The organism is Bradyrhizobium centrolobii (assembly GCF_001641635.1).
Taxonomy (GTDB): Bacteria; Pseudomonadota; Alphaproteobacteria; order Rhizobiales; family Xanthobacteraceae; genus Bradyrhizobium; species Bradyrhizobium centrolobii.
The window spans coordinates 1-44,833 of the sequence record NZ_LUUB01000049.1; the positions used below are offsets into that span (position 1 = coordinate 1).

The following is a 44,833-nucleotide window of genomic DNA, read 5'->3' on the forward strand; positions in this document are numbered from 1 at the left end:
GCTAACCCACCCTACGAGGCTGTGAATCTTTCATTTCGGCTGGGCGGATGTAGCGGAGATCAAGGCCGTCGTGATTCTCTGTGTGCCTTGATTCGGCGGAGGGGATGATGGCTGACGAAGAGCTATTTGGAGAGCTGCCGGAACAGGCGAAGCCGCGAGCAGGTGCAGAGCCGGTTGGAGCGCCGCGGCTGCGCGAGCCGATGCGTGACCAGATCGAACTGCGTGCCGTGGATATCGAGAGCCTGATCGGGCAAGAGCATCCGGCGCGCGTGATCTGGGCCTATGTTGAGGGGCTGGACCTGAGCGAGCTTGAGGATCGGGTCAAGGCGCGGGAGAATACGCCCGGTCATCCGCCGCCATCGCCACGACTGCTGCTGGCGCTTTGGCTTTACGCCACGAGCGATGGCGTGGGCAGCGCGCGTGCGCTGGACCGCCTCTGCGAGAGCCATGACGTCTATCGCTGGCTATGTGGCGGAGTGTCGATGAACTATCACACGCTGTCGGACTTCCGGGTCGGCTGTGCCGACCTGCTCGACCGCCTGCTGAGCGAGCATCTGGCGGCGCTGAGCAAGGCGGGGCTGGTCGATCTGGAGAAGTTGACCCAGGACGGGGTGCGGATACGGGCCAATGCGGGGACCGGATCGTTCCGGCGGGAGGCGACGCTGGATCGGCAGATGGCGCAGGCCCAGGCTGTGGTGGAGGAGCTCAAGCGCGAGGTCGATGCGGATCCGGAAGCCAGCAATCGGCGCATTCGGGCCGCGAGGGAGCGCGCGGCGCGCGAACGCAGCGAGCGGGTGCAGGCGGCGCAAGCGGCGCTGGCCGAGATCAAGCGCAAGCGAAAGCAGCTCGACGAGAAGGGCGGCAATGGCAAAAAGCCGAAGGAGGCGCGGGCCTCCACCACCGACCCGCAGGCGCGGGTGATGAAGATGGCGGATGCCGGCTTTCGTCCAGCCTACAACGTGCAGGTGGCCAGCGCGGCGGGCGAGCTGATCGTGGTCACGGTCGACGTCGACAACAATGGATCGGATCGCGGCCTGATGCGGCCGATGCTGGAACGAACGCGATCACTGCTGGGCCGCTTTCCCCGCCGCCACCTCGTCGATGGCGGTTTCTGCAGCGCCGAGGATATCGAGTGGGCGCATAGCGAAGGCATCGACATCTACTGTCCACCAACGCAGTCCAGGAGCGGTGTCGATCCTTATTTGCCCCGGCATGGCGACGGTCCGGGCGTGTTGGCCTGGCGTGCTCGCATGGCCAGCGAAGACGGCAAAGCTCAGTACCGAGCCCGTACGATCTGCGAATGCATACATGCCCGCTGGCGCAACTGGGACCTGCGGCAATTGACCGTCCGCGGTATCGAAAAGGTCCGCGCCGTCGTCCTCTGGTACGCGCTCACCAACAACATCCTGCAGGGCCACCATCTCGCCAAACCATAGTGGCACCCACAGTCCGCCTCGTCACAGCCCTCGGATCAACTCAACTCGCCATTTCCCTGCCGGCCAATCTCCGCAGATCCAATAGCTTCACAGGCTCTACGATCTGCGACTACGATCCGCTCACCGCCGCATGAATCCTCTCGCAATGCGAGACGAGGTTCTTGTGCGCATCGACGAACGCCTTCAGCGGCGTCGGTATCGGAAAAAAGTGGATGTTGGCGAGAAAGCCGTAGATGCCGGCATCGATGCTGGTCGGCGCCTCGCCATGCACGAAGCCCTGCGTGGGCACGATCTCGGCCAGCACCTCGAGATCGGCGAGTCCCCGCGCATAGGCCTGCTCGGGCGTGTAGCGGCCGATCCCCTGGAAGTAATAGCGCTGCGCGTTATAGGCCTTGGCCTTCTCCAGCCCCGCCGCATCGATCTGCGGATGCTGCGCCATGAAGGCATCGCAAAACGCAGGACAATAGCGGTCGTCCTTCCAGCGCGAATACGACATCACCCAGTAGAGATCGTCGAGCATGCGCGTAATGAGGTGATTGGTCCGGCGCTGCGCCGGCGACAGCGCGGCATCGATGGTCAGGCGATATTTTGCGATCGCGTGCGCGATGATCGTCTCGCTGTCACCGATCGTCTCGCCGTCGTCGACGACATAGGGAAGCTGCCCCCGCGGCGCGGCGGAGGCATCGAACAGGTGCGCGTGCACGAAGGGCACGCCCGCGAGCTTCAGGAAGGCGTAGACCTTGAGGCCATAACCGTTGTTGTCGGCGACGCCGAAGAGTTCGGGATAGGAATAGAGGGTCAGCATATGCGGGCTCCTCGACGGGCAACTCCGGGCCCATCATACAGGATGGCCAGGAAAAATGATCCCGCGCCTGTCGGATGCCCACCCTCCGGTTCGTCCTGTGAGCAGGCCCGCGCCTGCACGTCCCATCCCAAACCTGAGGACACCCGAAACATGACCTCCATCACGCCGTTTCTCTGGTTCGACAACAACGTCCCCGAGGCCGTCGCTTTCTACAAATCGGTGTTTCCCAACGCCAAGGTCGAGACCGTCAACGACTTCATGGCGGTGTTCGAGCTGGAAGGTCAGCGTTTCAACGCCCTCAATGGCGGGCCGAAATACCGCTTCAACGAGGCGGTGTCCTTCTTCATCAGCGTCGAGACCCAGGAGCAGGTCGACTATTTCTGGAGCCGCCTCACCGCGGACGGCGGTGAAGAATCCAGGTGCGGCTGGCTCAAGGACAAGTTCGGCCTGTCCTGGCAGGTCGTGCCGACCGCGCTCGGCCGCTATCTCGGCGACCCCGACCGCACCAAAGCGGGTCGCGTCATGCACGCCATGATGCAGATGAAGAAGATCGTGATCGCGGATCTGGACAGGGCGTATGCGGGGTGAGTGCGTAGCGAACTCGCGTAGAGTGGGTTAGCCGTGCGCGGTCGCATTTTGGCAGGACCACGTTGCCACATCCACGGTGTCGTCCCGGCGAAGGCCGGGACCCATACCGCGTGATCTATCAATCGTGGAAGGTCGGAGTACCGGACGGCGAATCTTCGCCAAACCACTCCCTGGGGTTATGGGTCCCGGCCTTCGCCGGGACGACGGCTGAACGTGGGGTGCCATCGCAAATCCATCTTACACCGCAATCCATGCCGCGAGCTCGCGCCATGGCCGCAGCGTCCAGTGGCCGGACGCCGCGCCGGACGGGGAGGCGAGTACGAACACGTCGGGCAGATTTTCTTCGGGTTGCTGCCGCCCGAGCGAGATCACGCCGGACGGCCTGCCATAAAACAGGCTCGCCGCCTTCTTGCTCGTGAACGCAACGGTCTTCGGCCGATATTTCTTGATCTTGGCCCTGAACCCGGGCACGTCGATCGATGCTGCCTCGATCTGGTGATCCATCCCTGCGCCCGACTTGGAGAGATCAGTGAAGCCGATCCCGAGCTCGAGCAGCTCTCTGAACTCGCTCGGCTGATAACGGCGCGGTGTGATGCCGGCCTCATGGATCGCCTGCCAGAAGCGGTTGCCGGGATGGGCGTAGTAGTGCCCGACGGCGGCCGAGCGCGTGCTGGCGGCGGTGCCGACGAAGACGAGGCGGAGGTCGGGGCGGAGCTGGTCGGGGAGGCGGTCGATAGTGGCTTCGCGTAAATTAAAAGTCCGCAGAATGCGTCGGAGCGCAACGAAACCTACGCTTGTTCGCCGACAATTGCGAGTTATCAGGTGTGCTATGGATTTTCGCTGGGTTCTACCCGTCTTACCAACCGCGCTGACCTGCTAGACGAGTTTCGCGTCGCATGAGCGAGGCGATATGTCGGAGACAACGGTACTATCTCAAGAGCGCCGCTCATTCATCTTCTGGCGGCTCTGAGGTCTTATAAGTTTCAGAGAGTTTCTCGTAGTCCTTGACGGCATATGTCTCGTGATTGGAAAGAAACTCTTTTATCTTCTCCTCAGAGAATTTCAGCTTTTGCAAGAAATCTTGCAGGTTGCTTGATTTTAGGAATGCGTCATACATCGCCGATCGACTAGGCCGCTTTCCAGGCTGGAACTCGGTATTAAAAATAAAATCGATCATCGATTCCCGCATGAACTTCGCGACTCGCGATTGCTCTAGCGTGCGATGCTGCTGTGAGATGATCGCCTTTGAACCCTTTTCATCTACCGATCGCAATATGGCTTCGTTATAGGTCCGCAAAGATTCCACCAGCTGCCGCATGTCTCGAATTTGCTCTTCGATATTGCGAAACCTCGTCAAATTAATGCGTTGCTTGAGAAAGTCAGAGAAAAGTCCCGCCCATTGATCGCGCAGCCAAGATGTCAGGTCCTCGAGCTTGCTAAATTCTCTTAGAAAATTATTGCGTCGTTGCGCATAAATGTCGTCGATCAGTTCGTATATCTTCACGTTATCAACAAAAGCATAGTTGATGGTCGGGTTTTCCTTGTTTGCTTTGTACGTGCTGTACTCCGCCAAGACCTGCGTGTCGACAAAAGCAAAAATAGGAATGTCCTTTTCGCGAGCCTTTTCATATTCCTTCTGTGTAACTGATCGTATCTTTCCAAAGAATCTCTCGGGGTCCTTCTCCAAAAGCTCCCGATCTTCTTTGCTCATCGAGCCGTATCGACCCCCTATAATCAAAACCAGCATGTCTGCAGTATCTATCTCTTGAAGGCATGACTGCTCCAAAAGACTATCGTGGTGGAAAGGGATGTCGCCTTTCTCGAATAAGATCGGATCATACCCGATTTGCTTTATGAACGCCTCTAGCCCGCCGCGGATGTACTTCAGGTCATAGTAAGTTGAGCTTACAAAAACTCTTGGACGAGCCATAGACGATCCCTTTACGCAACCTAGTTCGAGTTCTTGAAGAGTATCACAATGGAAAGTGATTCAATTAGAAGTAGCGTATCCGCGTGAGGAAAATCAGGCAAGAAGAAAGGCCAGGCTTTCGCCTGGCCCTTCTTCTTTCGATGCCCACCAAGCTACCCCACGGCGGAGTAGTACCCCTCACAGCGCCCGATTGCTCTCCTTCACCTTCTCCGCATCCAGATACACGCTGCTGCCCATTTCCTTGAACTTCTCGCTCATCTTGGCCATGCCGTCCTCGATGGTACCTTGCATCGACATGCCCACCGCCGCCGGATCGTTCAGCGTCGCCGCGTAGTCGCGCACGTCCTGCGTGATCTTCATCGAGCAGAACTTTGGGCCGCACATCGAGCAGAAATGGGCGACCTTGTGGGCTTCCTTCGGCAAGGTCTCGTCGTGGAAGCTCTTTGCGGTGTCCGGATCGAGGCCGAGGTTGAACTGGTCGGTCCAGCGGAATTCGAACCGGGCGCGGGACAGCGCGTCGTCGCGCAGCTGCGCGGCGGGGTGGCCCTTGGCGAGATCGGCGGCGTGGGCCGCGATCTTGTAGGTGATGACGCCGGTCTTGACGTCGTTGCGGTCGGGCAGGCCGAGATGCTCCTTCGGCGTGACGTAGCAGAGCATGGCGCAACCGAACCAGCCGATCATGGCGGCACCGATCCCGGAGGTGATGTGGTCATAGCCCGGCGCGATGTCGGTGGTCAGCGGCCCAAGCGTGTAGAACGGCGCCTCGCCGCACTCCTTGAGCTGCTTGTCCACGTTGATCTTGATCTTGTGCATCGGGATATGGCCGGGGCCTTCGATCATGACCTGGCAGCCCTTGTCCCACGCGATCTTGGTTAGTTCGCCGAGCGTCTCGAGTTCGGCGAACTGCGCGCGGTCGTTGGCGTCCGCGATCGAACCCGGGCGCAGGCCGTCGCCCAGCGAGAACGAGACGTCATACTTGCGCATGATGTCGCAGATCTCGTCGAAATGGGTGTAGAGGAAGCTCTCCTTGTGATGCGCCAGGCACCACTTCGCCATGATCGAGCCACCGCGCGACACGATGCCGGTGACGCGGTTGGCGGTGAGGTGGATGTATTGCAGGCGCACGCCGGCGTGGATGGTGAAATAGTCGACGCCCTGCTCGCACTGCTCGATCAGCGTGTCCTTGTAGAGTTCCCAGGTGAGCTGCACCGGATCGCCGTTGCACTTCTCCAGCGCCTGATAGATCGGCACGGTGCCGATCGGCACCGGCGAGTTGCGCAAGATCCATTCGCGCGTGGTGTGGATGTTGCGGCCCGTGGAGAGGTCCATCACGGTGTCGGCGCCCCAGCGGACCGCCCACACCATCTTCTCGACCTCCTCCTCGACCGACGAAGTCACCGCCGAGTTGCCGATATTGGCGTTGATCTTGGTCAGGAAGTTGCGGCCGATGATCATCGGCTCGAGCTCGGAATGGTTGATATTGGAGGGGATGATGGCGCGGCCGCGCGCGATCTCGCTGCGGACGAACTCGGGCGCGATGAAGGCTGGCACCGAGGCGCCAAAGCTTTCGCCGTCGGCGAGCACGGCTTCCGCGCGCTCGAGCTGTGCCTTGCGGCCAAGGTTCTCGCGCTCGGCGACGTAGATCATCTCCTTGGTGATGATGCCCGCGCGGGCGAATTCGAGCTGCGTGATCTTGTGGCCGTCGAGCCCGCGCAGCGGCTTGTGATAGGCGCTGAACGCACGCGCGGCCTTCTCGGCGGACACGCCGCCATTGTCCTCCGGCTTGATCGCGCGGCCGTCATATTCCTCGACGCCGCCGCGCTCCAGCACCCAGGCCTTGCGGTTGCGGGAGAGGCCGGCGTTGACGTCGATCGTGATGGACGGATCGGTGTAGGGGCCTGACGTGTCGTAGACCGGCAGGTTCGGCTCGCCCGCGCCTTCCGAGAGGATGATCTCGCGCAGCGGCACGCGCACGTCCGGCGCGGCCTCGGGCGTCGCAAAGATCTTGCGCGAGGAGGGCAGCGGGCCGGTGGTGACGGCGGGGATGGTCTTGTCGGGATTGGAGCGGATGTTCATGGGATCCTCCTTCTAATTCGTTGTGGCATCGCTGCGCGAGAGACAAGTACCGCTGTCATCCCCGCGAAGGCGGGGATCCAGTATTCCAGAGGCCGTGCCGTAATACGGAGAAGCCGCGGCGTACTGGATCGCCCGGTCAAGCCGGGCGATGACGGCGGAGTGTGTGGGGAGGGTACGCATCACGCCGCCTCCACGGATAGGCCGAGCCACTGCCGCACACGCGCATCGGGATCGGCGTTCTGGGTGACGTCGCTGACGACAGCGATGGAATCCGCGCCCGCGGCAAAAATCTCCGCGGCGTGCTCGAACTTGATGCCGCCGATCGCAACCAGCGGGATGTTGCCGACGCGCTTCTTCCATTCCGTGATCTTCGGAATGCCCTGCGGTTCGAAACGCATCGACTTCAGCGTGGTGAAGAAGATCGGGCCGAGCGCGACGTAGTCCGGCTTGGCCGCGAGCGCGGTCGCAAGCTCGGCGTCGTCATGGGTGGAGATGCCGAGCGTCAACCCGGCCTCGCGGATGGCTTTCACATCCGCATCGACCAGGTCCTCCTGGCCGAGATGCAGGTGCTGCGCGCCCGCGACGATCGCCGCGCGCCAGTAATCGTTCACCACCAGCTTTGCTTGCGTGCCCTTGGTGACCGCCAGCGCGTCGCTGACGATCTGCAGCGCGTCGGCGTCGTTCAGGTCCTTCGCGCGCAGCTGGATCGTGCCGACGCCGAGCTTTGTCAGGCGTTCGACCCAGGCGATGTTGTCGACGACGGGATAGAAGCGATCAGGATACGGCATGCCAGAACGGGGTCCCAACGACAGGGGTGGAGGGGGAAGCGAAGTCGCGGGCGTCCATCAGCCCGGCTTCAAAGGCGGTGCGGCCGGCCTCGACGCCGAGGCGGAAGGCGTTGGCCATCGCCACGGGATCGGCGGCTTTCGCGATCGCGGTATTGAGCAGCACGGCGTCGTAGCCGAGCTCGAGCGCCTGCGCCGCGTGGCTTGGCGCGCCGAGACCGGCATCGACAACCAGCGTGATGTCGGGCAGGCGCTCGCGCAGAAGCTTCAGCGCATCGCGGTTGGTGATGCCCTTGGCACTGCCGATTGGTGCTGCCCACGGCATCACCACCTTGCAGCCGGCATCGACGAGGCGGTTTGCGACCGAGAGATCCTCGGTGCAATAGGGGAACACCTCAAAACCGTCCTTGATCAGGATGGTGGCGGCTTCGACGAGGCCGACGACGTCGGGCTGCAGCGTGTCGTTGTCGGCGATCACCTCAAGCTTGATCCAGGAGGTGCCGAACAATTCGCGCGCGAGCTTGGCGGTCGTCACCGCCTCGCGCACGCTGCGGCAGCCGGCGGTGTTCGGCAGCACCGTGACATCGAGCTCGCGGATCAGATTCCAGAATGCGTCCCCCGTCTTGCCGCCGGCGGCCTCGCGCCGCAGCGACACCGTGACGATGCCCGCACCCGAGGCGCGGATCGCCGCCTGCATGACCGCGGGCGAGGGATAGAGCGCGCTTCCGATGAGGAGGCGGGAGGAGAATTGTTTGCCGTAGAAGGTCACCATGTCGAAGGTGTCTCCTTAAAGAATACCGTCGTCCCGGCGAAGGCCGGGACCCATAACCACAGGCTTGTGTTGTGACGGTCGGTGTTTCCGCAATTGTAGCTGTCATCCCCGCGAAAGCGGGGATCCAGTATTCCAGAGGCCGTTTCGTAATACGGAGGAGCCGCGGCGTACCGGATCGCCCGGTCCCGGCTCCGCCAAGGCTTCGCCGGGCCACAAGGGTGCTCGGCCGCCGAAGCTTGAGCGAAGGCGGCAAGCCGGGCGACGACGCCGGAGTGTGTGGCCTGCGCCAGCGACGTGGGGATGGAGTGTGCCGTCATCCTCACCCTCCCTGCCGCGGCGTGATGATCTCGATCTCGTCGCCGGCCTTGAGTTGCGTCTCGGCCCAGCGGCTCTTCGGGACCACGTCGTAGTTCAGCGCGATCGCGAAATGCGTGCCCTCGTAATCGAGCTCGGCGAGCAGCGCATCCACGCTTGCCGAGTTCACCTCGCGTTGCTCGCCGTTAATTATCAAACGCATTGGACGATCACGCGCATTGCATCACCTCATTGTCGATCTGGCCGCGCTGGACATAGGCAAGCGTCAACTCGGCGAGCGCCGGCGCGATCAGGAAGCCGTGGCGATAGAGCCCGTTGATGGCGATCCTGTCGCCGCGAACACCGATGCGCGGCAAATTGTCGGGGTAGGCGGGGCGAAGGCCCGAGCCGAATTCGACGATGCGAGCCTCGCCGAAGGCCGGATGCACCGCATAGGCCGCACCCAAGAGCTCCAGCGCCGAGCGCACGCTGACGCCGGTGTCCTCGGCCTCGATCGATGTCGCGCCCAGCATGAACAGATTGTCCTCGCGCGGGATCACGTAAAGCGGCCAACGTGGATGGATCAGCCGCACGGGGCGCGCAAGCTGCACCTCGTTGGTCTCGATCAAAATCATCTCGCCCTTGACGCCGCGCAGCTCGGATTGTTCCTCGCGCGCGGCCAGGCCGCGGCAGTCGATCACGATGCCGTCGAGATCGGCGGCACTGACGCGGCTTTCAAACTTGATGGTGCCGCCGGCGGCGCGGATGCGCTCATGCAGCTTCGGCAACACGCGGCGCGGCTCGACATGCCCCTCGGTCGGGAAGAACAGCGCCTCGCGGAAGCGGCCCTCGAGCGATGGCTCGAGCGCGGCGAGGGCGGCTGCATCGAGCCGCCGATGGCCCTCCGTCATGCGCGCGAAGCGCTCAAAATCGGTACGCTCGCGCGGATGCGCCACGACGAGGGAACCGTTGAACGGGGTATCCGGCAGCTCGCGCCGCCAGATGTCGAGCGAACGCAGGCCGAGCCGGCTGATGATGGGTTCGGCGACCTCGGCCTCGCAATAGGGCGCGAGCATGCCGCCGGCCCAGTGACTGGTGGAGTCCGTCATCGCGGCGTCACCGCGCTCGTGCAAGGTCACGGCGTGGCCGGCCTGTGCGAACAGCAGCGCCTGCCACGCTCCTGCAATGCCTGCGCCGATGATGGATACCGGGGAATCCGGTCGCTTGGTGGTCTGGTACATCCCTGTCCCTTCGCCGGCATGACCCGGATCAGGTTCAAAGGGTCACCGCGGTCCTGAGCCTTCTGACCCATTTAGCGGTATCTCAGCTCCTCCTCGGAGCACCCCTCGGAACGGCACTAATGTATGCCAGTGACAGCCTGTGTCAACGCACTAGCCGCAGGCCAGTCATTCCGGGATGGTGCAGAACACTGCCCCGGAATGACGATCAGTCGTTTGGAACCTGCGCCCGCGCGTTGCGCACGCGCTGCGCGACTTTCCGGTGCGGCACGGCGCCAAATATCGGCTGCGGGTTGCCGTTCGGCTCGAGCCAGGTCTCGTTACTTGCCTGTTGCACCATCTCCTGCCGCTGCCGCTTTGCGGCGTAGTAATAGCCGCCCGCATAATAACGAATGGCTCGCGCGTGGTCGCCGTTGGCGGCGTGATAGGCGCCGGCGAGATATTTCACGGCGTAGGTGAGGTTGGTGTTGGGATCGCGCAGGCCGGCGGCATCGCCGGTGTAGCCGAGCCCGCGGGCGGTCGCGAGCTTGATCTGCATCAGCCCGATCGTGCCGCCGCGACCGATCAGATGCGGCTGGTAGCGGCTTTCGCGCATGATGACGCGGTGCACCAGCGCTTCCGGCACGCCATTGGCGCGCGCATGAGCTGCGACCATCTCGGCGTACTCGCTTTCACCAGCCTGCGCCGCCTGCGCCACCATCAGCCCGGCCGCGACGAGCGCGGCGATACGCAAAATTTTCATCGAAATGTTCCTCGGCAGAACGGACCTGCGCCTGTGCGCGTTAGGCCGTGGGAACGCGGCGATGATGTGGCGAAACGACGCCATCGGCAATTTTGGGCGCGCCGTCGTTTTTACGACTTAAACCTAGGTTAAGAGTGAAGTTGGCGGAGTGCCGTACGCGGCAGCGGGCCTGTCCATTCGCGCATCCGCCCAAGCCAAAAATGGCTAGTCAAAACCAGCAATTTGGGAGACGTCCATGACCAGAGCAGACATCGACATCCCCAAGCATAACCCTTGTGCCCAGTGCGGTACGCCGATCGCGAAGCCCGACTGGATTGAGCCGGGCGAGGGCCGCGTCTCCTATCTCTGGACGTGCCGCGCCTGCGGCTATCGCTTCGAGGCGGTGGCGATCTTCGATTCTTCTTCCATCGAACATCCGCCGCTCGCGGCCTGAGCCGCGTTGCTGCACATTGCGATCTCTCACCTCTCCCATAGGGAGAGGTCGGCGCGAAGCGCCGGGTGAGGGGTTGCGCTCTCTCGTGGGACCTGCACCCCCTCACCCGATTTGCTGCGCAAATCGACCTCTCTCCGCTGGGGAGAGGTGAAGTAGATGCATCACGCCGCGAGCCGCGGCTGCTGCCACACCGGCAATTGCATCCGTACGATCAGCCCGTGCGGCTCGCGGTCGTGCAGCGACAGATCGCCGCCATGAGCGAGCGCAATCGCGCGCGCGATCGACAGGCCCAGCCCGAAGCCGGTCGAGTCGTCCATTGTGCGCGCGTCGTCGCCGCGCACGAACGGCTCCAGCATCTCCTGCTTGCGCGCATCCGAAATGCCGGGGCCATCGTCCTCGACATCGATGATGAGCTTGCTGCCCTCGACGTCGAGGCGGATCGTGACTTCGGCGCCGAAGCGCACGGCATTCTCGACGAGATTGGTGATGCCGCGGTGCAGGTCGTCGGGACGTGCGACGGCGGTCGCCGATGCCGGGCCGTCATAGTGCACGACGTGGCCCATGTCGCCGAACTGGTCGGCGACGAGCTGGAGCGTGCTTGCGATGTCGACCAGGGTCACCGCCTCCATCTTGCGGTCGTTGCGCAAGAGCGACAGCACGGATTCCAGCATCGAGCGCATCTGGTCGAGATCGATCAGCATGCGCTTGCGGTTGCCTTCGTCCTCGATGAACTCGGCGCGCAGCCTTAAGCGCGTGATCGGGGTGCGCAGATCGTGGCTGATCGCGGCCAGCATCCTGGTGCGATCGGACATCAGCCGCGCGATCCGCTCATGCATGCGGTTGAGTGCGCGCGCGACCTGGCGGATCTCCTCCGGGCCGCGCTCGGGCAGCGGCTCGGCCGTGCCGTCGAGGCTGAAATTCTCGGCGGCCTTGGCGAAGGACGACAGCGGCGTGGCCAGCGCACGCGCGGCCCACAGGCCGAGCACGGTGACGCAGATGAAGGCGGTCATCAGCGTCATCAGCCAGGGCGCGCCCCAGAACCACGGACGCGGACCGTTGTCCACGCGGCCCGCGACCATGGTGCCGTCGGGCAATTCGACGCCGATACGGCGCACGCCGCCGTCGGGGGCAAGCTGCACCACCTTGTAGCCGCGGCCGAGGTGACGGCGGATCCCGTGCAAATGTGCACTTTCGCTCTCCTCGACGGTCGTCGCCGTACCGGGCGCGAGCGTCTCGATGCCGAGCTTGGGGAAGGCGCGCGCGAGATCGGCGATGAGGCGCGGCCGCTCGCTCTCGCTGGCCGAGCCGAGCAGCAGCGCGGCATCGGTCAATTGATGGGCGCCGTCCGGCGGCGTGTCCGGGCGGTCCGGCCGGCTGATCAGGAAGGCGGTGGTGACGACGAGATGGAGCGCCACCGTCGAAGCCAGGACGAGCGCGGCGATCTGCCCGCCGATGCCCTTGAGATGGAAGAACCCGATCGGCTTCATGGCCGGCGCCGCCTCAATTGCTCAGGGGCGCCGTGACCGCTTCCGTCCTTGGCGTGAACAAATAGCCGCCCGAGCGGACCGTCTTGATGATGGTCGGGTCCTGCGGATTGGGCTCGATCTTGCGGCGGATGCGGCTGACCAGCACGTCGATCGAGCGCTCGAACGAACCGGTGTTGCGCCCCTGCGTGAGGTCGAGCAGGCTGTCGCGCGACAGCACGCGGCCGGGCCGCTCGCAGAACGTGCGGAGCAGGTCGAACTCGGCGCTGGTCACCGCGACGCGCGCGCCTTCGGGGTTGCGCAATTCGCGCAGCCGCAGGTCGATGCGCCAGCCCTCGAAGGCCAGCGTGCTCGCGCCTTCGATCGAGCTTGCGGCCTGGGCCGCCGCCTGGCGGCGCAGCACCGCGTTGATGCGCGCGAGCAGCTCGCGCGGGTTGAACGGCTTCGGCAAATAGTCGTCCGCGCCCATCTCCAGGCCGACGATGCGGTCGACATCCTCGCCGCGCGCGGTCAGCATGATGATCGGCGTCTGTGCCTCCGAGCGCACCTTTCGGCACAGGCTCAGGCCGTCCTCGCCGGGCAGCATGACGTCGAGGATGATGAGGTCGACGCGGTGATCGGCCATGGCGCGCGCCATCTCGCGCCCGTCGCTCACGGCGGTGACGTTGCAGGCATTGTTGCGCAGGTACTTCGCAATCAACGTCCGGGTTTCGCGGTCGTCCTCGACGACCAGGATGTTGGGATTGAGAATGGCCATGAGCTTTGTTTGTCCAAGATTCGGGCCGAATGGCGAATATTTTTGTTTCCGTTTGTTTCTGGCTGCGCTGATCGCAACACCCGGCAACAGCCGGACTGGGGAACGGCAAGGTCTCGTTAAGAGCGTTAACCATACCGTCAAACCGTCGCGCAAGATACCGTAGAAACCCCGGAGCCATCATGAGCACGATCGCGTCGCTCTCAAGCAGCAGCTACCAGTCGCCGCTACAGCGGCTACAGCAGGAATTGCAATCGGAAGTCTCCGCCGGCACGATCTCGTCGTCGGACCAGTCCGCGCTCTCGACGGCGCTCAACGACATCGACACTGCGCTCCAGCAGAGCCGCGCCAGCGACGAGTCCAGCGGCACGCGTCCCTCGAAGGACGACATGAAGTCGAAGATCGATGACCTCATCTCCAACGAGGTCGCGAACGGGACGTTGACCTCCGACCAGGCCGACGAGCTCAAGGGCGTGTTCGAGGCCACGTTCTCCAAGGGCCCGCAGGGCGCAGGTGGCGCGGGCGGACCGCCGCCCGGTCCGCCGCCGTCGGATGACAGCTCCGACTCGTCCTCGCCCACGGACTCGACGAGCAGCACCTCGAGCGACCAGACCACGGCCGAGATCCTTCAGCAGTTTCTCCAGGCACTCCAGCAGTCGCAGTCGTCGACCACGGGTTACGGCGCAAATGGCAGCTCGACGAACTCGTCGAGCAGCTCGGACTTTTCCGCGCTTCTGATCGACTACAAGAGCTGACCTGGGCGACGCAGGTTGGCGCGTTCCTCGCCGCGATCATGCTTCTTCCCAGGGCGCGTGACCGTCGGCGGGGAACCGTGCGTCGCGAACGTTCCTGCGTGATTGCGGAACATTCATCGCAATGCGGCGGCACGCGAAAGTAGCAGCGAAATTGCCGCACGGTCGGAACTGCGACTGATCGAGGCTGTTTTCTCCGCACAAGGTTTCTTGTTGAAGGAGAGGACAACATGTTGATCAAATCGATCGCGGCCGGCCTCGCCGGGACCGCGCTACTGGCGACTGTAGCGTTTGCACAGTCGCCGACCGCCACCGGCGACAAGGCGCCGCCGGCGGCCACCGCGACAACCACGAGCACCTCGGCGTCGAACGAGTGGCGTGCATCGAAGATGTCTGGCCTGAGGGTCTACAACGACGCCAACGAGAACATCGGCTCGATCAACGATCTGCTGATGGACAAGAGCGGCAACATCAAGATCGCCGTGATCGGCGTCGGCGGCTTCCTCGGCATGGGCGAGCATCTGGTCGCCGTGCCCTACGAAAAGCTGAAGTTCTCCGACGAGGCCATCGCTTACTCCAGCACCGCCACGAACCCGCCGGGCGCCCCGGGCGCCCCGGGCGCCAAGCCCCCTGCCTCCACGACGACAGGCGCTGCGACCGGCACCGACAAGACCGCGACGACCACGACCAAGTCGTCCTCGTCGAAGTGGTATCCGGACCATGCCGTGTTCAACGCGAGCAAGGACGAACTGAAGAACATGCCAGAGTTCAAGTACTCGGAGTAATGCGGTCCAGCTGACGGTCGAAACGAAGCGCGCCCGGCGAAAGCCGGGCGCGTTGTCGTATTGCTTTCACCTCACCGCAGGCGGGAGAGGGAGAAGATACTCAATTCCCCTTCACCAGCGGGCAGCCGCCTTTGTCGAGCGGGCGGAACGCTTCGTCGCCGGGCACTGAGGCGATCAGCTTGTAGAGGTCCCACTCGCCCTTGGACTCCTCGGGCTTCTTGACCTCGAACAGATACATGTCGTGGACCATGCGGCCGTCGATGCGGATCTTGCCGTTCTTGGCGAAGAAATCATTGATCGGCGTGGCGCGCATCTGATCCATGACCTTGGGCGCCTCGTCGGTCTTGATGGCGTCGATCGCCTTCAGATAGTGCATGGTCGCCGAATAAAGGCCCGCCTGGATCATGGTCGGCATGTGGCCGACCTTCTCGTTGAAGCGCTTCGAGAAGGCGCGCGTTTCGTCGTTCATGTCCCAGTAGAACGCGTCGGTGACGATCAGGCCTTGCGTCGCCTTGATGCCGAGCGAATGCGTGTCCGTGATCTCCTGCAGGAGCGCGATCATCTTCTGGCCGCCTTGCGTCAGACCGAATTCGGCCGCCTGCTTCAGCGCGTTGGTGGTGTCGCCACCGGCATTCGCCAGCGCGACCACCTTGGCCTTGGAGGCCTGGGCCTGGAGCAGGAAGGAGGAGAAGTCGGACGAGTTGAGCGGATGGCGCACGTCGCCGAGCACCTTGCCGCCGCTCTCCTTGACCACGTTGGCGGCGTCACGCTCGAGCGCCATGCCGAAGGCGTAGTCGGCGGTCACGAAGAACCAGGTGTCCTCGCCGCGCTTCACCATCGCCTTGCCTGCGACGTTCGACAGCGCGTAGGTGTCGTAGGTCCAGTGCACCGTGTTGGGCGAACATTGCGCGCCGGTGATGTCGGACGAGCCGCCGCCGGAATTGATGTGGATCTTGTTCTTCTCGCGGGTCAGCGCCGAGATCGGCAGTGCCACCGAGGAGGTCGGCACGTCGAAGATCGCATCGACCTTGTCGTTGTCGTACCAGTTACGGGCGATGTTGACGCCGACGTCCGGCTTGTTCTGGTGGTCGGCCGCGATCACCTGCACCGGCTTGCCGGCGACTTTGGCGCCGTAATCGGCGACCGCCATCTCCACGGCGGCGAGCGAGCCCTTGCCGGTCGCGTCCGCATAGAGGCTCGACATGTCCGTGAGCACGCCGATCTTGACGACGTCATCAGAAATCTGCGCGTGTGCCGTGCCGCTGGTGGCGGCAATGGCGAGACCGGCCGCGACAGCGGCGAAGAGTTTGTGCATGGTTGTTTTTCTCCCTGTGAGTTGTTCTTTGGGCTTCGTTGCAGGCCCCTTCTAGCCGCAATCGAAGTCGCCAGCAAAGCCAACAGCGCGGGAGGCGGTTGAGAATAAGTAGTAGGGGGTGAGCGGTGTTTCTTTGCCTCTCCCCGCTTGCGGGGAGAGGCCGCATCGCATCGAAGATGCGATGCGGGTGAGGGGGACTCTCCGCGATTCCGTCACTCACCGTCTTTGTGAATGCAGCCCCTCACCCCAACCCTCTCCCCGCGAAGAGCGGGGAGAGGGAGTAGGCGCCTACATCCCCTGCAGCTTCGTCACGGACACGTTGAGCGAGCCACCGGCTTCCGCGATCACGCGCAGCGTCTTGGAATCGAACGCGATGTCGGCGAGCGTCAGGCTGTCGATCCTGGCCTCTACGCGCAGGCCGTCCTCGCTCTTCTGGTAGTCGGCGATCGCGGCCGCGATCTTTTCGCGCGCGTTGGCGGCGATCGGCTTGAGGTCGAGCGTCGCCTTCTGCAGCAATGCCTGCTGCATCTGCGGCACCACCGCGCGCGCGGCGGCCCCTAACAGGCCGAACGCCGCCTCGGACTCCACCGCAAGCTGGATATCGGCAAGCCGCAGCGTCTGCTGCGCCTGGTCGAGCATCGGCCGGCCCCAGATGTGCACGGTTGCCTCCGCGCCGAGGCCGAACCAGCTCTTCTTCTCCTTGGCGCGCACCAGGAGCGAGATCAGGAGCCGGTCCCCCGACGGGATGATGTTGACGCTCTTGACGGTGACGTCGACCGGGCCGGAGCCGTCCTCGGGATAGGTGTGGCCGACCATTTGCGCGGCGATGAGCTTGTTGATCTCGGTGAAGGGCACGTCGATCGGCACGCCGATGCTCACGCCCGTGCCGGTCGGCGGCACGATCGAGATCTTGTCGGGGAACGGGCAATCGGGCTTGGTTTGCGCCGCGGTGACACGTGTCTCCGCCTCCAGGCCGAGCAGCAGCGTCACGGCCTGCGCATCGACGCGCGGCTGCGCCGCAATCGCGCGGATCGGCTTCATCTCGAGCCAGAGCGGCGGCAGCGCGGCCGAGGAGCCCGTGCCCTGCAGCGGGATCGAGCGGCAGGCCTTGGCCCATTGCACCTTTGCATTCTCGCGCAGGCTCGGATCGTTGCGGATCCGCTCGGCGGCGATGTTGAGCTGGTCGCCGACCGTCTTGTCGATCAGCGGTTTCACCTGCGCCGGCACGTTGACCTTGGCGCCGGCGACCGAGAGGTTGGTGTCGCCGAGATTGACCTGGGCGCCGAGGTTGGGCTCGAGATGCCAGGCGGCCGCGAGCTTCGGGCGCGAGGTGATGACCACGTTGCCCTTGATCTCGGCGCTGGCATTCAGGTTCTTGATATTGACCGCGCCGATTTGTTTCGCCGCGTTGCCGCCGAGCACGCTGCCGAGTGCCTCGCCGAGCGCGCCGGTGGCCTTCGACGACAGCGACCCTGTCACGTTCAGCTTGCCGGTGAGCGGTGTCGACAGCGTCAGCACGTCCTTGTCGCCGGTTGCCGAAATCGGCCCGCGCATCGCGGACCAGCCGATGTCGGCGTCCTGCAGGATCTGCGAGATCGGATTTTCGGCCTTTCCGGCGAAATTGCGCGGCGCATTCCGCTCGGCCTGTTCCCGGATCGCCGACAGCGCGATGGAAACCGGTGCCACCACGATCGAGCTCTTCGAGACTGGCGGCAGCGGCGGCAGTTGCGCGACCGCGGGCGCAGGCCCGGTCGCGCGTGGCGACAACCAGTCCATCGTCTTCAGGCTGAAGAAAAACGACGCCGCCAGCACCGCAACGGCGATCAGGACAGTCTTCAAGTTCAACGTTAGTCGCATCAATCCCCCAAACCGCCCCGGGGCGGAGTCTACAGGGCAGGCGAGGAGGGCGCTAGAGCGCAGGGATGGGGTGGAATTGGGGCGAAATGATTAACGTCCGCGGACGTGCCGTTGCCGAGGTGTTCGGGCCATTATCGTTTGGTAGCCCGCCTCGGACGGCGGACCGCTCTCACATTGCCGCGACTTCCGCCCCCGCAGAAGAAGCGATCGCCGCCATCGGATTCCAATCCTGTCACGACTGTCCCGGCAGGCAAATCGAGTTGCTCCAGCACCTTTCCGGTTTCGGGATCGATCCTTCGCACGTCACTTTCATCGTTTTCCCAGGTGCCATGCCAGAGTTCACCGTCGACCCAGGTGACCCCGGTCACGAAGCGCTTGCTCTCGATGGTGCGAAGAACCGTCCCCGTTTCCGGATCAACCTGATGGATCTTCCGCTCACGGTATTGTCCGACCCAAAGCGAGCCCTCGGCCCAGGCAAGTCCGGAATCGCCACCGCCGCCGGGCGCCGGAATGGTGGTGAGCACCTGACCGGTCGCGGCGTCGATCTTCTGAATGCGATCCTCGGCGATCTGAAACAGGTGTCGGCCGTCGAACGCCGTTCCCGCATGCGCGGCGACATTGATGGAGCGTGCGATTTTGCCGCTTGCCGGATCGACCGCATTCAACTTGTCGCCGGATGCGAACCAGACGTTCGTGCCGTCGTAGGTGACGCCGTGCACGCTGTCGACGCCCGCAAAAGGCCCGTACTCCCTGATGATTTCGGCGGCTGAACGTTTCATGTGCTCGATCCCTGTGAGGTGATCCATCCTACGTCTTCACGAGCGGCCCGGGGAGTAACAAGCCTGTCGGGAAACCCGGTACAGGCGGGGTCATCCAACGGCGCGCCCGCCCGTGTCCAAAGGACTGCACCTTGTCCGATCTCGCGAGTTCGTCGAGTGCCCGCTGCACCGTGCGCGGGCTCATTCCAAGCGCAAGCGCGAGCGCCGAGCTCGACCAGGGCTCGCCATCGGAGAGAAAGGCGAGCACGGCGGCGTGTTTTTCCTCGACGGGCCGTGCCAGCACGATAACCTGTCGCGTCGTGTGCGGTGCCAGCGCATAGCCCTGCTTCGTCGCACTCACATCGGCCAGAGTCTTGAGCTTGGCGCGGAGCCGCCCGATCTCGACCCGTAACCGCGCGCGATGCGATTCATCGACGTGCTTCGCCTGAAATGCCCCGGTAACCAGCGTCTCTCGCGAGACATCCGCGGGCCATGCCTGCGCCAGGATGCGGGCGAGCGCGAACAGGACCGGCCGCGTTCCGAGCGACACGACGCGACCTTGCCTGCGCACTGCATGATGGAATGTGTCGACGACGAGTGCCGCCGACGTCGCCAGCTCTTCGACCTCTTCGAGCAACAGCGGCCGCTCCTTGCCGCGGGCGATCAGGCGCGCCGCCGGCGTATTAAGAACGAGATTCGTGCTTTCGACTTCGGCCGAGAGCGCAGGGATGCCGGCCAGCCGTGCCGCGTGAGCCGCGCGGCCGAGCGCCGCGCGCGCGACTTTCGTCCTGAGCCGCCGTATTGCGATGCCCGCGACCACGAGCTCGTGGACGACCTGCGAGGCAGGTGGTAGCGGCGAAGTGCCGGGTCCGGCGAGCGTGAGCTCGGCCTCGTCGAGGCGCCCCATGAGGAGAAGGCGGCGAGCCTCGATGTGACCTGCATGGGCCGCATTGACGAGATCGCCATGACTTTCGAGCGTAGCCCGTGCGGCCGCGAGCGTCTTCGCCGGCCAGCTCAGGTCGCGTGAGACGAGGGCGATCTCGGCTTCCGCAACCACGCATCTTGCGCGCGCCACTGCCTCTCTCGGACCGAAGGCGCGCGCGGCGCTCCGCAGCAGCTTCTTTGCCCGAGCGAGATCCCCGAGCTGTGCCATCGCGATCCCGCGCAGCGCGAGCGACGGTGCATCGTTGCGCAACGCCACGCGGTTCAAGGCGCCAAGCGGATCGCCGGCTTCGAGGGCACGCGCCGCGGCCGTAATCATCGACTCCATGGAAATCCCGCCACACTTGTTACTCCCACGGTGTAATCGTCCGGTGCCAGAAATAGCTCACGACCGACAATGTGCGGTGAGGGGCGAGCGGACTCGCGGCTGCCACAACGAGGCGCGGGACTATCGCCCGAGCAAGAGGTTTGGAGAGCCATGACGACATCAGCTGAAAACGGACGGAACGACGGACAGCCTGCCATGCACACACCACCGGTGGTATCGCCGCAAGACTGGGAGGCAGCCCGTCAGCAACTGCTCGTGAAGGAAAAGGCACATACCCGCGCCCGCGACGCCCTGGCCGCCGAGCGCCGGCGAATGCCGTGGATGGCCGTGGACAAAACCTATGCCTTCGATGGGCCTGGCGGCAAGGTCAGCCTGCTCGATCTGTTCCAGGGCCGGCGGCAGCTGATCGTCTACCGTGCCTTCTTCGAGCCGGGCGTGTTCGGCTGGCCCGATCATGCGTGCCGGGGTTGCTCCATGGTGGCCGACCAGGTCGCCCATGTATCCCACCTGAACGCCCGTGACACCACGCTCGTCTTCGCCTCGCGTGCGCCCCAGGCGGACATCGCGCGGCTGAAGAAGCGGATGGGCTGGACCATGCCGTGGGTCACCATCACGGACAGCTTCGACGCCGACTTCGGCGTAGACGAATGGCACGGAACGAACGTGTTCTACCATGACGGCGACCGCGTCTTCCGCACCTACTTCATCAAGAGCCGGGGTGACGAGCAGATGGGCGGCACCTGGAACTACCTCGACATCACGCCGCTTGGTCGGCAGGAGGTGTGGGAGGACTCACCGCAAGGCTATCCCCGGACGCCGACCTACAAGTGGTGGAACTGGCACGACAGCTACGTCGAGGGCGCGGCGCCTGACAAGAGATGGGTCGAGGTGTCGACCGCCGGAGAGAAGGCGTTCCGCGGGGAGTCCAAGGGCACCACGACGTGACCGAGACCTGTCCCGTCAGCGCGGCCGCCGGCGCCAGCCGTGATGGCAGCGACGTCGCGGCCGCCCATCACCTCGCCAGATGGCTGGGTCTTGCGGCCGCGCCGACTTTCGCGATCATGGCCTTGCTGACGGCCGTTCTCGGTGGTGGCCCGACGGATATGCTCTGCTCCGCCGCACACGGGTCTCTGCTCGGCGGGATGGTCCCGATGTATCTCTTGATGAGCGCGTTTCATTCATCGGCGTGGCTGAAGCTGATCTCGAACCGACGACGCGCCAGCCGCCGGTAAACGCCGGATGGCCACCGATGCAAAATGAGAACGGCCCCGGTGTCCCCGGGGTCGGTCATCTGCCGCTTCCACCGAAGAACAATGCCATCAGGATCTCATCGAAGTATCTGCCGCCCTGCTTGAGCGCCTTCACCTCGCGGCCGTATTCGACGAATCCGGCAGCCGTGTAGAGCCGCAAGGCCGCCTCGTTCTCGCTGATAACAGCAAGCTGAAGCTGCTCGACATGCTTTGCCGCATGAGCCACGATGGCGTCGATGAGCAGTTTCCCGGCACCGGATTTCCGCGCCTGCGGCCGCACATACATGCCCCAGAGAACCGCTTTGTGTTCGGTCTTCGCCCCTTCCTGCCGGCGGAAGCCGGCAACACCAAGCAGCTCCTGCTCGGTGAACGCCCCGAAAACGTCCGACGTCGTAAGGCGTTCTTCGAACCAGGCCAGGGGCTTTTCCTGTTCGCGCGCGAATGTACTGGAAAAGGCCTCGGGATGCGCCGCGAGCGCCTCCAGCCTGATCTCGCGGTAGAGAGCCGCGTCGGCGCGTGTGAGCAACCTGATCGTAAAGCTGGTGGGGAGTTGCGGGGCTGGGATCATCTAGCGGAGATTCAGCCCGAAGACCTCCTCGAACAGACCGAGCATGGCGGCCCACGAGCGGCGGTCTGCTGTTGCATGGTAGCCGAGGTTCGGAACGTCGTCGTTCATGAGCTCCGGGTTGGTGAAGCCGTGCGGTGCACCGCCATAGACGTGAACCTGCCAGTCCACCTTGGTCCTGCTCATGGTCTGCTCGAAGCTCGCAAGCTGCGTCAGCGATACCAGCGTGTCCGCGGCGCCGTGACACACCAGTACCCTGGCCTTGATATTGGCCCAGTCCTCCGACCGTTCGTTTGGCAAGCCGCCATGGAAGCTTATGGCCGCCGCAAGATCTACGCCGGTCCGCGCCAGCTCCAGCGCCGTGGCGCCGCCGAAGCAATAGCCGATTGCTGCGAGCTTCGTTGCGTCGACCGTTTCCTGTCGCGCGAGCGCCAGGCGGGCCGCTTCGGCCCGCTCACGCCAGCGCGCGGCGTCGGCACGCAGGGCGTTCATGAGCTCGATCGCTTGCGGCACGTCGGGCGCCGTCTTGCCGCCGCCATAAAGATCGGCCACCAGCACGACGAAGCCAAGCCCCGCCAATCGTTCCGCACAGGCGATCGCATGCGTGCCGATGCCGCGCGCGTCGGGGAAGAGGATTATGCCGGGGCGGTTTGCCGCAACAGAGTTGTCAGTGACCAGAACGCCCCGAAGCTCGGCGGCGCTGTCACGGTATTCGAGACTAGCCTTGTTCATCGTGATGTTCCTTGCCGGTCCAGCAGATCACGGGGACCGTGGCGAAGCAATCACCGGTTGTCGCCGCGAATAGATTGACCTGCCGACCGGCCCGCTATTGCGTGCCTGACGTCGATTGCAGATAGGCGACCACCTTGGCCGCTTCGTCCGGGGAGATGCCGCCATAGGGCTCCATCTTGTTGCCCGACACCACCTCGTCCGGCTTGACGATGAAGCGCGCGAGCCTGTCCTTGTCCCAGACGAAGCCCGCATCCTTCATTGCGGGAGAGTAGTTGTAGTTCGGCAGCGAGCCTGCCTTCCGTCCGACGATCCTGTTGAGATTGGGACCCAGACGATTGTCGCCCTCCTTCACGGAGTGACAGGTGCGGCATGAATTGTTGAAGGCCTGATGAGCCGCCTCATCACTGGTCGCTGAGCTTGATTGCTGCGCGACAGACGCGAGCGCTGATAGCAGCCACGTCAAACCGACGGCGGCGATCAAGCGTACCCATCTGTTCCGCGACGTTCGTTGGCTCAATTGCATCCGCGCCTCCATTTGGATCGCGCTCATGCTTCTCAAAGGGAGTTAGCTGGGAGAGCATCATGCAAACGAAAACGGCTCCGGTAGGTTCCGGAGCCGTTTGCGTCACAATGTCCTCTTGCTTCAGCGCGTCGCGCCGCCAAGCTCCGCGCGGCGTTCCGTCATCGGCAACACCACGACCTTGGCGCCGATGCTGACACGGGAGTAGAGGTCGGTCACGTCCTCATTGGTCAGGCGGATGCAGCCGGAGGAGACGTGCTTGCCGATCGTCTCGGGCGCGTTGGTGCCGTGGATGCGGTAGATGGTGCCGCCAAGATACATGGCGCGCGCGCCAAGCGGGTTGCCGGGGCCGCCGGCCATGTGACGCGGCAGATAGGGCTGGCGGGCGATCATCTCCGGCGGCGGGGTCCAATCCGGCCACTCGGCCTTCTTGGTCACCGACTGGATGCCGGACCAGGTGAAGCCGTCACGGCCGACGCCGATGCCATAGCGAAGCGCCTGGCCGTTGCCGAGCACGTAGTAGAGATAGGTGTTTGGCGTATCGATGATGATCGTGCCCGGCGCCTCGCGCGTCGCGTAGCTCACGGTCTGGCGTCGGAAGCGGGCCGGCATCTCGACCGAGTCCTGATCCTCGGACGGCGCGGCCTGATAAGGCGTCGCCTGGTAGCGCTGATAAGGCTGGATCGGCTGCGGCGCAGCCATCGGCGGCAGCGGCTGGAAGAACGGGAAGAGCTGCACGGGCGCGGCCTTGGCCTCACCTGCGAACGCGATCGCGGAGATCGCAACTGCGCCAACAGCAACGGCGCGCGAATACGTCTTGAACGTGTCCAGATTGAACATTGATCGCCCCTGTTTGCTCGGTGTTTTTGGTCACCGCGGCACCGCTACCGGTGCTCCGTTGCCCAAATCACTAACGGCAAAAAGTTTCGGGACGTTTGCGCGAAAAACCGAAAACGGTTTCGTCGCGGCAAGGATTGTTTCATGACAGTTTCGTGGCTCCCGGAGCCCTGCGTCGAACAAAACAGTCTGTCGACACTTATGTGACGTCACACGCCTGAAATATCCATGGTTGAAGGTCGCAAGCCGAGAATCATCAAACGCTCGGGATTTCCCCATGCGGGTATTAATCGCGACTGACGCCTGGCATCCGCAGGTTAACGGCGTGGTCCGGACGCTGACTTCGCTCGCGGGCGCTGCCAAGTCGCTCGACGTCGACATCGAATTCCTGACGCCCGACGGCTTCCCGTCGTGGCCGCTGCCGACCTATCCGGGCCTGCGCATCGCGCTGCCGAGCGGTAAGGAGATCGCGCGGCGGATCGAGAAGGCAGCGCCGGAAGCCTTGCACATCGCGACCGAGGGCCCGATCGGCTGGGCCGCGCGGGCCTATTGCCGCCGCAACCGGCTCGCCTTCACCACTTCCTATACGACGCGCTTTCCCGAATACGTCTCGGTGCGGACCGGTATTCCCGTCGCGGCCGGCTATGCCGTGCTGCGCCACTTCCACGATGCCGCCGCGATGACCATGGTGGCAACGCCCTCGCTGCGGCAGGAGCTCTCCGAGCGCGGCTTCAAGCGGCTCGGCTTCTGGACGCGCGGCGTCGACACCAACCTGTTCAATCCCGACAATCCGGCAAAGCTCGATCTGCCGCGGCCGATCTTCATGACCATGGGCCGCGTGGCGGTGGAGAAGAATCTCGAAGCTTTCCTCTCGCTCGATCTGCCCGGCACCAAGGTCGTCGTCGGCGACGGCCCGCAGAAGGCGCAGCTCGAGAAGAAGTATCCGGACGCCGTCTTCCTCGGCGAGAAGAAGGGCGCCGATCTCACCGCGCATCTCGCCGCCGCGGACGTCTTCGTGTTCCCGAGTCTCACCGACACCTTTGGAGTCGTGCAGCTCGAGGCGCTTGCCTGCGGCACGCCGGTTGCGGCCTTTCCGGTCACGGGACCGAAGGACGTCATCGCCGATCATCCGATCGGCGCGATCGACCACGATTTGCGCACCGCTTGTCTGCGTGCGCTCACCATGTCGCGCGAGACCTGCCGCAACTTCGCGCTCGAGCGTTCCTGGGAGAACAGTGCGCGTCAGTTCGTCGGCAACCTCACTTCACTTCAGCCCAGCCGTTCGCTGCGCGCCTCGCCAGTCATGGCGCGGCGGCCGGTGCGCGGCTGACCTTACCGTTTGAACCACAGCGAGAACCACATCGATGGCTAAGATCATGAACCTTGACGGCACCCAGCAGCTTGACCTCGACCGCGGTACGGTCGAGCAGGCCTATGACCGCTGGGCACCCGTCTACGACCTCGTGTTCGGCGGCGTGTTCGCCAAGGGCCGCCAGGCCGCGATCGCGGCGACCAACAAGATCGGCGGCCGCGTGCTCGAGGTCGGCGTCGGCACCGGCATCTCGCTGCCGATGTACGCCAACAACGTCCGCATCTTCGGCACCGACATTTCGGAAGCGATGCTCGACAAGGCGCGTCAGCGCGTGAAGGAACAGAGGCTAAAGAACGTCGAGGGCCTCGCGGTGATGGATGCCGAGAAGCTCGAATTTCCCGACAACGCCTTCGACGTCGTGATGGCGCAATATGTCGTCACCGCCGTGCCAAATCCGGAGAAGGCGCTTGACGAATTCGCCCGCGTGCTGCGTCCCGGCGGCGAGCTGATCATCCTGACCCGCGTCAGCGCCGATGCCGGCATGCGCCGCTTCATCGAGCAGAAGCTGCAGCCGGTGGTGCGTCCGCTCGGCTTCCGTACCGCCGAGTTCGCCTGGTCGCGTTATGCGAAGTGGCTGGCCGGCGCCCATGGCATCGAGCTCGCCGAGCGCCGCCTGATTCCGCCGCTCGGCCATTTCTCGCTGGTGCGCTTCCGCAAGGTCGAGGTCGCCAAGGCGGCCTGATCTGCTGTCACCCCTCATGGTGAGGAGATGCCACCGGCTCCGCGCGATGCGCGGCCCGATGGCGGGCTCCTCGCCGTCTCGAACCGTGAGGCCGGATGCAAGTCATCGGCCTCAACCTTCGAGACGCTTGCTGGCGCAAGCTCCTCAGGGCGAGGGGACAGAGTAACCCGTGCGTCATCGCGTCGCGCAAACCGTCATATGACAAAATGATGATGTCACATGGCGTACATCGAATCCCTGTAAATCCCGTACCCGAAAGCATTTTGGGGGAGAGCATGATCAAGAATTACCTCGAGCAGCTGCGGATCCAGCGCTGGGACGACCATCGTTACTATCACCACAGCCGCATCAATCAGAGCCTGCACTTCGTCAGCGCGCTGAGCTTCCTCTTTGCTTATGCCTGGGTGTTCGTCGATCCCGTGGTCTCTGCGCTGGTCGGCTGGCTGGTCTCGATGACCTCGCGCCAGGCCGGTCACTTCTTCTTCGAGCCGCACGATTACGACCACATCAACCAGGCGACGCACGAGCACAAGGAAGAGATCAAGGTCGGCTACAACCTGCAGCGCAAGGTGGTGCTGATGTCGATCTGGGCGCTGTCGCCGCTGGTGCTGTTCATCGACCCGACGCTGTTCGGCCTGTTCAAGCCCTGGGCGGGCGCGACCGACTTCATGCGGCAGGTTGCAAAAATCTGGCTCGCGGTCGGCATCGGCGGTCTTCTGTTCCGCACCGTGCACCTGTTCTTCATCCGCGACGTCGAGACCGGCCTCGTCTGGATGACCAAGATCCTGACCGATCCCTTCCACGACCTGATGCTCTATCACAAGGCGCCGCTGGCGCTGATGCGCGGCGAGCTGATGGACCCCGGCCTGCACCTCAACCCCGAGCACACGCTCGGCCTCATCCCCGAGCCCACGCTCGAAGAGCAGCACGCCTGAGCGCGCCGCTTCGACCAAACACTCCGATGTCTGATGGTTACGTCATGCCCGGCCTTGTGCCGGGCATCCACGTCTTGGGGGTTTCTTCGCCTCTCCCCGCGTGCGGGGAGAGGCCGGATCGCATCGCAGATGCGATCCGGGTGAGGGGGAGTCTCCGCGGGGGTGCTGCCGGCCGATCGTCCGTCAACTCTCACCGCCCCCGTGGAGAGCCCCCCTCACCCCAACCCTCTCCCCGCAAGCGGGGAGAGGGGGAGGAGAAGCCGCGCCCAGGAATGACGGTGAATGTGGTCGAAGAACCGGTCTCAGCGCCCGAAGCGCTTGGCCAGCATCTCTTTCAGGATCTGCCGCTTGATGCTCTTGTTGGTGAGCGCGCCATCGTGCCACCAGAAGCCGTCGGCCTTCATCTTCTCCGCCGCGCGGACGAAGCGCTCGGCGACGTCGGTGAAATCGGCGTCGGTGTAGTTGAGGCTGAAGATCAGCCGTCCGGTGCCGACCCAGCTCAGCGACAGGCCCTCGGCGCGCAAATAGTATTGCAACATCCAGTTATAGCGGGACGGTTCGGTGTATTTCACCGTCCAGATCGACGACAGATTGGCGAACCGCACCGGCAGGCCCGCGTCGGTCATCATCTGGTTGAGTTTTTGCGCACGGCCGTTCCAGGTCTCCTCCAGCCCGTCATAGACGGCGCGGAAGTTCGGGCTCGCGAGCCGGCTCAAGAACTCGTCCATCGCCGTCATGACGTAGGGGTGCGAGTTGAAGGTGCCGCGAGCGAAGCAGATGTCGGCGGGACGGTCGTCGCGGAAGCGGCGCATCAGCTCCTTCTTGCCGCACACCACGCCGACCGGCAGGCCACCGGCGAGGCTCTTGCCGTACGTCACCATATCGGCGCGCACGCCGAAATACTCCTGGGCGCCGCCGGCAGCGAGGCGGAAGCCGACGAAGACCTCGTCGAAGATCAGCACGATGCCGCGCTCGGTGCAGACCTCGCGCAGCTTCTTCAGCCACTCGGTATAGGCCTGTCGGTCGAAATTGCCGCCGCGGGAGGAATCGACCAGCGAGGAATCGCCGGGCGCGTTGGAATTCGGATGCAGCCCCTGCAGCGGATTGACCAGCACGCAAGCGATGTCGCGCCGCGTGCGCAGCACGTGCAGCGTCTTCTCCGACATCTCGGCGAGCGTGTAGGTTTCGTGCGCGGTGATCGGATTGCCGACGCCGGGCTGCACGTCGCCCCACCAGCCGTGATAGGCGCCGGCGAAGCGAACGAGATGCGTGCGCTTGGTATGGTAGCGCGCGAGCCGCACCGCCTGCATCACGGCTTCGGTGCCGGACATGTGGAAGGAGACCTCGTCGAGCCCCGAGATCTGGCAGAGCCGCGCCACGTTCTCGAGGATGACGGGATGGTAGGGCCCGAGCACCGGCCCGAGCGCGTGCGCCCGCTTCTCGGAGCCTTCGATGCACTCCTTGTAGAAGTCGTTGCCGAAGATGTTGACGCCGTAGGAGCCGGTGAGGTCGTAGGAGGTGTTGCCGTCGACATCCGTGACGGTGACGCCGCTCGACGACTCCATGAAGGTCGAGGTGCCCAGATGCTCGCGGACGAGGCGCGAGAACTGGAACGGCACGCGATAGGTCTCGGTGAAGTTCAGGTCGGAGATCTTCTCCGCCGCTTCCTTCGTCATCGCGCGGCCCTTGGGGTAGCGCTCGGCGTAGAGGGCAGCGAGGCGGAAGAAGCCGTCCTTGCGTTGGGTCGCGACGTTCGCGGGCGCCCCGTCGCAGGCAAAGTACTCGTTGATGTCGAACTCGTAGAACGGGATCAGCCGCGCCACCCGGCGCGACATCTTGGAGTGCCCGGAGAGCGACCGGTGTTTGGCGCGGGACAACTCAATCCGCGCTTTCAGCTTCGGGAAGGCGGCGGCAGCGGACGCTGCGGCGGCCACGGAAAATGAGAGAATCGGGAGTGTCGTTTCCATGACAACAAGCGCTAACCCTACCAGCTGACAGATTCATGACAGTCAAAGCCCTCATCGCCTCTTTCACCCAGCAGGAAGACATCAACTTCCTGCTGACCAACCGCATCCCCCGCGCGGCCCTGACCCGATTCATGGGCTGGTTCTCCAAGATCGAGAACCCGCTGGTGCGGGACGGCTCGATCGCGCTGTGGAAGCTGTTCTCCGACCTCGATCTGTCGGAGGCACGCAAGACCCACTTCAAGAGCCTGCACGACTGTTTTACGCGTGAGCTCAAGCCGGGCCTGCGGCCGTTCGATCCCGATTCTGCGGTTGTCGCGAGCCCATCGGACGGCATCGTCGGCGCCCACGGCCGGATCGCCGACACCGAGCTGTTCCAGGTCAAGGGCGCGCCCTATTCGCTGCTCGACCTCGTCGGCGACTCGGCCCTGGTCGATCAGCACCGCAACGGCTCCTTCGTCACGCTGCGGCTGACCTCGAGCATGTATCACCGCTTCCATGCGCCCTATGACGCGCATATCGAGCGCGTCACGCTGATCCATGGCGATGTCTGGAACGTCAACCCGATCGCGCTGAAGCGCGTCGAGCGCCTGTTCTGCAAGAACGAGCGCGCAGTGATCCGCACACATCTGTCGACCGGCGAAGCCGTGACGCTGGTGCCGGTTGCCGCGATCCTGGTCGCGAGCATCCGCTTGCACTTCCTCGACATGGTGCTGAACGCGCAGACGCAGGGCGCGGTCAATTTCCCGTGCGACGTCAACGTGACGAAGGGCGAGGAGCTCGGCTGGTTCGAGCACGGCTCGACGATCATCATCCTCGCGCCCGGCGATTTTACCTTCTGCGATGGCATTGCCGAGGGCACGCGCATCCGCGCGGGTCAAGCGCTACTCAGAAAAAAGTAGCCTTCAATCCGCCGTGTCGGCCGCCTATATCGTCCGCGGGGACGATTCGACGACACGACGGGTAGTTGAGTGATGGCGCGAGCGTCGGTACTTGCGGCGGGTGGTATTGTGTTGCGGCGTGGGGCGACGCCGCTGGTTGCAATCGTGCGCCAGCGCAAGCGCAATGAATGGGTCTTGCCCAAGGGCAAGCTCGACGATGGCGAGACGCCGAAAGAGGCCGCGCACCGCGAGGTGCTGGAGGAGACCGGCCATGATGTCGCCATCCACGAATTCCTGGGCACGCTCGTCTACCAGTCCGGAGGGCGCGCCAAGGTCGTGCATTTCTGGCGGATGGAGGCCGAGGGCGCTCCCGTCCGCAAGCTGACGAACGACATCAAGGCGGTCGATTGGCTGCCGCTCGACGATGCGATCGCGCGCCTGTCGCGCGAATATGAGCGCGCCTTCCTGACGCAGACGGGTCCGATCGCGCTCGCCGCCGCGGGCCTCGCGTCGGCCGATGCCGAGGCCACGCCACCGCTCGCCGTCGATGATGTCGACGCCGCGATGCAGACGCTGACGGCCGCAGAAGCGGCGTCCGTCGAGGAGCTGCGGCATGGCCTGTTGCAAAAGGTGAGGGCCTGGCTGCGCGGCGAGGCGTGAGCAAGGACGATCTGCGCGCTACATTTCGCTGAAGCAACCCCTCATCCGGCGCTGCGCGCCACCTTCTCCCACAAGGGGAGAAGGGAAGCGAACTCGCGGCGCGTAATGAACGACGCTGCGAGTTCGCTACCGCCTTTCCTTCTTTTCCTTCGGAGTCGGCGCCGGCTTGCGCGGCGCGCCGGGCCGTTGCGCTCCGGGCAGACGCTGCTGGAATCCGCCCTGGCGCTGGATGCCGCCTGGTTGCTGAGGCGCGGGCGGCGGTGCCGGTTGGCCTGGCTGCAATCCGGTGCGCGGCGTTTGCGGCTGCGGCGCCGTGCCGGGCTGCGATGGAGTTTGTCCGCTGCGCGGCGGCTGCGTTTGCGGCGCGCCGCCCGGCTGCGTGCCTTGACCGGCGCGCGGCAGGCCCGCCGGCTGTCCCGCACCCGGCTGCCGGCCTTGCCGCTGCCGGCCCTGCTGCTGTTGACCTTGTTGCGGCTGGCCTTGTTGCTGCTGCCCCTGGCCCGTGCGCGGTGCGCCCGGTTGCACCGCGCCGCCCTGTCCTTGCCGCTGTTGCGGTGGCTGCGAGCCTTGCCGTTGCTGCTGCTGCGGGCCTTGCTGGTTCGGCGTGCCCGGCTGCTGCTGACCCGGGCGGTTCTGACCGGGCAGGCCGTTCGGCCGCTGCGGTTGCTGGCCCGGCGCTGTTGTTGGACGCTGCTGCTGGAGCGGCCGCGGGATGCGCGGGATCGCAGCCGGATTGGCGCGGCGGAAGTCGCGCTGCTCGGTGACGATCTGCCGGCCCGTGGTCTGCGCCAGATGCACCTGACTCACGAAGGCGCGGTCGCGCGCGACCTGCTGCGGCGCGATCGTGATCGGCACTGCGGCGAAGCGCATGCCGCCGGGGCCGCCCGCACCTGGCCGGATCGCAAAGCCGCTCGCGGCCTGCGTCAGCGCGCCGAGCCGCGTGCCGCTGGTGCGGTCGTTGACATCGATATGTCCGACCCGGCCGTCGGCATCGGGATAGAGCTTGATGTTGACGTTGTTCGCAGTCGCTCCCGTCGCGCTCGCGTTCGCCGGCACGTCGACGACGCCGGTGGTGCCGCGGATGCCGAGCGTCGCCGTCGGCGTCGTGATCTTCATGTCGCCGGTCTTGGCCACGGCCGCGGCGACGAAGGCGACCGTGCCCTTGCCGATGTCGAAGATCGCGGCGTTCTGCTTGCCGCCGTCCTCGTAGACGTAATTGTCGATGGTGATCTTGGCGCTGGCCGAGAGATTGAACGTGGTGGAATCGTTGAAGGTGATGCCGAGCGAGGAGTTCGAGGCGGTCTGCACGACGTCGTTGAGGTAGATGTCGTCGCGGACCTTCAGCGGATAGGAGTTCTTGTCGCGGATCACGGTGGCGATTCCGGTCACCGTCGCGACGTTGCCGATCGGTTCCTCGGCGGCGGGCTGTGCATCAGGCGCCGGTGTCGGCGAGGCGACGGGGCTTGGGGAGGGCTCGGATGTCGGCTGTGCGAGCGGCTGCGTTTGAGCCTGCGCAACCACGATCGTATCGGATGCGAACGCCATGCTTGCGCCGGCCAGCGGCAACGCCAGCAGCGTGAGCGCGAACACGAAGCGGCGCCAAGCCACCATGAATGTCACAATGAAGTCCCGGTGAGAACGCGAGGCGAGATCAACCGATTTCAGCCGGGGCCGGCTGAATGGCGGATGAACATCTGTCGCACGGGAGTATGGAACGTTCAAAGGCTACGTCCTGTGTCGAGAACGTAGCGTCTCACCCTTTATTCTTGTTCGTCATTCCGGGACGCGACGAAGTCGCGAACCCGGAACGACGGTGATGGCGTCAGCTCACGCGCTTCCAGGTCTGGCCGCCGAAGAACATGCCGCCGAAGGCGCAGCCTGCACGCGCAACAGGTTCGGGCCCTTCATCGCGATCGTGGAGTCATAGTTGCGGCCGGAGTCGGGATCGTGGATGCGGCCGCTCCACGTGGAGCCCTCGGGCCTCATGTTGATCAGGATCCGCTCATTGGTCTTCTCGGCATAGCCGCAGAGATTGGCACCGCACTGCTCGACGCGGACATTGCCCTGGTCCTCTTCGGTGGCCCACACACCGACCGGCGTGCTCGGCGCAGGCGCGGCGGCAACCGGAGCCGGAGCAGTCGCGACGGGCGCGGCCATAGGCGCAGGCTGCGTTGTCGTGTCGGAGCTGACGGACGGCGCCGCGGCAACTGTCGTCGCCGGCGCGGTGGGCTGAGTGACGGCGGGCGCGGCTGGCGCAGTCACCTGCACCGGTGCCTGCTGCACCGGAGCCGGCGCGGGCTGCGCGGTCGTCGTAGCCGGCATGGTGTCGTCGTCATCGTCCCTGGAGCCGAGGCCGTTGAGGTTGATGTTGTTCAGCTTGATCCGCTTGTTCGACAGGCCGGGCGCGATGATGCTCACGCAGTCGAGCGAAGCGCAGTTGCGCGGCGTCTCGATGCGGATGTGCTGGCCGTCGATCTGGAAGGAGATCGAGCTTCCGGCATGCGCGACGGCAGTCGAGGCGAGGAAGAGCGCCGCGGTGGCGACATAGAGCTTGTTCATGACGACCTCCCGAAAAGCGTGGTCCCGATATGGGCTGAAGTCGGTGACGACCTGAGCTTGGTTCGACCCTACGTCGCGCCGGTCCCGCCTTCTGTGATGAAGGTCACAGCGGCTACATGGGTGAGCCAGGGCGCTCCCGGATCCCGACAATCCCGGTCTGGTCTGCCACGACTTCGGGATCGGCGGAGATACCGGATCATCGTGCTCGAATTTCTGAACACAACAGAACGCCCGGCGGCCGGGTAGTCCGGAGCGGCCGGGCAAGCCTGTGATGCGGTCGGTTAAACGCTTCTAGATCACGCCGAGCACGATGGCGGCGACAAAGGCCATGGCAAGGTATGCAATGACACCGCTCAGTCTTCCGACGAACGTCATGACATTGCTCCTTGGGATGCTCCCGCTGCTCGCGTCGCTTTGGGAGCAACCCGTATGGTTAACAGGGAGTCTCCTTCGGAAAAAGGCAGCCCTGCTGCCGCTCATCCGCTGCGCGCTGCGCCGGCATGGTTAACGAAGGCTGAAATCAACACGTTGAAGAGTCTTTAAGTAAATTCACCGAACGTGCGTGCATGACGCGCGGAGTTCGTTTGTATCTCGTCGGCTCCATCGTCCTTGTTTCGCTTGCGGGTTGCGGACGCGGCTGGTTCCAGGCCGAACGCGAACCGTGGCGGGCCGAGGCGGAGGCCGCGTGCCTGAAGTCGGGCGCGGTGAAGGAGAGCCCGGTTATCGTGCGCATCGAGCCGATTTCCGGTCCCGGCGCCTGCGGCGCAGAATTTCCGCTGAAGGTCGCCGCCATCGGCGAAGCCTCGAGCAGCTATGGCTTTGTCGACGAGGAATTGCGCCCACCCGCGAGCATCGGCAACCAGCCGCGCTGGCCGGTGACGCAGCCGCAGTCGAACTATCCGCAAAGCCGGCCTTATCCCGCCGCATCCGGCTATCCGCAGCGTTCGAACTATCCCGAGAGCGCCGCGCGCCAGCCCTCCGGCTATGGCACGTCATCCGGCCCGATCTCGCTCAGCGCGCCCGGCGTGGCGCCGGAGGAGGATGAGATCGACCTGCCGCCGGAAGGCACCGATGCGGCCGGAGCGGCGCGCTACATGAACGCGCCGAGCTATCCAGCGCGGCCGGCGCCGTACTCGCAGGCGCCCGTGCAACAGCCGCTGCCGCGCCTTGGTCCCGCGCAAGGCAATCCCGTCACCGCAGTTGGTCCCGTCGCAGTGAAGCCGACCGCGACGCTCGCCTGTCCGATCGTGTCCGAGCTCGACCGCTGGCTCGCCGACACCGTACAGCCGTCGGCGACGCGCTGGTTCGGTCAACGCGTGGTTGAGATCAAGCAGATCTCCGCCTATTCCTGCCGCGGCATGAACGGCAATCCGCACGCTCACATTTCCGAGCATGCCTTCGGCAATGCGCTCGACATCGCCGCCTTCGTGCTCGCCGACGGCCGGCGCGTTACGGTGAAGGACGGCTGGCGCGGCCTGCCGGAAGAACAGGGCTTTTTGCGCGACGTGCAATCAGGCGCGTGCGCACATTTCACCACCGTGCTGGCGCCGGGCTCCAACGTCTATCACTACGATCACATCCATGTGGATCTGATGCGCCGCGCCAGCCGCGGGCTGATCTGCCAGCCGGCCGCCGTCTCCGGCGAGGAAGTCGCCGCCCGCGCGCAGCAGCGTAATCCCTACGCCAACACGCGCGATCCCTACGTGACGGGCTCGCTCGGTCACAAGAGCAAGCGCGCTAAGGTCAACGAGGAAGACGAGTTCGAGGACGAGTAGGGCGCCTGTGCGCATGCGATTGTCGAACTCAGCAAGTCACTTTGCGGTCCGCACCGACGTGGCGGGAACCAGCCCCACGCAGCGCTGCACCTCGTCCGGCACGTTGTAGTCGCACATGACGGGGCGGCTGTCGCGCAGGCCGCACGCCTGCCGCAGCACCACGAATCGCCACACCTTGGATCAGAATATTTCGATCGTCGGGAAGCGCGGCTCGCTCGTGATGCAGTCCCAAAGGTATATCGCCAGGCCGACGTCGCCGGTCCAAAGCGAATAGCGTCCGCGGTTAACGACGACCTTGGCGCCGCGATACTGGGCGATGGCCGTCATGGCGAATTGGCGTGCACGGTCGAGCCAGACCGGATCGTTTGTGCGCCGGTAAAGTTTGAGGAATGCGTAGCCGTTCCCGCCGGTGCCGTGGCATAGGTTCGAACCCTTGGTGAGCGGTCCAGCGGCCCAGGTGAACCGGCCGGCATCCAAGAGAAGTTCGTCAAAGTCAGGTGTCGCGAACGGCGCGTCGGCAAATGTCGTCACCATGCCGGGTGCGCCGTGGCAGTGCTGACACAAGGTCGGCGGTGTCTCGCGTTTGCTTTTCGCGCCCCAATTTGTTCCGACCTCAGAGCGCCACGCATTCGCTGCGAGGGTCTTCGGCACAAAATCGGCCACCTGCGCCCGCTGCGCCGGCGTCAACCAGTTCCATCCGCGCAACAACGGAATGACATTGCCGGCGAAGCCGTGTACGGGCCCAAGCCAGCGGTCTTTGGCGCCGTAAAGATCCTGGGTCCAGAGCGGACCGTGGGGCGTCTCCTCCAGATCGGCCAACAGCCGGGCCGCCTGTACTTCGAAGAGCCCGCGCCATCGCGGCTCTCGTGTCATCTCGGCCATGTGGATCGCGGCCAGCATGGATCCGGGCATGCCCCACATCAGTTCACGGATCGGGAGCCCGATATTTGCTTCCGCGCGCTCATGCACGAGATCGGCCAGGCTCGGCGTGGGAGCAAGACGCATGGCGAGCAGTCCGGCCCCCATGTCGCCAAAAAGCAGCGAGCCATGTTTGGCGTAACCGGCCGGCGAATTGCTCTCGAACCTGGCGATTGTCCGTTCCAGGAGCTTCGGCAGCACCGGGCGAAAGTCTTTAGCGACAAGGCTCGCGCCGACACGATGCAAATAGTCGAGCGCCCAGATGACACCTGCCGCGCCATAGTAGAAACTGGGGTTACCGTCTCCCACCCAATCGTCGCCGGGGTGACCGGGCCAAAACGTCTCGGGATGGAAATCAGCGATGGCATCGGAAACGATATCTTGAATCGCGGTGCGGACAGCCAGCTCGCTCCAGGCGTCGCCCACAAGCGCGCGATGGCGACCGAGGGTGATCATGACCTGAGTTTTGCGGTGCGCGTTGACGGCGCCGGGACCAGCCCCATGCAGCGCTGCACTTCGCTGGGAACGTTGTAGTCGCGCATGACGGGGCGGCTGTCGCACATGCCGCAGGCTTCCCGCTGCACCACGAACATCCAGAGCGCGTGGCCGGCTTCCATCACCAGGGCGCGCCGTGCCTGCCGTGTCGATGCCGGCGCGTCCGAGGCCGCATGGGCGGCATCGAATTCGCGCAAGCGCGCAATGGCTTGTTCCAGCGCTCGCCCCATCCGCCCGAACGCAGACGCCTGCTCCTGGACGATCTCGTAGTTGAGAACGTCGACGGGCGTGCGGTGAAGGCAAAGATCGCGGGACATGGCTTATTTATAGCGTCACGCGGTGTGCGCTCGCAATGACGTGGTTAGACGTACGCCATGCGCAAAGCAGCCGTGGGATGGACAAAGCCACCACGTCGCGCGAATGCGCGCCCGATAACAGGCTCCACGTGCCCACCAATTCTATCGTCCGGTGCGGGTGCATGGTGGGCACGGCGCTATCGCGCCTTTGCCCGCCCTACGGCCTTGCCGTTCTCACTTTCTCCGGTACGCCGCCAGAAACATCCGCGTCGCGCTGTCGACCACCTCGGTCATGCGTTCCTCCGACGGCGCGGGGGCGGCCTGGAAGACGAAGGGCAGGAACAGCGACGCCTTGCACAATTCCATGAACTGCGAGGCGGCGAGGTCGCAATCGTCGATCTTGAGATCGCCCGAGGCAACATGGGCCGTGAGATATTCGGCGAGCCGGTTGATGGTCTTGTCGAGCACACGTGCGTAGTAGCGGCGGCCGACGTCCGGCATGCGCTCGGCAATTGCCATCACGGTGCGGATCGCTGATCCGCCACCTGGACGGCAGAGCAGATGGATGTAGGCCGAGCCGAACTCCTTCAGCGTGGTCTCGGCATCCCGCGAGGGATCGAAATTGAACACAACCTGGCCGTGCTGGAGCGCCTCCTGCTCGAGGATTGCCTCGAACAGCGCGCATTTGTCGGCGAAATAGACGTAGAGTGTGCCCTTGGAGACGGCGGCGGCCCGCGCGATCTCGCCCATGCTGGCGCCGTCGAAACCGAGGTCCATGAACACCTTGCGGGCGCCGTCCAGGATCTGGCGGCGCTTGGAGCTGTCCTCTTCGGAGACAAGACGCAGATGTTCGCGGTCGACTGCAACCATTGGTTTAGTTTCTCGAAAGGTTTTGTCCGGGCTTAGACCGATTCCGGACCATGGAAAACCCAAAGAAAGGATTCGGGCCAGTAGGGTCCTTCGTAGGGAACTATTTAGATTGACCGAACCGTTCGGTCAATGATATCGGCGAGAGAGGGGCTGGGCCGCACGGTGGCGCGTCCCGGCTCGCGTTTTTTCATTGGGGAGGCCTTTATGGCCGCATCGAGAGACCAGGCTGCGCGCGTCCTTCGCCAGGACTCCCTGGACCAAGCGTCCGACCACACACCGGAGCAGACGGGTGGGGAGGTTGTGACCGAGAAGTCCGCCGCGCTGGCCGAGCAGTTGCGCTCCCGCGTGGTCGAGGAAACCAAGCGCCACACCGTCGAGGTGCCGGAGACTCCCGTGACCGACAAGCCGGCCCCCAACGCACCGGCGCCCGGCGCGCCTCAGGCCGGTGCTCCCAAATCCGGCAAGCGCAAATTCGTCCTGATGGGCGTCGGCCTCCTGCTGGCGCTCGCGGCGGCGAGCTATGCCGGCTACTACACGCTGATCGGCCGCTTCTACGTCTCGACCGACGACGCCTATGTCCGCGCCAACAACACCATGCTGGGTGCGCGTGTCGCCGGCCACATCTCCTCGATCCTCGCCGGTGACAACACTCTGGTGCACGCTGGCGACACCGTCTTCCGCATCGACGACGGCGACTACAAGATCGCCGTCGATGCCGCCGCGACCAAGATCGCGACCCAGCAGGCCACCATCGATCGCATCGGCCGTCAGGTCGCGGCGCTCGACAGCCAGGTCGCGCAGGCCAAGGCGCAGCTCGTATCTGCCGAGGCGGGCCTCAAGCGCGCCGATCTCGACTACGAGCGCCAGCAGGCGCTGAGCAACAAGGGCTTTGCCTCGCGTGCCACGTTCGAGACCTCGGAAGCCGGACGCGACCAGGGCGCCGCCGCGGTCAAGGCCGCGCAGGCCGCCTACGACGTCGCGGTCAGCAATGTCGACGTCGCCAAGGCGCAGCAGGCCGAAGCGCAGGCGCAACTCGCCGAGCTCAAGACCTCGCTCACCAAGGCCGAGCGTGATCTCAGTTTCACCGCGGTGCGCGCGCCGGTCGACGGCACATTCTCCAACCGCCTCGTCAACATCGGCGACTTCGTCGCGGTCGGCCAGCGTTTGGGCAATATCGTGCCGCTCGACGCGGTCTATATCGACGCCAACTTCAAGGAAACCCAGCTCAAGCGCATCCGCCCCGGCCAGCCCGTGACGATCAAGGTCGATGCCTACGGCATGCGCAAGTTCAGCGGCGTGGTCGACAGCATCGCGGCGGGCGCGGGCTCGGTGTTCACGCTGCTGCCGCCGGACAACGCCACCGGCAACTTCACCAAGATCGTGCAGCGCGTGCCGGTCCGCATCCGCGTGCCGAAATCGGTCGCCAGGCAGAACCTGCTCCGAGCGGGCATGTCGGTCTACGCGACCGTCGACACCAACAAGGGCGCGGCCGACGCCGACGACGAGATCGATCTCGACGATCCCACCATGATCCATCCGCAGTAGCGCGGGTGGATCATGATGCTCAGCGCGAGCGCCGCTTCGTCCTTCACCTCTCCCGCAGGGAGAGGTCGGATCGCATCGCTAGATGCGATCCGGGTGAGGGGTTTCGCTCTCTCGTGGGACCTGAGCCCCTCACCCGGCGCTACGCGAGCTCTCCCCGATGGGGAGAGGTGTACCGAACTCGCGGCTTGAGTCAGAGCTGACACCATGGCCAACGCCACGACCGCTTCACCTGCCATGATGGCGAACCCCGCTTCGGAGCGCATCGCGCCGAAGCGGCTGTTCGCCTTCATCATCATGGTGTTCGGGATGTTCATGTCGATCCTGGACATCCAGATCGTCTCGGCGTCCCTGAGCGAGATCCAGGCGGGCCTGTCGGCGAGCTCAAGTGAGGTCTCCTGGGTCCAAACCGCCTATCTGATCGCCGAAGTGATCGCGATCCCGCTGTCGGGATTCTTGTCGCGCGCCTTCGGCACGCGGCTGTTGTTCGCGATCTCGTCCGCCGGCTTCACCTTCTCGAGCCTGCTCTGCGGCTTCGCCACCACGAGCGAGGAGATGATCCTCTGGCGCGCGCTCCAGGGCTTTCTCGGCGCCGGCATGATCCCGACGGTGTTCGCCTCGGCCTACACGGTATTTCCCCGTTCCAAATTCCACGTCGTCGGTCCCATCATCGGCCTCGTCGCGACACTGGCGCCGACCATCGGACCGACGGTCGGCGGCTACATCACCGACGCGATGTCGTGGAACTGGTTGTTCTTCATCAACGTCATTCCCGGCATCGGCATCACCATCGGCGTGCTGGCGCTGGTCGATTTCGACGAGCCGCATTTCGAGCTGCTCGAACGTTTCGACTGGTGGGGCCTGATCTTTATGGCGGGCTTCCTCGGCGCGCTGGAATATGTGCTGGAGGAAGGCCCGCAGTATGAATGGCTCCAGGACACCTCGGTTGCGATCTGCACCGCGGTCTGCGCGGTCTCAGGGATCGCCTTCTTCTGGCGCGTGCTGACGGCGGCCGAGCCGATCGTCAATCTGCGCACCTTCACCAACCGCAATTTCGCCGTCGGCTGCACGCTGCAATTCTGCATCGGCATCGGCCTCTACGGCCTGACCTACATCTATCCGCGCTATCTCGCGGAAGTGCGCGGCTACAGCGCGCTGATGATCGGTGAGACCATGTTCGTTTCCGGCATCACCATGTTCCTGGTCGCGCCGCTGGTCGGCCGGCTCATGGCGTCGCTCGACATGCGCTACATGATCGCGTTCGGCCTGATCGTGTTCGCGATCGGCTCCTACCAGATGACCTGGATCACGCGCGAGTTCGACTTCTACGAGCTCCTGATACCGCAGATCCTGCGCGGCATCGGCATGATGTTCGCGATGGTGCCGACCAACAACATCGCGCTCGGCACGCTGGCGCCGGACCGGGTGAAGAACGCGTCCGGACTGTTCAACCTGATGCGCAATCTCGGCGGCGCGGTCGGGCTTGCCGTCATCAACACCGTTCTCAACGACCGCACCGACCTGCACATCACGCGTCTGCAGGAGCGCGTGACCTGGGGCAATGCCACCGCGACCGAAACCCTGAACATGTTCATGCAGAAGTTCCAGGGACTTGGCGATTCCACACTGATGGCGATGAAGCAGCTCAGCCAGATCGTGCACCGCCAGGCCGTGGTGATGAGCTTCGGCGATGCCTTCTTCATGCTGACGCTGTTCTATCTGGGCCTCAGCGTCCTGGTCACGCTGCTGAACAAGCCGGCTTCGCCGTTCGGCGCCGGCGGCGACGCGCATTAAAGGCCTCATGCGCGCTGTCATCGCCCGCGCAGGCGGGCGATCCAGTATTCCAGAGGCCGCGCAGCTAGAACCGAGGAGCCGCGGCGTACTGGATGCCCCGCCTTCGCGGGGCATGACAGCGGAGATCAAATCGCCGGCGAAGCGCTCAATTTGCAACACTCGCGCGCGATCTCGCGCGAGCCGTGTTGCAAATCAAACCTGACGCATCTATAAAGTGCACCTCATTCAATCGAACCGGGGAGGGATTTGCATGATTTCGTCGCATTCGCAGATCGCACGCCCGCGCTCGATGATGTTCTGGCTCGGTATGTGCTCGGCCTTTTAGAGGCCTTTTCCGCCAGCTTCGATTGGGCCAAGGTTTCGGCCAAGCGTCCCGATCGCTCCGCTTCCCAAATCAAAGCCAATCTTAAGTGACGCCGTTTCGGCCTTCGTGGCCGGCATGCGTCCATCGATGGAGCCGGCCCGCGGCAAAAGCGGCCGGATGATGCCATGACCGCTCTATCAAAAAAGTCCGCGGCGATACGCGTGGTGCTGCCCTTCGTGTTCCGGCACTGGCTGAAGCAGCCGGGGCGTGGCCTCGTCGTCGCCGGCGGACTGCTAGGCGCGACCATCGCCGACCTGTTCATGCCGGTGTTCTCGGGGCATCTGGTCGATGCGCTGACGCGCGGCCCGTCCGACCCGGACGCGCGTCACGCCGCGCTGGTCGCATTCGGCGCGATCGTGGCGCTCGGCGCGGCCTCAATGGTGCTGCGGTTGACCGGGCTGCAGGCGATCGTGCCGTTCTCGCTGAAGATCATGTCCGATGTCGCGCAGGATGCCTTCATGCGCGTGCAGCGCTTCTCGACCGACTGGCACGCCAACTCGTTTGCGGGCTCCACGGTGCGCAAGATCACCCGCGGCATGTGGGCGCTCGACCTGTTGAACGACACCATCCTGATGGCGCTCGCGCCCTCGCTGCTGGTGCTGATCGGGTCGATGATCCTGCTCGGGGTGCACTGGGCCTCGCTCGGCCTCGTGATCGCGCTCGGCGCGGTGCTCTATGTTGCGATGACGGTGCTGTTCTCAACGCGCTACATCGCGCCGGCCGCGCGCGTCTCCAACGCCTGGGACACCAAGGTCGGCGGCACGCTCGCGGACGCGCTGACATGCAATGCGGTGGTGAAATCCTTCGGCGCCGAAGCGCGCGAGGACACCCGGCTCGCCCGCGTCGTCAACCGCTGGCGCGTGCGCGTGCGGCGGACCTGGCTGCGCTACAACTACACCGCGCTGTCGCAGCTCTCGCTGCTGCTATGCCTGCGTGCGTCGGTGATCGGTGGCTCGGTCCTGCTGTGGATGTCGGGGCGCGCTTCGCCCGGCGACGTCACCTATGTGCTGACCAGCTACTACGTCATCCACGCCTATCTGCGCGACGTCGGCATGCACATCAACAACCTCCAGCGCTCGGTCAACGACATGGAGGAGCTGGTGGCGATCCATGACGAGGCGATCGGCATTGCCGATGCGGCTGACGCGTGGCCGATCGCGATCGAGGGCGGCGAGATCGTGTTCGACGACGTCACGTTCCACTATGGCGGCTATCGCGCGCCGCTGTACGACGGGCTGTCAGTGACGATCCGCGCCGGCGAACGGGTCGGCCTCGTCGGCCGCTCCGGCTCCGGCAAGACGACCTTCGTCAAGCTGGTGCAGCGGCTCTATGACGTCACCGGCGGCCGCGTGCTGATCGACGGCCAGGACATCGCGCTGGCCACGCAGCAGTCGCTGCGCAGCCAGATCGCGATCGTGCAGCAGGACCCGATCCTGTTTCATCGCTCGCTCGCCGAGAACATCGCATATGGCCGGCCCGGCGCCAGCATGGAGGCGATCGAGCAGGCGGCGCGGCTGGCGAATGCGCACGACTTCATCCTGCGCCTGCCCAAGGGTTACGGCACGCTGGTCGGCGAGCGTGGCGTGAAGCTGTCGGGCGGCGAGCGGCAGCGCGTGGCGCTGGCACGCGCCTTCCTGGCCGACGCGCCGGTGCTGATCCTGGACGAGGCGACCTCGAGCCTCGATTCGGAATCGGAGGCGCTCATCCAGCAGGCGATGGAGCGGCTGATGAAGGGGCGGACCTCGATCGTGATCGCGCACCGGCTCTCAACGGTGCGCGGCCTCGATCGCATCCTGGTGTTCGACCGCGGCAAGATCGTCGAGCAGGGCACTCACGCCGTGCTCGCAGGCAAGCCGGGCGGCATCTATCGCGGCCTGTTCGAGCGCCAGGTGGTGGAGCTCGGGCACATCGCAGCAGCGGAATGAGGATGGCGGCGTGGCTAACGGAACGGTCTCCGGAAGCCGCGCCGCCAAGGAATGCGTCAAGGATGGACTGACATGAAGGACCTGACACGCGGCTCCGTTGTGAGCCACATCCTGAGCATGGCGCCCCCGATCGTGGTCGGCATGATCACGATCATGATCTGCCAACTGGTCGACCTGTACTTTGTCTCGGGACTGGGCGAGGCGGCCGTTGCGGGCGTCGCCGCGGCCGGCAACGCGGGCTTTCTCGTCAATGCCCTGATGCAGGTGCTCGGCGTCGGCACGGTTGCGTTGATCGCGCACGCCGTCGGGCGCAAGGACCGCGGCGACGCCAATCTCGTTTTCAACCAGTCGGTCGTCCTGTCGGCGCTATTCGGGCTAGCGACGTTGCTCGCGGGCTTTGCGCTGTCGCGCCGCTACATGCGCTCGATTGCCGCTGACGAGACCACCATTGAAGCCGGTACCACCTATCTTCTCTGGTTCATGCCGGCGCTTGCGCTGCAATTCGCCACGCAGGTGATGGCGTCCGCGCTGCGGGCCACCGGCATCGTGCGGCCGAGCATGCTGGTGCAGGCGCTTGCCGTGATCATCAATATCGCGCTGGCGCCGGTCCTGATCATGGGCTGGGGCACCGGACACGCGCTCGGTGTCGCCGGCGCAGGCCTTGCAAGCTCGATCGCCGTCTTCATCGGCGTGCTGATGCTGCTGGTGTATTTCCTTAAATTGGAGCGCTACGTCGCCTTCCATCCCGCGCAATGGCGCCCGCAGCTCCGGCAATGGAAGAGGATCCTCAATGTCGGCCTGCCTGCCGGCGGCGAGTTTGCGATGATCTTCATCTTCATGGCCGTGGTCTATTACGTACTGCGCGATTTCGGCCCGGCAGCGCAGGCGGGATTTGGCATCGGGACACGCGTCCTGGGCTTGATCCAGATGCCGGCGCTCGCCATAGCCCTCGCCGCAGGGCCGATCGCCGGCCAGAATTTCGGCGCCGGGAATAGCGATCGCGTGCGGGAGACCTTCGTCAAGGCGGCGCTGATCGGCACCGCCGTGATGATCGCCTTCACGCTTCTCGCGCAACTCAAGCCCGGGCTGTTGCTCGCCGGCTTCTCGAACGATCGGGAGACCATGGCAGTCGCCTTGCTTTTCCTGCGGATCATCTCGTTCAACATGGTGGCGCAGGGGCTGATCTTCACCTGCTCCAGCATGTTCCAGGGCCTCGGCAACACCAAGCCGGTGCTGTGGAGTTCCGCGATGCGAGTCTTCACGTATGCGTTGCCGGCGATCTGGCTCTCGACGCGGCCCGGCTTTCGGATGGAGCACGTCTGGTATTTGTCGATCGCAGCGACCACGCTGCAGGCTGCCATGAGCTTGTGGCTGTTGCGCCGCGAATTCGGCAAACGCCTGGTGTCGCGCCGGCGGGAGGAAGCTGCGGAGCAGGCTGCGCCTGAGCCCGTTGCGCCTCCCGCACGCGCGCCCGCGTAGCGACGGCTTGTCGCTCACCCACGGCTCCGGCTAGATGTGAGCTTTCAGGAGGTTGTCCATTCGGCCCTGACCGAGGAAGCTGAGGTTGCTGAAGCTTCAGATTCCGAGGGGAGAACCGAATGGACACCCATAAGAATGCGCCTCTGACGCCGAAAGGTCGAGAGGCCATGGTGCGGAGTGTGGTCGAAGGTGGCCTTACGAAGGCCGCAGCCGCGCTCCAGTTCAACGTGACAGCGAAAACGGTTGCCAAATGGGTCAAGCGCTTCCGCGAGGAAGGCGTGGACGGGTTGCGTGATCGCTCCTCACGGCCCCTTTCATCGCCGAGCCAAACCCTGCCTGCCACA

44 protein-coding genes, 1 pseudogene and 1 riboswitch are annotated in these 44,833 nt (G+C 64.6%); of the genes and pseudogenes, 19 read left to right on the plus strand and 26 right to left on the minus strand.

What is annotated here, in order from left to right; all coding sequences use genetic code 11:
- Positions 1–104 precede the first annotated feature (104 nt).
- Positions 105–1,436, plus strand: coding sequence for an IS1182-like element ISBrsp8 family transposase (locus AYJ54_RS13195; RefSeq protein WP_076611642.1), 1,332 nt, complete (start codon positions 105–107; stop codon positions 1,434–1,436).
- 109 nt (positions 1,437–1,545) lie between these two features.
- Here AYJ54_RS13195 and AYJ54_RS13200 read toward each other — a convergent pair whose 3' ends face one another.
- Entirely contained in the window at positions 1,546–2,241 is a 696-nt protein-coding gene (locus tag AYJ54_RS13200) for a glutathione S-transferase family protein (protein WP_063699339.1), read from the minus strand.
- A gap of 150 nt (positions 2,242–2,391) precedes the next feature.
- Between AYJ54_RS13200 and AYJ54_RS13205 the strand changes: the two genes are divergently transcribed.
- Positions 2,392–2,829 carry a VOC family protein gene (locus tag AYJ54_RS13205; protein ID WP_063699340.1) on the plus strand — a complete coding sequence of 146 codons (438 nt, stop codon included), beginning with the start codon at positions 2,392–2,394 and terminating at the stop codon, positions 2,827–2,829.
- A 237-nt stretch (positions 2,830–3,066) separates the two neighbouring features.
- Here the strand turns inward: AYJ54_RS13205 and AYJ54_RS13210 are convergent, their stop codons facing one another.
- The 8 genes from AYJ54_RS13210 to AYJ54_RS13250 all read right to left on the minus strand — a co-directional run bounded on the left by AYJ54_RS13210 (position 3,067) and on the right by AYJ54_RS13250 (position 10,666).
- Positions 3,067–3,597 (minus strand): mismatch-specific DNA-glycosylase, encoded by a 531-nt coding sequence (locus AYJ54_RS13210; protein WP_063699341.1) that lies wholly within the window; start codon positions 3,595–3,597, stop codon positions 3,067–3,069.
- 178 nt (positions 3,598–3,775) lie between these two features.
- Positions 3,776–4,759: a DUF4062 domain-containing protein gene (locus AYJ54_RS13215; protein WP_063699342.1), complete on the minus strand. Its 984-nt coding sequence runs from the start codon at positions 4,757–4,759 to the stop codon at positions 3,776–3,778.
- 177 nt (positions 4,760–4,936) lie between these two features.
- Complete coding sequence (thiC, locus tag AYJ54_RS13220; RefSeq protein WP_063699343.1) at positions 4,937–6,835, minus strand: phosphomethylpyrimidine synthase ThiC; 1,899 nt, start codon at positions 6,833–6,835, stop codon at positions 4,937–4,939.
- A gap of 179 nt (positions 6,836–7,014) precedes the next feature.
- Positions 7,015–7,623: a thiamine phosphate synthase gene (locus tag AYJ54_RS13225; protein WP_063699344.1), complete on the minus strand. Its 609-nt coding sequence runs from the start codon at positions 7,621–7,623 to the stop codon at positions 7,015–7,017.
- On the minus strand, positions 7,610–8,392 hold the full coding sequence (locus AYJ54_RS13230; protein WP_063699345.1) for a thiazole synthase: 783 nt from the start codon (positions 8,390–8,392) through the stop codon (positions 7,610–7,612). Before AYJ54_RS13230 ends, AYJ54_RS13225 begins: the two co-directional genes overlap by 14 nt.
- A gap of 319 nt (positions 8,393–8,711) precedes the next feature.
- Entirely contained in the window at positions 8,712–8,909 is a 198-nt protein-coding gene (thiS, locus tag AYJ54_RS13240; RefSeq protein WP_063699347.1) for a sulfur carrier protein ThiS, read from the minus strand.
- 7 nt (positions 8,910–8,916) lie between these two features.
- On the minus strand, positions 8,917–9,927 hold the full coding sequence (locus AYJ54_RS13245; protein WP_063699348.1) for an FAD-dependent oxidoreductase: 1,011 nt from the start codon (positions 9,925–9,927) through the stop codon (positions 8,917–8,919).
- A riboswitch (TPP riboswitch) is annotated at positions 9,915–10,043 on the minus strand. (Overlaps the previous gene by 13 nt.)
- A gap of 89 nt (positions 10,044–10,132) precedes the next feature.
- The gene (locus AYJ54_RS13250) at positions 10,133–10,666 is read right to left on the minus strand and encodes a transglycosylase SLT domain-containing protein (RefSeq protein ID WP_063699349.1); all 534 of its coding nucleotides are present in this window, start codon (positions 10,664–10,666) and stop codon (positions 10,133–10,135) included.
- A gap of 235 nt (positions 10,667–10,901) precedes the next feature.
- Between AYJ54_RS13250 and AYJ54_RS13255 the strand changes: the two genes are divergently transcribed.
- Complete coding sequence (locus tag AYJ54_RS13255) at positions 10,902–11,099, plus strand: hypothetical protein (RefSeq protein ID WP_136623666.1); 198 nt, start codon at positions 10,902–10,904, stop codon at positions 11,097–11,099.
- Positions 11,100–11,260: 161 nt separating this feature from the next.
- Here the strand turns inward: AYJ54_RS13255 and AYJ54_RS13260 are convergent, their stop codons facing one another.
- Entirely contained in the window at positions 11,261–12,586 is a 1,326-nt protein-coding gene (locus AYJ54_RS13260; protein ID WP_063699351.1) for an ATP-binding protein, read from the minus strand.
- Between the two features lie 13 nt (positions 12,587–12,599).
- Entirely contained in the window at positions 12,600–13,340 is a 741-nt protein-coding gene (locus AYJ54_RS13265) for a response regulator (RefSeq protein ID WP_063699352.1), read from the minus strand.
- A 179-nt stretch (positions 13,341–13,519) separates the two neighbouring features.
- Here AYJ54_RS13265 and AYJ54_RS13270 point away from each other — a divergent pair, with 179 nt between their 5' ends.
- On the plus strand, positions 13,520–14,092 hold the full coding sequence (locus tag AYJ54_RS13270) for a hypothetical protein (RefSeq protein WP_063699353.1): 573 nt from the start codon (positions 13,520–13,522) through the stop codon (positions 14,090–14,092).
- A 227-nt stretch (positions 14,093–14,319) separates the two neighbouring features.
- Positions 14,320–14,874 (plus strand): PRC-barrel domain-containing protein, encoded by a 555-nt coding sequence (locus AYJ54_RS13275; RefSeq protein ID WP_063699354.1) that lies wholly within the window; start codon positions 14,320–14,322, stop codon positions 14,872–14,874.
- Positions 14,875–14,974: 100 nt separating this feature from the next.
- Here AYJ54_RS13275 and AYJ54_RS13280 read toward each other — a convergent pair whose 3' ends face one another.
- The 4 genes from AYJ54_RS13280 to AYJ54_RS13295 form a co-directional block, all read right to left on the minus strand.
- A complete protein-coding gene (locus AYJ54_RS13280; protein ID WP_063699355.1) occupies positions 14,975–16,189 on the minus strand; it encodes an ABC transporter substrate-binding protein in 1,215 nt (404 codons plus the stop codon).
- A 288-nt stretch (positions 16,190–16,477) separates the two neighbouring features.
- Entirely contained in the window at positions 16,478–18,046 is a 1,569-nt protein-coding gene (locus AYJ54_RS13285; RefSeq protein WP_063699356.1) for a DUF4403 family protein, read from the minus strand.
- 131 nt (positions 18,047–18,177) lie between these two features.
- Positions 18,178–18,825: a Vgb family protein gene (locus AYJ54_RS13290; protein WP_063699378.1), complete on the minus strand. Its 648-nt coding sequence runs from the start codon at positions 18,823–18,825 to the stop codon at positions 18,178–18,180.
- A gap of 28 nt (positions 18,826–18,853) precedes the next feature.
- Positions 18,854–20,074 carry a hypothetical protein gene (locus AYJ54_RS13295; protein ID WP_063699357.1) on the minus strand — a complete coding sequence of 407 codons (1,221 nt, stop codon included), beginning with the start codon at positions 20,072–20,074 and terminating at the stop codon, positions 18,854–18,856.
- 150 nt (positions 20,075–20,224) lie between these two features.
- Between AYJ54_RS13295 and AYJ54_RS13300 the strand changes: the two genes are divergently transcribed.
- Complete coding sequence (locus AYJ54_RS13300; protein ID WP_063699358.1) at positions 20,225–21,019, plus strand: DUF899 domain-containing protein; 795 nt, start codon at positions 20,225–20,227, stop codon at positions 21,017–21,019.
- Positions 21,016–21,306, plus strand: coding sequence for a hypothetical protein (locus AYJ54_RS13305; RefSeq protein ID WP_063699359.1), 291 nt, complete (start codon positions 21,016–21,018; stop codon positions 21,304–21,306). Before AYJ54_RS13300 ends, AYJ54_RS13305 begins: the two co-directional genes overlap by 4 nt.
- Positions 21,307–21,361: 55 nt before the next feature.
- Here the strand turns inward: AYJ54_RS13305 and AYJ54_RS13310 are convergent, their stop codons facing one another.
- The 4 genes from AYJ54_RS13310 to AYJ54_RS13325 form a co-directional block, all read right to left on the minus strand.
- Positions 21,362–21,892 (minus strand): GNAT family N-acetyltransferase, encoded by a 531-nt coding sequence (locus tag AYJ54_RS13310; RefSeq protein WP_063699360.1) that lies wholly within the window; start codon positions 21,890–21,892, stop codon positions 21,362–21,364.
- Positions 21,893–22,621, minus strand: a complete 729-nt coding sequence (locus tag AYJ54_RS13315) for a dienelactone hydrolase family protein (protein ID WP_063699361.1) — start codon at positions 22,619–22,621, stop codon at positions 21,893–21,895.
- Positions 22,622–22,715: 94 nt separating this feature from the next.
- The gene (locus AYJ54_RS13320; RefSeq protein WP_063699379.1) at positions 22,716–23,156 is read right to left on the minus strand and encodes a c-type cytochrome; all 441 of its coding nucleotides are present in this window, start codon (positions 23,154–23,156) and stop codon (positions 22,716–22,718) included.
- 108 nt (positions 23,157–23,264) lie between these two features.
- Positions 23,265–23,981: a L,D-transpeptidase gene (locus tag AYJ54_RS13325; RefSeq protein ID WP_063699362.1), complete on the minus strand. Its 717-nt coding sequence runs from the start codon at positions 23,979–23,981 to the stop codon at positions 23,265–23,267.
- A gap of 274 nt (positions 23,982–24,255) precedes the next feature.
- Here AYJ54_RS13325 and AYJ54_RS13330 point away from each other — a divergent pair, with 274 nt between their 5' ends.
- From AYJ54_RS13330 to AYJ54_RS13340, 3 genes are all read left to right on the plus strand, one after another.
- Positions 24,256–25,308 carry a glycosyltransferase family 4 protein gene (locus AYJ54_RS13330; RefSeq protein ID WP_063699363.1) on the plus strand — a complete coding sequence of 351 codons (1,053 nt, stop codon included), beginning with the start codon at positions 24,256–24,258 and terminating at the stop codon, positions 25,306–25,308.
- A 34-nt stretch (positions 25,309–25,342) separates the two neighbouring features.
- Positions 25,343–26,032, plus strand: a complete 690-nt coding sequence (locus AYJ54_RS13335) for a class I SAM-dependent methyltransferase (protein ID WP_063699364.1) — start codon at positions 25,343–25,345, stop codon at positions 26,030–26,032.
- Positions 26,033–26,307: 275 nt separating this feature from the next.
- Positions 26,308–26,967: a hypothetical protein gene (locus tag AYJ54_RS13340; protein ID WP_063699365.1), complete on the plus strand. Its 660-nt coding sequence runs from the start codon at positions 26,308–26,310 to the stop codon at positions 26,965–26,967.
- 302 nt (positions 26,968–27,269) lie between these two features.
- On the opposite strand, the gene AYJ54_RS13345 is transcribed toward AYJ54_RS13340, so the two are convergent.
- Positions 27,270–28,934 (minus strand): aminotransferase class III-fold pyridoxal phosphate-dependent enzyme, encoded by a 1,665-nt coding sequence (locus AYJ54_RS13345; protein WP_063699366.1) that lies wholly within the window; start codon positions 28,932–28,934, stop codon positions 27,270–27,272.
- A gap of 35 nt (positions 28,935–28,969) precedes the next feature.
- Between AYJ54_RS13345 and asd the strand changes: the two genes are divergently transcribed.
- Both asd and AYJ54_RS13355 read left to right on the plus strand, forming a co-directional pair.
- Positions 28,970–29,833, plus strand: coding sequence for an archaetidylserine decarboxylase (asd, locus tag AYJ54_RS13350; RefSeq protein WP_063699367.1), 864 nt, complete (start codon positions 28,970–28,972; stop codon positions 29,831–29,833).
- A gap of 72 nt (positions 29,834–29,905) precedes the next feature.
- A complete protein-coding gene (locus tag AYJ54_RS13355) occupies positions 29,906–30,472 on the plus strand; it encodes an NUDIX hydrolase (protein ID WP_063699368.1) in 567 nt (188 codons plus the stop codon).
- Between the two features lie 126 nt (positions 30,473–30,598).
- Here the strand turns inward: AYJ54_RS13355 and AYJ54_RS13360 are convergent, their stop codons facing one another.
- On the minus strand, positions 30,599–32,083 hold the full coding sequence (locus tag AYJ54_RS13360) for a FecR domain-containing protein (protein WP_063699369.1): 1,485 nt from the start codon (positions 32,081–32,083) through the stop codon (positions 30,599–30,601).
- A 211-nt stretch (positions 32,084–32,294) separates the two neighbouring features.
- Positions 32,295–33,031: pseudogene (locus AYJ54_RS13365) on the minus strand (DUF2147 domain-containing protein).
- A gap of 566 nt (positions 33,032–33,597) precedes the next feature.
- On the opposite strand from AYJ54_RS13365, the gene AYJ54_RS13370 reads away from it, so the two are divergent.
- A complete protein-coding gene (locus tag AYJ54_RS13370) occupies positions 33,598–34,806 on the plus strand; it encodes an extensin-like domain-containing protein (RefSeq protein WP_063699370.1) in 1,209 nt (402 codons plus the stop codon).
- Positions 34,807–34,842: 36 nt separating this feature from the next.
- Here AYJ54_RS13370 and AYJ54_RS53480 read toward each other — a convergent pair whose 3' ends face one another.
- The 4 genes from AYJ54_RS53480 to AYJ54_RS13385 all read right to left on the minus strand — a co-directional run bounded on the left by AYJ54_RS53480 (position 34,843) and on the right by AYJ54_RS13385 (position 37,385).
- Positions 34,843–34,968: a hypothetical protein gene (locus AYJ54_RS53480; protein WP_283808657.1), complete on the minus strand. Its 126-nt coding sequence runs from the start codon at positions 34,966–34,968 to the stop codon at positions 34,843–34,845.
- Positions 34,969–34,986: 18 nt separating this feature from the next.
- Positions 34,987–36,180, minus strand: a complete 1,194-nt coding sequence (locus tag AYJ54_RS13375) for a lanthionine synthetase C family protein (RefSeq protein ID WP_063699371.1) — start codon at positions 36,178–36,180, stop codon at positions 34,987–34,989.
- On the minus strand, positions 36,177–36,536 hold the full coding sequence (locus tag AYJ54_RS13380; RefSeq protein WP_063699372.1) for a DUF6665 family protein: 360 nt from the start codon (positions 36,534–36,536) through the stop codon (positions 36,177–36,179). The genes AYJ54_RS13375 and AYJ54_RS13380 overlap by 4 nt, the downstream gene beginning before the upstream one ends.
- 213 nt (positions 36,537–36,749) lie before the next feature.
- A complete protein-coding gene (locus AYJ54_RS13385; RefSeq protein WP_063699373.1) occupies positions 36,750–37,385 on the minus strand; it encodes a TetR/AcrR family transcriptional regulator in 636 nt (211 codons plus the stop codon).
- Positions 37,386–37,589: 204 nt separating this feature from the next.
- Here AYJ54_RS13385 and AYJ54_RS13390 point away from each other — a divergent pair, with 204 nt between their 5' ends.
- From AYJ54_RS13390 to AYJ54_RS47150, 6 genes are all read left to right on the plus strand, one after another.
- Complete coding sequence (locus AYJ54_RS13390; RefSeq protein ID WP_063699374.1) at positions 37,590–38,930, plus strand: HlyD family secretion protein; 1,341 nt, start codon at positions 37,590–37,592, stop codon at positions 38,928–38,930.
- Between the two features lie 204 nt (positions 38,931–39,134).
- Positions 39,135–40,721: a DHA2 family efflux MFS transporter permease subunit gene (locus AYJ54_RS13395; RefSeq protein ID WP_063699375.1), complete on the plus strand. Its 1,587-nt coding sequence runs from the start codon at positions 39,135–39,137 to the stop codon at positions 40,719–40,721.
- A gap of 246 nt (positions 40,722–40,967) precedes the next feature.
- Positions 40,968–41,135 (plus strand): hypothetical protein, encoded by a 168-nt coding sequence (locus AYJ54_RS50660; protein WP_161491850.1) that lies wholly within the window; start codon positions 40,968–40,970, stop codon positions 41,133–41,135.
- 75 nt (positions 41,136–41,210) lie between these two features.
- Complete coding sequence (locus AYJ54_RS13400) at positions 41,211–43,010, plus strand: ABC transporter ATP-binding protein (protein WP_063699376.1); 1,800 nt, start codon at positions 41,211–41,213, stop codon at positions 43,008–43,010.
- A gap of 72 nt (positions 43,011–43,082) precedes the next feature.
- Positions 43,083–44,489, plus strand: coding sequence for an MATE family efflux transporter (locus tag AYJ54_RS13405; RefSeq protein WP_063699377.1), 1,407 nt, complete (start codon positions 43,083–43,085; stop codon positions 44,487–44,489).
- A 119-nt stretch (positions 44,490–44,608) separates the two neighbouring features.
- A partial coding sequence (locus AYJ54_RS47150; protein WP_145929183.1) for a leucine zipper domain-containing protein occupies positions 44,609–44,833 on the plus strand: 225 nt, incomplete at its 3' end.

Coding starts and splice junctions, on each gene's coding strand:
- AYJ54_RS13230 (WP_063699345.1), bottom strand. CDS start 8,392: ATGGTGACCTTCTACGGCAAACAATTCTCCTCCCGCCTCCTCATCGGA.
- AYJ54_RS13205 (WP_063699340.1), top strand. CDS start 2,392: ATGACCTCCATCACGCCGTTTCTCTGGTTCGACAACAACGTCCCCGAG.
- AYJ54_RS13280 (WP_063699355.1), bottom strand. CDS start 16,189: ATGCACAAACTCTTCGCCGCTGTCGCGGCCGGTCTCGCCATTGCCGCC.
- AYJ54_RS13200 (WP_063699339.1), bottom strand. CDS start 2,241: ATGCTGACCCTCTATTCCTATCCCGAACTCTTCGGCGTCGCCGACAAC.
- AYJ54_RS13325 (WP_063699362.1), bottom strand. CDS start 23,981: ATGTTCAATCTGGACACGTTCAAGACGTATTCGCGCGCCGTTGCTGTT.
- AYJ54_RS13265 (WP_063699352.1), bottom strand. CDS start 13,340: ATGGCCATTCTCAATCCCAACATCCTGGTCGTCGAGGACGACCGCGAA.
- AYJ54_RS13195 (WP_076611642.1), top strand. CDS start 105: ATGATGGCTGACGAAGAGCTATTTGGAGAGCTGCCGGAACAGGCGAAG.
- AYJ54_RS13225 (WP_063699344.1), bottom strand. CDS start 7,623: ATGCCGTATCCTGATCGCTTCTATCCCGTCGTCGACAACATCGCCTGG.
- AYJ54_RS13405 (WP_063699377.1), top strand. CDS start 43,083: ATGAAGGACCTGACACGCGGCTCCGTTGTGAGCCACATCCTGAGCATG.
- AYJ54_RS13310 (WP_063699360.1), bottom strand. CDS start 21,892: ATGATCCCAGCCCCGCAACTCCCCACCAGCTTTACGATCAGGTTGCTC.
- AYJ54_RS13380 (WP_063699372.1), bottom strand. CDS start 36,536: ATGTCCCGCGATCTTTGCCTTCACCGCACGCCCGTCGACGTTCTCAAC.
- AYJ54_RS13275 (WP_063699354.1), top strand. CDS start 14,320: ATGTTGATCAAATCGATCGCGGCCGGCCTCGCCGGGACCGCGCTACTG.
- AYJ54_RS13375 (WP_063699371.1), bottom strand. CDS start 36,180: ATGATCACCCTCGGTCGCCATCGCGCGCTTGTGGGCGACGCCTGGAGC.
- AYJ54_RS13395 (WP_063699375.1), top strand. CDS start 39,135: ATGGCCAACGCCACGACCGCTTCACCTGCCATGATGGCGAACCCCGCT.
- AYJ54_RS13250 (WP_063699349.1), bottom strand. CDS start 10,666: ATGAAAATTTTGCGTATCGCCGCGCTCGTCGCGGCCGGGCTGATGGTG.
- AYJ54_RS13300 (WP_063699358.1), top strand. CDS start 20,225: ATGACGACATCAGCTGAAAACGGACGGAACGACGGACAGCCTGCCATG.
- asd (WP_063699367.1), top strand. CDS start 28,970: ATGACAGTCAAAGCCCTCATCGCCTCTTTCACCCAGCAGGAAGACATC.
- AYJ54_RS13255 (WP_136623666.1), top strand. CDS start 10,902: ATGACCAGAGCAGACATCGACATCCCCAAGCATAACCCTTGTGCCCAG.
- thiS (WP_063699347.1), bottom strand. CDS start 8,909: ATGCGTTTGATAATTAACGGCGAGCAACGCGAGGTGAACTCGGCAAGC.
- AYJ54_RS13355 (WP_063699368.1), top strand. CDS start 29,906: ATGGCGCGAGCGTCGGTACTTGCGGCGGGTGGTATTGTGTTGCGGCGT.
- AYJ54_RS13360 (WP_063699369.1), bottom strand. CDS start 32,083: ATGGTGGCTTGGCGCCGCTTCGTGTTCGCGCTCACGCTGCTGGCGTTG.
- AYJ54_RS13335 (WP_063699364.1), top strand. CDS start 25,343: ATGGCTAAGATCATGAACCTTGACGGCACCCAGCAGCTTGACCTCGAC.
- AYJ54_RS13400 (WP_063699376.1), top strand. CDS start 41,211: ATGACCGCTCTATCAAAAAAGTCCGCGGCGATACGCGTGGTGCTGCCC.
- AYJ54_RS13285 (WP_063699356.1), bottom strand. CDS start 18,046: ATGCGACTAACGTTGAACTTGAAGACTGTCCTGATCGCCGTTGCGGTG.
- AYJ54_RS13340 (WP_063699365.1), top strand. CDS start 26,308: ATGATCAAGAATTACCTCGAGCAGCTGCGGATCCAGCGCTGGGACGAC.
- thiC (WP_063699343.1), bottom strand. CDS start 6,835: ATGAACATCCGCTCCAATCCCGACAAGACCATCCCCGCCGTCACCACC.
- AYJ54_RS13320 (WP_063699379.1), bottom strand. CDS start 23,156: ATGGAGGCGCGGATGCAATTGAGCCAACGAACGTCGCGGAACAGATGG.
- AYJ54_RS13385 (WP_063699373.1), bottom strand. CDS start 37,385: ATGGTTGCAGTCGACCGCGAACATCTGCGTCTTGTCTCCGAAGAGGAC.
- AYJ54_RS13215 (WP_063699342.1), bottom strand. CDS start 4,759: ATGGCTCGTCCAAGAGTTTTTGTAAGCTCAACTTACTATGACCTGAAG.
- AYJ54_RS13245 (WP_063699348.1), bottom strand. CDS start 9,927: ATGTACCAGACCACCAAGCGACCGGATTCCCCGGTATCCATCATCGGC.
- AYJ54_RS13290 (WP_063699378.1), bottom strand. CDS start 18,825: ATGAAACGTTCAGCCGCCGAAATCATCAGGGAGTACGGGCCTTTTGCG.
- AYJ54_RS13345 (WP_063699366.1), bottom strand. CDS start 28,934: ATGGAAACGACACTCCCGATTCTCTCATTTTCCGTGGCCGCCGCAGCG.
- AYJ54_RS13270 (WP_063699353.1), top strand. CDS start 13,520: ATGAGCACGATCGCGTCGCTCTCAAGCAGCAGCTACCAGTCGCCGCTA.
- AYJ54_RS13260 (WP_063699351.1), bottom strand. CDS start 12,586: ATGAAGCCGATCGGGTTCTTCCATCTCAAGGGCATCGGCGGGCAGATC.
- AYJ54_RS13390 (WP_063699374.1), top strand. CDS start 37,590: ATGGCCGCATCGAGAGACCAGGCTGCGCGCGTCCTTCGCCAGGACTCC.
- AYJ54_RS13370 (WP_063699370.1), top strand. CDS start 33,598: ATGACGCGCGGAGTTCGTTTGTATCTCGTCGGCTCCATCGTCCTTGTT.
- AYJ54_RS13295 (WP_063699357.1), bottom strand. CDS start 20,074: ATGGAGTCGATGATTACGGCCGCGGCGCGTGCCCTCGAAGCCGGCGAT.
- AYJ54_RS13315 (WP_063699361.1), bottom strand. CDS start 22,621: ATGAACAAGGCTAGTCTCGAATACCGTGACAGCGCCGCCGAGCTTCGG.
- AYJ54_RS13330 (WP_063699363.1), top strand. CDS start 24,256: ATGCGGGTATTAATCGCGACTGACGCCTGGCATCCGCAGGTTAACGGC.